The organism is Cypionkella sinensis (assembly GCF_042646385.1).
GTDB lineage: Bacteria > Pseudomonadota > Alphaproteobacteria > Rhodobacterales > Rhodobacteraceae > Cypionkella > Cypionkella sinensis.
This window is the reverse complement of sequence record NZ_JBHRTO010000001.1, coordinates 2455781-2510840: the sequence shown is the minus strand read 5'-3', so window position 1 is coordinate 2510840 and position 55060 is coordinate 2455781. Positions and strand designations below refer to the sequence as shown.

General features: G+C 60.9%; 60 protein-coding genes (2 of these 60 cut by a window edge). 31 read left to right on the top strand and 29 right to left on the bottom strand.

Going from position 1 to position 55060, the window contains the following annotated elements:
- The 7 genes from flhA to ACFOGH_RS12565 form a co-directional block, all read right to left on the bottom strand.
- On the bottom strand, positions 1-1243 hold the 5' portion of the coding sequence (gene flhA, locus ACFOGH_RS12595; RefSeq protein WP_380073419.1) for a flagellar biosynthesis protein FlhA. Its footprint begins 836 nt before the window's first position; 1243 of the gene's 2079 nt are visible here — the first part of the coding sequence; the start codon lies at positions 1241-1243; the stop codon falls past the left edge of the window.
- A 1-nt stretch (position 1244) separates the two neighbouring features.
- Positions 1245-1958, bottom strand: a complete 714-nt coding sequence (locus ACFOGH_RS12590) for a lytic transglycosylase domain-containing protein (RefSeq protein ID WP_380073418.1) — start codon at positions 1956-1958, stop codon at positions 1245-1247.
- A gap of 97 nt (positions 1959-2055) precedes the next feature.
- Positions 2056-4224 carry a hypothetical protein gene (locus ACFOGH_RS12585; RefSeq protein WP_380073417.1) on the bottom strand — a complete coding sequence of 723 codons (2169 nt, stop codon included), beginning with the start codon at positions 4222-4224 and terminating at the stop codon, positions 2056-2058.
- Positions 4221-5090, bottom strand: a complete 870-nt coding sequence (gene motA, locus ACFOGH_RS12580) for a flagellar motor stator protein MotA (RefSeq protein WP_380073416.1) — start codon at positions 5088-5090, stop codon at positions 4221-4223. Before motA ends, ACFOGH_RS12585 begins: the two co-directional genes overlap by 4 nt.
- Positions 5091-5151: 61 nt before the next feature.
- Positions 5152-5721, bottom strand: a complete 570-nt coding sequence (locus ACFOGH_RS12575; protein WP_380073415.1) for a MotE family protein — start codon at positions 5719-5721, stop codon at positions 5152-5154.
- Positions 5718-6110 carry a hypothetical protein gene (locus ACFOGH_RS12570; RefSeq protein ID WP_380073414.1) on the bottom strand — a complete coding sequence of 131 codons (393 nt, stop codon included), beginning with the start codon at positions 6108-6110 and terminating at the stop codon, positions 5718-5720. Before ACFOGH_RS12570 ends, ACFOGH_RS12575 begins: the two co-directional genes overlap by 4 nt.
- A gap of 12 nt (positions 6111-6122) precedes the next feature.
- Positions 6123-6605 carry a flagellar basal body-associated FliL family protein gene (locus ACFOGH_RS12565; protein WP_380074004.1) on the bottom strand — a complete coding sequence of 161 codons (483 nt, stop codon included), beginning with the start codon at positions 6603-6605 and terminating at the stop codon, positions 6123-6125.
- A gap of 117 nt (positions 6606-6722) precedes the next feature.
- Between ACFOGH_RS12565 and fliF the strand changes: the two genes are divergently transcribed.
- From fliF to fliP, 4 genes are read left to right on the top strand one after another with little or no spacing between them, the layout of a single operon-like run.
- Positions 6723-8315 (top strand): flagellar basal-body MS-ring/collar protein FliF, encoded by a 1593-nt coding sequence (fliF, locus tag ACFOGH_RS12560; protein ID WP_380073413.1) that lies wholly within the window; start codon positions 6723-6725, stop codon positions 8313-8315.
- Positions 8315-8911, top strand: a complete 597-nt coding sequence (locus ACFOGH_RS12555) for a flagellar biosynthesis protein (protein ID WP_380073412.1) — start codon at positions 8315-8317, stop codon at positions 8909-8911. The genes fliF and ACFOGH_RS12555 overlap by 1 nt, the downstream gene beginning before the upstream one ends.
- Positions 8904-9173: a FliM/FliN family flagellar motor switch protein gene (locus ACFOGH_RS12550; protein ID WP_380073411.1), complete on the top strand. Its 270-nt coding sequence runs from the start codon at positions 8904-8906 to the stop codon at positions 9171-9173. The genes ACFOGH_RS12555 and ACFOGH_RS12550 overlap by 8 nt, the downstream gene beginning before the upstream one ends.
- The gene (gene fliP / locus ACFOGH_RS12545) at positions 9170-9895 is read left to right on the top strand and encodes a flagellar type III secretion system pore protein FliP (protein ID WP_380073410.1); all 726 of its coding nucleotides are present in this window, start codon (positions 9170-9172) and stop codon (positions 9893-9895) included. The genes ACFOGH_RS12550 and fliP overlap by 4 nt, the downstream gene beginning before the upstream one ends.
- Before the next feature lie 39 nt (positions 9896-9934).
- On the opposite strand, the gene ACFOGH_RS12540 is transcribed toward fliP, so the two are convergent.
- The 9 genes from ACFOGH_RS12540 to ACFOGH_RS12500 all read right to left on the bottom strand — a co-directional run bounded on the left by ACFOGH_RS12540 (position 9935) and on the right by ACFOGH_RS12500 (position 24444).
- Positions 9935-11002, bottom strand: coding sequence for a flagellar basal body P-ring protein FlgI (locus ACFOGH_RS12540; protein ID WP_380073409.1), 1068 nt, complete (start codon positions 11000-11002; stop codon positions 9935-9937).
- Positions 11003-11022: 20 nt separating this feature from the next.
- Entirely contained in the window at positions 11023-12027 is a 1005-nt protein-coding gene (locus tag ACFOGH_RS12535; protein ID WP_380073408.1) for a flagellin, read from the bottom strand.
- Positions 12028-12030: 3 nt separating this feature from the next.
- Positions 12031-13488 (bottom strand): flagellar hook-associated protein FlgK, encoded by a 1458-nt coding sequence (gene flgK / locus ACFOGH_RS12530; RefSeq protein ID WP_380073407.1) that lies wholly within the window; start codon positions 13486-13488, stop codon positions 12031-12033.
- A gap of 9 nt (positions 13489-13497) precedes the next feature.
- Positions 13498-14802 carry a flagellar hook protein FlgE gene (locus ACFOGH_RS12525; protein ID WP_380073406.1) on the bottom strand — a complete coding sequence of 435 codons (1305 nt, stop codon included), beginning with the start codon at positions 14800-14802 and terminating at the stop codon, positions 13498-13500.
- A gap of 90 nt (positions 14803-14892) precedes the next feature.
- Positions 14893-15738, bottom strand: coding sequence for a flagellar motor protein MotB (locus ACFOGH_RS12520; protein ID WP_380073405.1), 846 nt, complete (start codon positions 15736-15738; stop codon positions 14893-14895).
- A gap of 89 nt (positions 15739-15827) precedes the next feature.
- Positions 15828-17009, bottom strand: a complete 1182-nt coding sequence (locus tag ACFOGH_RS12515) for an HlyD family type I secretion periplasmic adaptor subunit (protein ID WP_380073404.1) — start codon at positions 17007-17009, stop codon at positions 15828-15830.
- Positions 17006-19267: an ATP-binding cassette domain-containing protein gene (locus ACFOGH_RS12510; protein WP_380073403.1), complete on the bottom strand. Its 2262-nt coding sequence runs from the start codon at positions 19265-19267 to the stop codon at positions 17006-17008. Before ACFOGH_RS12510 ends, ACFOGH_RS12515 begins: the two co-directional genes overlap by 4 nt.
- 38 nt (positions 19268-19305) lie before the next feature.
- The gene (locus tag ACFOGH_RS12505) at positions 19306-20523 is read right to left on the bottom strand and encodes a TolC family protein (protein WP_380073402.1); all 1218 of its coding nucleotides are present in this window, start codon (positions 20521-20523) and stop codon (positions 19306-19308) included.
- A gap of 126 nt (positions 20524-20649) precedes the next feature.
- Positions 20650-24444, bottom strand: coding sequence for an Ig-like domain-containing protein (locus ACFOGH_RS12500; RefSeq protein ID WP_380073401.1), 3795 nt, complete (start codon positions 24442-24444; stop codon positions 20650-20652).
- Between the two features lie 334 nt (positions 24445-24778).
- Here ACFOGH_RS12500 and ACFOGH_RS12495 point away from each other — a divergent pair, with 334 nt between their 5' ends.
- Positions 24779-25429, top strand: a complete 651-nt coding sequence (locus ACFOGH_RS12495) for a GntR family transcriptional regulator (protein ID WP_380073400.1) — start codon at positions 24779-24781, stop codon at positions 25427-25429.
- Positions 25430-25548: 119 nt separating this feature from the next.
- On the opposite strand, the gene ACFOGH_RS12490 is transcribed toward ACFOGH_RS12495, so the two are convergent.
- Positions 25549-26916 carry a dipeptidase gene (locus ACFOGH_RS12490; protein ID WP_380073399.1) on the bottom strand — a complete coding sequence of 456 codons (1368 nt, stop codon included), beginning with the start codon at positions 26914-26916 and terminating at the stop codon, positions 25549-25551.
- A 145-nt stretch (positions 26917-27061) separates the two neighbouring features.
- On the opposite strand from ACFOGH_RS12490, the gene ACFOGH_RS12485 reads away from it, so the two are divergent.
- Genes ACFOGH_RS12485 through ACFOGH_RS12475 form a run of 3 tightly spaced genes read left to right on the top strand, consistent with a single transcriptional unit; the run spans position 27062 to position 29994 of the window.
- Entirely contained in the window at positions 27062-27886 is an 825-nt protein-coding gene (locus ACFOGH_RS12485; RefSeq protein ID WP_380073398.1) for a class I fructose-bisphosphate aldolase, read from the top strand.
- Between the two features lie 3 nt (positions 27887-27889).
- Positions 27890-29029 carry a Gfo/Idh/MocA family protein gene (locus tag ACFOGH_RS12480; RefSeq protein ID WP_380073397.1) on the top strand — a complete coding sequence of 380 codons (1140 nt, stop codon included), beginning with the start codon at positions 27890-27892 and terminating at the stop codon, positions 29027-29029.
- A complete protein-coding gene (locus ACFOGH_RS12475) occupies positions 29026-29994 on the top strand; it encodes a carbohydrate kinase family protein (RefSeq protein ID WP_380073396.1) in 969 nt (322 codons plus the stop codon). Before ACFOGH_RS12480 ends, ACFOGH_RS12475 begins: the two co-directional genes overlap by 4 nt.
- Before the next feature lie 93 nt (positions 29995-30087).
- On the opposite strand, the gene xylA is transcribed toward ACFOGH_RS12475, so the two are convergent.
- From xylA to ACFOGH_RS12455, 4 genes are all read right to left on the bottom strand, one after another.
- Complete coding sequence (gene xylA, locus ACFOGH_RS12470) at positions 30088-31389, bottom strand: xylose isomerase (RefSeq protein ID WP_380073395.1); 1302 nt, start codon at positions 31387-31389, stop codon at positions 30088-30090.
- Complete coding sequence (xylB, locus tag ACFOGH_RS12465) at positions 31386-32822, bottom strand: xylulokinase (RefSeq protein WP_380073394.1); 1437 nt, start codon at positions 32820-32822, stop codon at positions 31386-31388. Before xylB ends, xylA begins: the two co-directional genes overlap by 4 nt.
- Before the next feature lie 63 nt (positions 32823-32885).
- A complete protein-coding gene (locus ACFOGH_RS12460) occupies positions 32886-33770 on the bottom strand; it encodes a DMT family transporter (protein WP_380074003.1) in 885 nt (294 codons plus the stop codon).
- 28 nt (positions 33771-33798) lie between these two features.
- Positions 33799-34680 carry a LysR family transcriptional regulator gene (locus tag ACFOGH_RS12455; RefSeq protein ID WP_380073393.1) on the bottom strand — a complete coding sequence of 294 codons (882 nt, stop codon included), beginning with the start codon at positions 34678-34680 and terminating at the stop codon, positions 33799-33801.
- A 145-nt stretch (positions 34681-34825) separates the two neighbouring features.
- Here ACFOGH_RS12455 and ACFOGH_RS12450 point away from each other — a divergent pair, with 145 nt between their 5' ends.
- From ACFOGH_RS12450 to trmD, 10 genes are all read left to right on the top strand, one after another.
- On the top strand, positions 34826-35335 hold the full coding sequence (locus ACFOGH_RS12450; protein ID WP_380073392.1) for a hypothetical protein: 510 nt from the start codon (positions 34826-34828) through the stop codon (positions 35333-35335).
- A 196-nt stretch (positions 35336-35531) separates the two neighbouring features.
- Positions 35532-37031 (top strand): signal recognition particle protein, encoded by a 1500-nt coding sequence (gene ffh / locus ACFOGH_RS12445; protein WP_380073391.1) that lies wholly within the window; start codon positions 35532-35534, stop codon positions 37029-37031.
- Positions 37028-37573, top strand: a complete 546-nt coding sequence (locus ACFOGH_RS12440; protein ID WP_380073390.1) for a GNAT family N-acetyltransferase — start codon at positions 37028-37030, stop codon at positions 37571-37573. Before ffh ends, ACFOGH_RS12440 begins: the two co-directional genes overlap by 4 nt.
- Positions 37570-38124, top strand: a complete 555-nt coding sequence (locus tag ACFOGH_RS12435) for a GNAT family N-acetyltransferase (protein ID WP_380073389.1) — start codon at positions 37570-37572, stop codon at positions 38122-38124. Before ACFOGH_RS12440 ends, ACFOGH_RS12435 begins: the two co-directional genes overlap by 4 nt.
- The gene (locus tag ACFOGH_RS12430; protein ID WP_380073388.1) at positions 38121-38651 is read left to right on the top strand and encodes a GNAT family N-acetyltransferase; all 531 of its coding nucleotides are present in this window, start codon (positions 38121-38123) and stop codon (positions 38649-38651) included. Before ACFOGH_RS12435 ends, ACFOGH_RS12430 begins: the two co-directional genes overlap by 4 nt.
- On the top strand, positions 38648-38944 hold the full coding sequence (locus ACFOGH_RS12425) for a chorismate mutase (RefSeq protein WP_380073387.1): 297 nt from the start codon (positions 38648-38650) through the stop codon (positions 38942-38944). Before ACFOGH_RS12430 ends, ACFOGH_RS12425 begins: the two co-directional genes overlap by 4 nt.
- Before the next feature lie 40 nt (positions 38945-38984).
- Positions 38985-39338 (top strand): 30S ribosomal protein S16, encoded by a 354-nt coding sequence (gene rpsP, locus ACFOGH_RS12420; protein ID WP_380073386.1) that lies wholly within the window; start codon positions 38985-38987, stop codon positions 39336-39338.
- 53 nt (positions 39339-39391) lie between these two features.
- Positions 39392-39901 carry a ribosome maturation factor RimM gene (gene rimM / locus ACFOGH_RS12415; protein ID WP_380073385.1) on the top strand — a complete coding sequence of 170 codons (510 nt, stop codon included), beginning with the start codon at positions 39392-39394 and terminating at the stop codon, positions 39899-39901.
- A 41-nt stretch (positions 39902-39942) separates the two neighbouring features.
- Positions 39943-40842, top strand: coding sequence for a hypothetical protein (locus ACFOGH_RS12410; RefSeq protein ID WP_380073384.1), 900 nt, complete (start codon positions 39943-39945; stop codon positions 40840-40842).
- A gap of 31 nt (positions 40843-40873) precedes the next feature.
- Entirely contained in the window at positions 40874-41716 is an 843-nt protein-coding gene (gene trmD, locus ACFOGH_RS12405) for a tRNA (guanosine(37)-N1)-methyltransferase TrmD (protein ID WP_380073383.1), read from the top strand.
- A 9-nt stretch (positions 41717-41725) separates the two neighbouring features.
- Here trmD and ACFOGH_RS12400 read toward each other — a convergent pair whose 3' ends face one another.
- Positions 41726-42220, bottom strand: coding sequence for a hypothetical protein (locus tag ACFOGH_RS12400; protein WP_380073382.1), 495 nt, complete (start codon positions 42218-42220; stop codon positions 41726-41728).
- Between the two features lie 467 nt (positions 42221-42687).
- On the opposite strand from ACFOGH_RS12400, the gene rplS reads away from it, so the two are divergent.
- The 4 genes from rplS to ACFOGH_RS12380 all read left to right on the top strand — a co-directional run bounded on the left by rplS (position 42688) and on the right by ACFOGH_RS12380 (position 44699).
- A complete protein-coding gene (gene rplS / locus ACFOGH_RS12395; RefSeq protein WP_380073381.1) occupies positions 42688-43062 on the top strand; it encodes a 50S ribosomal protein L19 in 375 nt (124 codons plus the stop codon).
- Between the two features lie 11 nt (positions 43063-43073).
- Complete coding sequence (gene rpmE, locus ACFOGH_RS12390) at positions 43074-43295, top strand: 50S ribosomal protein L31 (RefSeq protein WP_380073380.1); 222 nt, start codon at positions 43074-43076, stop codon at positions 43293-43295.
- 94 nt (positions 43296-43389) lie between these two features.
- Complete coding sequence (locus ACFOGH_RS12385) at positions 43390-43821, top strand: hypothetical protein (protein ID WP_380073379.1); 432 nt, start codon at positions 43390-43392, stop codon at positions 43819-43821.
- 68 nt (positions 43822-43889) lie between these two features.
- Positions 43890-44699 (top strand): division plane positioning ATPase MipZ, encoded by an 810-nt coding sequence (locus tag ACFOGH_RS12380; protein WP_380073378.1) that lies wholly within the window; start codon positions 43890-43892, stop codon positions 44697-44699.
- On the opposite strand, the gene ACFOGH_RS12375 is transcribed toward ACFOGH_RS12380, so the two are convergent.
- The gene (locus tag ACFOGH_RS12375; RefSeq protein ID WP_380073377.1) at positions 44668-44835 is read right to left on the bottom strand and encodes a hypothetical protein; all 168 of its coding nucleotides are present in this window, start codon (positions 44833-44835) and stop codon (positions 44668-44670) included. The genes ACFOGH_RS12380 and ACFOGH_RS12375 overlap by 32 nt on opposite strands.
- A 154-nt stretch (positions 44836-44989) precedes the next feature.
- Positions 44990-45343 carry an ArsR/SmtB family transcription factor gene (locus tag ACFOGH_RS12370; protein ID WP_380073376.1) on the bottom strand — a complete coding sequence of 118 codons (354 nt, stop codon included), beginning with the start codon at positions 45341-45343 and terminating at the stop codon, positions 44990-44992.
- Positions 45344-45536: 193 nt separating this feature from the next.
- On the opposite strand from ACFOGH_RS12370, the gene ACFOGH_RS12365 reads away from it, so the two are divergent.
- The 5 genes from ACFOGH_RS12365 to ACFOGH_RS12345 all read left to right on the top strand — a co-directional run bounded on the left by ACFOGH_RS12365 (position 45537) and on the right by ACFOGH_RS12345 (position 48155).
- A complete protein-coding gene (locus ACFOGH_RS12365; RefSeq protein WP_380073375.1) occupies positions 45537-45896 on the top strand; it encodes an AtpZ/AtpI family protein in 360 nt (119 codons plus the stop codon).
- Complete coding sequence (locus ACFOGH_RS12360; RefSeq protein ID WP_380073374.1) at positions 45880-46668, top strand: F0F1 ATP synthase subunit A; 789 nt, start codon at positions 45880-45882, stop codon at positions 46666-46668. The genes ACFOGH_RS12365 and ACFOGH_RS12360 overlap by 17 nt, the downstream gene beginning before the upstream one ends.
- 48 nt (positions 46669-46716) lie before the next feature.
- Entirely contained in the window at positions 46717-46956 is a 240-nt protein-coding gene (locus ACFOGH_RS12355; RefSeq protein ID WP_054005488.1) for a F0F1 ATP synthase subunit C, read from the top strand.
- An 83-nt stretch (positions 46957-47039) separates the two neighbouring features.
- Positions 47040-47585 carry a F0F1 ATP synthase subunit B' gene (locus tag ACFOGH_RS12350; RefSeq protein ID WP_380073373.1) on the top strand — a complete coding sequence of 182 codons (546 nt, stop codon included), beginning with the start codon at positions 47040-47042 and terminating at the stop codon, positions 47583-47585.
- A gap of 3 nt (positions 47586-47588) precedes the next feature.
- Positions 47589-48155, top strand: coding sequence for a F0F1 ATP synthase subunit B family protein (locus tag ACFOGH_RS12345; protein WP_380073372.1), 567 nt, complete (start codon positions 47589-47591; stop codon positions 48153-48155).
- 55 nt (positions 48156-48210) lie between these two features.
- Here ACFOGH_RS12345 and ACFOGH_RS12340 read toward each other — a convergent pair whose 3' ends face one another.
- From ACFOGH_RS12340 to ACFOGH_RS12330, 3 genes are all read right to left on the bottom strand, one after another.
- Entirely contained in the window at positions 48211-48978 is a 768-nt protein-coding gene (locus tag ACFOGH_RS12340; protein ID WP_380073371.1) for a FadR/GntR family transcriptional regulator, read from the bottom strand.
- A gap of 102 nt (positions 48979-49080) precedes the next feature.
- Positions 49081-49734 (bottom strand): OmpA family protein, encoded by a 654-nt coding sequence (locus ACFOGH_RS12335; RefSeq protein WP_380073370.1) that lies wholly within the window; start codon positions 49732-49734, stop codon positions 49081-49083.
- A gap of 136 nt (positions 49735-49870) precedes the next feature.
- The gene (locus tag ACFOGH_RS12330) at positions 49871-50701 is read right to left on the bottom strand and encodes a methylated-DNA--[protein]-cysteine S-methyltransferase (RefSeq protein ID WP_380073369.1); all 831 of its coding nucleotides are present in this window, start codon (positions 50699-50701) and stop codon (positions 49871-49873) included.
- 268 nt (positions 50702-50969) lie between these two features.
- Between ACFOGH_RS12330 and nth the strand changes: the two genes are divergently transcribed.
- The 3 genes from nth to ACFOGH_RS12315 all read left to right on the top strand — a co-directional run bounded on the left by nth (position 50970) and on the right by ACFOGH_RS12315 (position 53019).
- Entirely contained in the window at positions 50970-51614 is a 645-nt protein-coding gene (gene nth / locus ACFOGH_RS12325; RefSeq protein ID WP_380073368.1) for an endonuclease III, read from the top strand.
- Entirely contained in the window at positions 51611-52594 is a 984-nt protein-coding gene (locus tag ACFOGH_RS12320) for an adenosine kinase (protein WP_380073367.1), read from the top strand. Before nth ends, ACFOGH_RS12320 begins: the two co-directional genes overlap by 4 nt.
- A gap of 251 nt (positions 52595-52845) precedes the next feature.
- On the top strand, positions 52846-53019 hold the full coding sequence (locus ACFOGH_RS12315) for a hypothetical protein (protein ID WP_380073366.1): 174 nt from the start codon (positions 52846-52848) through the stop codon (positions 53017-53019).
- Positions 53020-53093: 74 nt separating this feature from the next.
- Here ACFOGH_RS12315 and ACFOGH_RS12310 read toward each other — a convergent pair whose 3' ends face one another.
- Positions 53094-53732 carry a ribonuclease T2 family protein gene (locus ACFOGH_RS12310; RefSeq protein ID WP_380074002.1) on the bottom strand — a complete coding sequence of 213 codons (639 nt, stop codon included), beginning with the start codon at positions 53730-53732 and terminating at the stop codon, positions 53094-53096.
- 149 nt (positions 53733-53881) lie between these two features.
- On the opposite strand from ACFOGH_RS12310, the gene ACFOGH_RS12305 reads away from it, so the two are divergent.
- Positions 53882-54640 carry a DUF1013 domain-containing protein gene (locus ACFOGH_RS12305; RefSeq protein WP_380073365.1) on the top strand — a complete coding sequence of 253 codons (759 nt, stop codon included), beginning with the start codon at positions 53882-53884 and terminating at the stop codon, positions 54638-54640.
- 58 nt (positions 54641-54698) lie between these two features.
- On the opposite strand, the gene ACFOGH_RS12300 is transcribed toward ACFOGH_RS12305, so the two are convergent.
- On the bottom strand, positions 54699-55060 hold the final stretch of the coding sequence (locus ACFOGH_RS12300) for a universal stress protein (protein WP_380073364.1). The gene runs 487 nt beyond the window's last position; the window shows 362 of its 849 coding nt (coding positions 488-849); the start codon falls outside the window, past its right edge; the stop codon is at positions 54699-54701.

Sequence of the window (55060 nt, the reverse complement as noted above, 5' to 3'; positions counted from 1 at the left end):
CCACCCCTTGCAGACGGATGCGATAGCTGCCGGGCATCAAGCTGGCCTCGTCGGTCAGGCGGATTTCGGGCAGGATCAGACCGAAAGCCGAGGCAACATGGGTGCGCATATTGGCAATCCGAACATCAAGGCCGGTCGCCGGGTCAAGCACCATCCCCACCAAGTTTGGCGCGAATTCGATGTGGATTTCATCAAAATCCAGCACATCGCCGATGGATTTGCGCTTGGGTACGGCAATTTCAGGTTCGGGAAGAACGGCGGCGATTTGCGCCTTGCGAAACATTGCCCAGGCTGCCCATCCCATCAGCCCTGCGCCTGTCATGAACGGCAAAAACGGCATCCCAGGCACCAGCGCAAACAGCGCCATCAACACTGCAACCGTGCCCAAAGCGCCGGGGTAGCGGCCCAACTGCGCGAAGAACGACACATCCGCCGCCCCCTTTGCCCCGCCGCGTGACAGCAGCAAGGCCGCGGCCACCGAGATGATCACGGCCGGAATTTGGCTGACGAGGCCATCGCCGACGGTCAGGATGGCATAGGTTTCAAAGGCTTGCCCGATTGGCATTCCGTGCATCACGGTGCCCATCACAAGCCCCATTACGATGTTCAACCCGGTGATCAAAAGCCCTGCTACCGCATCGCCCTTGACGAATTTCGATGCGCCATCGAGCGAGCCGAAAAACGTCGTTTCGGCCAGTTCCATCTCACGCCGACGCTTGGCTTCAGCATGGTCGATTGCGCCCGCCGCCATATCGGCGTCAATCGCCAGTTGCTTGCCGGGCATGCCATCCAGCGCGAACCGTGCGCCCACCTCGGCCATACGACCCGCGCCTTTGGTGATCACGACGAAGTTCACGATCAGCAGCACGCAGAAAATCACCAAGCCCAGCAATAGATTGCCGCCCATGATGAATTCCGCAAAGCCCTGAATGACATGGCCTGCGGCCGCGGTTCCGGTGTGGCCCTGGCCAATGATCAGCTTGGTGGATGAGATGTTCAGCGACAGGCGCAGCATCAGCGAGGCCAACAGGATGGTCGGAAAGGCAGAGAAATCCAGCGGGCGTTCGATGAACAGGGTCACTGTCAGCATCAAGATCGCTAGAGCAAACGAAAGGGCCAACCCAAGATCCAGCACCCAAGCCGGCATCGGCAGCACCATCATCATGATGACAGCCATCAGCGCCAATGCGAGCCAGATGGTGGGTTGATAGAAGGATGCGGCAGTCAATTGAATTTTGGGCATGTCAGGGCAGCGTCACAAACAAGGGAATCGCCCCCTCGGTCAGCGGCACAAGTGAGCCGGCAGAACCGCGCGCGCCCGCCTGCAACAGCGGAAAACGGTTCACCCGTGGCGCAAGGTCTGCGGCGACAATCATATCTTCACTTGCCGGTGGAACAGTGCTGGTGGCACGCAGATCGGTCAGCGCAGCCTCAACCTTGGTCAGATAGGCCTGCGCCTGATCCGGGCTGCGCGAGTGATAGGCAGCCACGGCCTCTGGCCAGCCACCTTCCGACTGGAACAACTGGCTGAGATAGGAGGCTGCGTAGCGCGCGTTGGTTTGCGGATCGAACATGTCTGCAAGCGAGCCGAAGTTTTTGCTGTGCCAATGCAGATTGATCTGAAAGCAACCGGCATCAAAGTTGACCACGCCTTGTGCCAGCAGGTCACTGGCAAAACTGATCGCCTGATCCGCTGTGTCAAACCAATGGCCTTGGCCGCCTTGGTTGATTGCCCAGGGCCAAGGCTGGGTTGTGCCATCAGCCTGCCGCCCGGTTTCCACACGGCTGATCGCCATCAGCAATTCGAGTGGAACCTCGCTGTTCTGTGCAGCCTGCTGAGCTGCAAGATCGCAGGGGTTGGCGGCTGCGCGCAGTTGGGCAGGGCCGCATAGAATGATCGCCAGCAGAGCAATAGCGATGCAGCCACGGTATTTATTGGGAATTGGCTGATTTGACATGGGTTTCGCCCGAATGACCCGCCACTTTCTGTGGCGGTGATAGGAGCACTTTAGGGACCGAATCTTTCCAAACCGTAACCATGCCCGCGATTTGAGATCAGGGTGCTCCAACCTGGTTCAGCAACGCCGCAATGGAATCGCGCGTGGCGGTGCTGCGATCAATGATCTGTTGACCTGCCGCGAGCGGCCCCGTTTCAACGGTTGGGACGGCTTCGGGTTGCGATGGCGGGGGCAGTTGGCTGGCCAGTTGCTGCCAAGGGCCTGTGCCATGACTGGCGATGCCTGCCCAATCTCCGGCATTGCCCATCGCCCTTTGTTCATCCGCCCGTGCATCTGCCTGCGCGTAAATCTGGGCCGCTGCGGCGTCATCGCCTAACTGCTGCATCGCCGTGGCGCGCAGTTGCAGGGCAGCCGCCGAGTCTTGGCCAGTCAATGCGCGCAATGCTGCACGGCCGTCGTGCCGTTGTATCTGGATTTTGGCCAGTAGCACGGGATCGGCCTGCGATTCATCGGGTATCCAGTGCAGCGCGCTATCCGCCATCCCAAGGTTCAGCAGACGTTCTGCCAACTTCGCCGCTGTCTCGCCGGAAAGGTTTGGCGAGGGGGCTTCAGGTTCCCGCACCGCATGTGCCAGAATGGCGTCATCGGTGCCGAGAAGCGACAAGATCCGCCAAAACTGTGGCTCTGCGTCGGGCGCCTTGGGCAGCAAGGCGAAAGCGCCATCCATGTCGCCTGATGCCGCTTCTGCGAGCAGCAGCGCACGGATGGCAGCAGGGGCGGCGGCAGAGCCGCTTTGCTCTTTCACGATCGCCTCAAGGGCTGCAACCATGTCGGGGGCAATCGGCAGATCTTGCGCGATGCGGGCGTCAACCATGGCCACCAGCGCCGCAGAAGTGCCCGGACCGGGATCGGCCACCATCTGTTCCAGGGTGGCCTCTGCCTTTTCCGCATCCCCCTGATGAAGCTCTATTTTTGCGCTCAATAGACTGGCGTCCGGACCAGCACCGCCCGGTGCGCGCAGAATAGCGTCGCGCACGCGGGCGGCGGCGTCATTTGCGCCGATCATCATGAAACGATCCGCCAGAACCGGGCCCAGATCGCGGCGCAACCCGATTGGAAGTCCGGAAAAAGCCAGGAATGCGGCATTGGTGTTCACATGCTGGCTGGCAGTCAGGTCGGGTTGTGCCAGGATTGCCCAGAGTGCCGAGCGGCTGTCGCAAGATTCTTGTCCAATGAAGGCAGAGTGTTGATCAGCGCGCCCATCAACCAGTTGCGCCATACTTTGAAAAAGCTCGGCATCCGGTAAGACGTTTGGGTAGGCCCGCAGCAACTGAGTTGCCTCGGCGCCAAAGCCGATAAAGATCTGAAACTGCACTGCATGTTGCAAAGCCTTCGGGTCGGGTCTGTCAAACTCTCCGATCAAGTGCGCGTTGTAATTTGCGATCTGTTCAAAGATCGGGCTGTCGTCGCCCCAACTTGCCACATCCAGTCGTTCAGACTCGATGCAGCCGGCACCTTCGGCGTTTAATTCCTGGTGATCAGGCAAGCCGTTTGACATCGACAGACCGGGCAATTCGCCCAAACCAATCCGCGCTGTGTCGATACCCGTCTTGGGCAAAATGGGAGGCGACGCTTCGTGCTGCAGCTTTGCCATATCCACCACGCCTTGCGCTGCGCCACGACTGATCTGATGCAGCAACGCTTCTCGTAGGGGCTGCAATGAAGGATCGATATTTGAAGGGGGCGCAAACGACCGTGTTGGATTAAGCGGTGGCGCACCACCACGTAGCTGCTCCAGCGCCGCGGCCTGCCAGTTATAGCGCGGACCGGGCGCTGTCGATGTTTCCGAAACCTCGCTGCTCTCGCCCTGTGCTGGCGGTAGAGGTTCTTCAAACGACGATCCTTTTGGAGGTTTGCCATCGCGCAGGTCGATCACCACGATGCCGGGGCGAAATTCAAACGGTATGGCATAACACGCGCAAGCAATGGCCAGATTCAATGTGCCGCTGTCGGCATCGACTGAAATCCCGGCCAAGCGGCTTTTGCCGATGATCTTGAACGTCTCTGACAGGTCGTAACGGGCGGGCGCGTTGGCAATACGCAGCACGTAGCCATCATCAATCCGCCCAACCTGCCAATCGACGGGGCGCTGATACTCCAGCACAAGACGGGTAAAGCCATCATGCTCGCCCGATTTTACCACAACTGGCGCAGCGGCGGCCATCAGTGGCAGAGCAAACCACAATGCAAAGATAAGCCGGATCATGCGGCCTCCTGCTTTAGGGCGCGCAGTGATTCTTCGACCGCTGCAAAGCTTGGCCGCACGTGATGGGGGGTGTTTTGGCGGCCGACTTCGATGCAGATGTTGGGGGCGTGGCGGTGCAGGTTTGCCACCAGAACCTCGCGCACAAGCTGATAGAAATGGCCATCATCCTCGACCACGGTTTTCACGCGGGCGGCGAAAGGCCCCATAAGCCCATAGGCCAGAAACACTCCCAGAAAGGTGCCGACCAAAGCCGAGCCAATCATTTCGCCCAAAATTTCAGGCGGTTGATCCAAAGACCCCATTGTCTTGATCACCCCCAGAACCGCCGCCACGATCCCAAGCGCGGGCAGGGCATCGGCCATGGATTGCAGCGCATGACTGGAATGCATGGCGTGGGCAAGTGCAGCCTCAACCCGTTTGTCCAACACCTCCTCAACCTGATGCGGATCGTCGTAGTTCATCGAGGCCGCACGAAACGTGTCGGCGATCAGATCAACGGTTTCGTGATCCTTTTGAATCTTTGGATATTTTCCAAAAATTGCAGACTCGTGCGGGTTCTCGATATGCTCTTCGAGTGCCACCGGATTTGACCGGGAAATGCGGATTAACTCGAAAAGTAGGCACAGCAAATCACGGAAATCATTGGGTTTCCACTTGGGCCCCTTGAACACTTTGCCAACATCCTTGGCGGTATGTTTGACTGCAGCCAGATCATTTGACACCAGAAAAGACCCCAAAGCCGCACCGCCGATCATGATCATCTCAAACGGAAGGGCTTCAAGAATCGGGGCAAGATGGCCGCCGTGGATGACAAACCCGCCGAACACCATCACAAGGATGACGACGATACCGACAATTCCGAACATTGCAGACCCTACTCCATTTCCTGCCCGCAGCATTGCAGAGCCGGGTTAACAAAGACTGACTCTAGTTTTTGGGCGCTTTTGCATTGCGCCCGGCGATCAGCACCGAAATCGCATAGACCTTCGCCGGATCCATGCCCGAGATCACGGCGGCTGCCGCGGATGGGTTCATGCGCCCGAGAAATCCTGCTGCAAATTCTGGTGCCATTTCGCCAAAGAGTTTAGCTGCATCCGCGGGTTTCATCGCCTCATACACCGCGGTAAGACGGGTGAGATCGGCCTCTGCCGCGCCATCTGCGATCTGCAGGGTTTTCTTCAGACTGGCCTCAGCCGCCGCCAACTCATCCATGCGGGCCTTGATCGCGGCCTCAGACAGGGTGAGGGCGGCCATACGGTCGGCGAGGGCGGTTTCGCGCGCTGTGATCTGCGCTTCGCGCGCCTTCAGGGCTTCGGCCAAGGCGAGCGGGGGTTCGGGGCAGCTTTGTGGATCGGCGGTTGGCGCAGGCGCTTCGGTTGCGGAATTGGCCATGGCGGTGCCAATCCCAGACCCGACGCGCAATGCGCCAGAGGCCGCAAGAAACAATGTCAGGATGACCAGCGTGCCGCGGCCACTGCGGGGGGCGCGTCTTGTCATTCGGCGGCTTCCATTTCATTGCGCGATAGTCTGCGGCGCACGAAGCGCAGATTGCGCGTGGCCTCGGCAATATCGGCGCCGACATCGGGGGCCGGCGGAGGCGGTTCTGGCAAATCGTGCATCGAGGCCACCAGCAGCTCCAAACGCCCCGCCACGCTTTCGGCGCGGGCGGTCAAGGCGATCAAGCCATCTGCCGAGCCGTGGGCGGCGGTGCGTGCCTGTTCCAGCGCCCGCGTCATGTCATCAACCTGTGCTGACAGCACGGCAATAGCACCACCCATGCCCGTTTCCAGCGTGGTGAACTTCTTTAACCTGCCCGATAGCACATAGCAGTAAATCGCTGCCCCGAAAGAACCCGCTGCCATCAGAATATCCGCGATCAACACCATGAGGACTCTCCTTCAGTTCAGCACAAATTCGGTGACAAGCAGGTCGCGCACCCGGCCGTCGCCGGTAACAATCTGAATGCGGCGCAACAGTTGCGCCCGCATCCGCACGAGCGCGGCAGAATCGTCAAACTCTGCCGGGTCAAGCGCGCGCAGATAGCCGTTCAGCACATCGACGATACGCGGCAGCAGGGTTGTCACCTCGGCACTATGATTGCCTGCGACTTCAAGCTGCGCGGTGAAGCGCAGATGCCTGCCCTCTGCACCGGGACCGATGGAGACGATCAACGGCTCTACCGGCACAAAACTTATGTCTGGCAGCGGGTTGGGTTCTGCGCCGCCCTCTGCATGTTCCGTACCACCTCCCAGCAGAAGCCCCGCCCAGGTGGCATAAAAGCCGCCACCGCCCAACAGAAACGCCAGCGCAAGCCCGATCAGCAGGGTTTTTTTCGACTTCTTTTTCGGCGCCACATCCTGCGGCTGTTCTGCTTCGGCCACCTGACCCTCCGTCGTTGTTTGCATCTCAAACATAGACCCAAGCTCACTAACCGATTGTTAAGGCCGATCCGCCAAAGCTGGTTTCATCGGGCAGAAGCCCTTCATCGGAGATCGACCGTGCAGAACCTGTTGCAAATTTGGCAAGGCCTAGATGGCCGCAAGCGCTTTGTCGTTCTGGGGGCCACGGTGGCGGTGTTTCTTGCGATCATGATGATGTCGCGCATGGCTGGCACGCCCGGAATGTCTTTGCTTTATGCAGGGTTAGATAATGCGGCTGCGGGCGATGTGATCACGGCGCTCGATCAGAAAGGCGTGTCATATGAGGTGCGTGGCCAAGCGATTTACGTCGAGGAGGGGCAGCGCGACTCACTCCGCATGACGCTGGCGGCCGAAGGTTTGCCTGCCAATTCCGGCACTGGCTATGAGTTGCTTGATTCGCTTTCAGGCTTTGGCACCACCGCCCAGATGTTCGATGCCGCCTATTGGCGCGCGAAAGAGGGCGAGCTTTCGCGCACAATTCTGTCTAACCCCCAGATTCGCGCCGCGCGTGTCCATATTGCGCAGGCCCCGTCGCAGCCGTTTCAGCGGGATGTCAAACCCAGTGCCAGCGTCACGATCACCTCGGTCGGGGGAAGTCTGTCCCCGGTGCAGGCCAAGGCGTTGCGGCATCTGATTGCCGCCTCGGTGCCGGGGATGACGCCGGATGAGGTGGCGGTGATTGATTCGGTGGCCGGGTTGATCGCCTCGGATGCGGATCAGGCGGCCCCGAATGTTGCTGCTGACAACAAGGCCGCTGAAATCAAACAGAATGTCGAACGTCTGCTGTCGGCGCGGGTTGGTCCCGGCAAGGCGGTGGTCGAGGTGTCGGTAGATGTGATCACCGATGCCGAGCAGATCTCTGAACGCCGCTTCGATCCGCAAAGCCGCGTCGCAATTTCTACCGACAACACGCAACAGACCGGGTCTAGCACGCAGCCCGGTTCAGATGTGACGGTGGCCTCCAATTTGCCTGCCAATCAACCGGCGGCGGGGGCTGCGGGGAAGAGCGAAAACTCTGAAACGCGCGAGAAGGTGAATTACGAAGTCTCTGAAACCAATCGCCAATTGGTCAAAACGCCTGGTGCGGTGCGCAAGATTTCCGTCGCGGTTCTGGTCGACGGCGTTCCGATCACCGCCGCAGATGGCACGATCACCATGCAGCCGCGCCCGGATGACGAATTGGCGGTGCTGCGCGAACTTGTCACCTCAGCAGCCGGGCTGGATACTGCGCGCGGCGATGTCCTGACGCTGAAATCGCTAGCGTTTGAGCCCTTGCCGCAAACCGGCGATGCCACACCCGTGCCAATGTTCTCCTTTGGTGAAATCAATCTGATGACGCTGATCCAGACTGCCGTGCTGGCTTTGGTCACGCTGATTCTGGGCCTGTTTGTCATTCGCCCGGTGCTGACATCCGCAGGCCGCAGGCAGGCTTTGCCAGCACCTCTGGCGACGCTTGCCCTGCCGGGCACCCCATCTGATCCCACCCGCGTGCTGACAGGCGAGATCGACGATAGCCCGGATCTGCCGCCGCTGTCGGTGGTTTCTGGTGTGCCGGGGGCTGAAGGCGCGAAGGACCCGATGAGCCGCCTGCGTCAACTGATTGAAGACCGGCAAACCGAATCCGTCGAAATTCTGCGCGGATGGATGGAAGTGGAAGAGGAGGTGCGCTGATGGTGCTGCGCCTTGAGGTTTTTGAGACTGAACAGTCGGTGACTGCGGGCAAGACCGTCGTGCTGGATACCATGCACCTGGAGGAAACCAAGCTCGCCGCGTACGATTCCGGTTATACTGCAGGCTGGGAAGATGCCACAGCCGCGCAAGCTGGCGACCAAAGCCGGGTGCAGGCCGATCTGGCACGCAATTTGCAGGGCCTGTCCTTCACCTTCCACGAAGCCCGGCAGCATGTTCTGCGCGCTTTGCAACCCTTGATGAGCGAGATGGTGGCGCGGCTGTTGCCCGCGATTGCGCGCGAAACCCTGCCTCAGGTGGTGCTGGAGCAGGTGATGCCGATGGCGGAACGGCTTGCCGATACGCCGATAGCACTGGTGCTAAACCCCTCTGCGCGCGCTGCGGTCGAGGCTTTGCTGGAACAGGCGACCGGGCTGCCGCTGGTGGTCACAGAAGAGCCCAGCTTAAGCGATGGGCAGGTCTATCTGAAATTTGGCGATACCGAAACGCAGGTCAACCTTGATCGGGCGACGGCAGAGATCACAGCCGCCGTGCGGGGCTTTTTTGAAATTCCTGAGCAGGAGAGAAAACATGGATGAATATGCGGATGGCAACCCGTTTGGACAGGTGCCGATCGAAGTCACGATTTCGGTCGGCAAGGCGCGGCCCTTGGTGCGCGATCTGTTGCGCCTTTCGCGTGATGCTGTGCTTGCTTTGGACCGACGGGTGGACGACCCGGTTGAGCTTTATGTGGGGGATCGCCTGATCGCGCGGGGCGAGTTGCAAGAGGTTGAGGGCGATGGCTCGGGCCAGCTTGCGGTGCGATTGACCGAGGTTGTCAATCTGCGGGGCGGGCTATGATGCAGCGTGCGGGTCTGGCGTTGGTGTTCTTGCTGGTGCTGACGGCCCCGGCCTTAGCGCAAGGGTTGTCGATTGATTTCGGCGACAGCACCTCGCTGTCGACACGGTCCGTTCAGCTTCTGGTGGTGATGACGGTGCTGAGTCTGGTGCCTGGGCTTGCGGTGATGATCACCTGTTTTCCGTTCATCGTCACGGTGTTGTCGATTCTGCGCCAAGCCATCGGCTTGCAGCAATCGCCGCCCAATATGCTGATCGTCAGTCTGGCGCTGTTTCTGACCTGGTTCGTGATGGACCCGGTGTTCACCGAAGCGTGGGTCAATGGGGTAGAGCCGCTGAACGCAGGCAGTATTGACATTCAACAAGCCATCCCACTGATTCTGGGGCCTTTTCGTGGCTTCATGGCGCATCGGCTGGATGGCGACACTTTCGCAGCGCTGCAAAATCTGCGGCCCAATGTCGCTGCTGTTGTGCCGATAGATGCGCCGCTGTCGCTTTTGGTGCCGTCATTCATCTTGTCAGAAATCCAGCGTGCCTTTGAAATCGGCTTTCTGATTTTCCTGCCGTTTCTGATCATCGACCTCGTCGTTGCTGCGGTGTTGATGTCGATGGGCATGATGATGGTGCCGCCCGCAGTGGTGTCGCTGCCGTTCAAACTGGCGTTTTTCGTGGTGGCAGATGGTTGGAGTCTGGTGTCCAGCGCCTTGGTGCGCAGTTACTTCTGAACGCGTCTCGACTGAAGCGGCCGGATCACTCCGGCCGCTTCAGTTCACAACAAACTCGGCATGCAGCGCGCCGGCGGCATTGATGCTTTTCAGGATGTCGATCATGTCATGCGGGGCCACGCCCAAGGCGTTCAACCCGGCTACCACCTCGGACAGATTGGTGCCGCCAGAGACTTCGGCCAATCCGTTGCCCGGCGCGTTCTGAATATCGACGGATGAGCGCGGCAGCACAATGGTTTCGCCCTCGGCAAAGGGATTGGGCTGCGAGACCATCGGCGTTTCATCAATGCGCAAAGTCAGATTGCCCTGCGCCACCGCAACCCGACTGATCCGCACATCCTGCCCCATGACGATGGTGCCAGAGCGTTGATCGACCACAACCCGCGCCTTGGTTTCAGGCTCGACCGCGATGTTCTCGACCCGGCTGATCAGATGCGCGGGCGAGCGGCCCTTGGTTTGCAGCAACACCGTTCCCGCATCCAGCATTTCGGCCGAGCCATTGCCCATCTTGGCATTGATGGCAGTCTCGATACGTTCTGCGGTGGTGAAATCTGGCTCTCGCAAAGCAAGCCGCATCTGCTCTAGCTGGGTAAAGTCGAACTCTACCTCACGCTCGACCCTGCCACCCGACGGGATCATCCCGGCGGTTGGCACGCCTTGCACGACCTTGGCCGCCTGACCATCGGCAGAAACTCCACCCGCAATGATGGCGCCCTGCGCCACTGCGTAAATCTGGCCGTCTGCGCCGTTCAGCGGCGTCATGATCAGCGTGCCGCCCAGCAGGCTTTTCGCGTCGCCAATCGCCGAAACTGTCACGTCAATCTGGCCGCCTGCGCGGGCAAAGGGGGGCAGCGCTGCTGTCACGAACACAGCCGCCACATTCTTTGGCTGATACTGCTCGCCCGTGACGTTCACACCCAAACGCTCCAGCAGGTTCGACATGATTTCTTCGGTAAAAGGCGCGTTGCGCAAACCGTCGCCCGTGCCGTTCAGCCCCACAACCAGACCGTAGCCGACCAGATCGTTGGACCGCACGCCGTCAAATTCGACCAGATCCTTGATACGGATCGGGCCGGACCATGCTGTCGTTGACAGAAGACTGAACATCACGGCGCAGAGGAGCCTTTTCATCTCAGATAATCCAGCAAGCTGAGGCGCGACAGCCGCGCGGTAAGAGCATAGATCTTTTCCAACTGCGCTTCGGTCTCATCCAGCCGCGTCGCGGTCTCATAGGGATCAGCCTCGGTGATGCCATTGCGCGCCACCTGCAATGCTGAAATCTCGTTGGAATTGCGAGTGGTTGCGGCATCAATCTGGGCTTCCGCCATACCAAGACGTGCAGCAAGATTGGTGCGGTCGGTCTTGTTTTCCAGCAGGTTGAGACCTGCGCGACGGGCCAGATCCTGCCGCCCGGTGCTTTCGCCTGCCAACACACCGCGGTTGAGCAAAGCCGCCATTGCCAAGGCTTTGATGGTATCGCGCAACGCCGGGTCTTTCGCCGTCACGTCGAGGCGGGCGTCCTCCCCCGGTGCAATCGCCACAGCGGCCAGCGGGTCGCCCCCAAGATAGGCCAGAGCATCATACCCTGCGGGATCGTCGAACCAAGTATTGACGGCGGTTTCCACATCTTGCGCGCTGACAGCACCGGATACGGCGGCTGTCAAAGCGGTCAGAAATGTGTCGGAATCGACCACAGCTGCTGTGGTTGTCATGGTGCCTGCGAAAAGGCTGCGGTCGCCGAACCGGGTGTTCAGCACCGACAGCGCCGTTTCAAGCCTTTGTTCGGCATCCTTGCCCGTCGCATCCACCAATGCAGCAGAACCGCCTGTCGAGGTGGATAACAGCGCGTTGCCCAGATCGCTTGCTAATGCGTCTACAGTGCCCAAGGCTGTCTGCATGGCCCCAGCGAAAATGCCCGCCTCGGACGTTACCGCGCCATAGCCTTTCAGGCGCGCAAGCGATGCGTCAATGCCGGTGATCGGTGTCAGATCGCCAGAAACATGCGCGGCAGTGTCGCTGACGCGCCCGGTAGCGACCTCATTGCTTAGTCGTTGTAGTTCCTGCTTCAGATCAACCGTGTGCCGCCGCAACATGAAGGATCTGGCCATATCGCCCAAGGAAATCGCAGCCATGGCTTACATCTCCAGCAGTTTTTGCATCATGTCGCCAATCGTCGAAATCACCTTCGCATTGGCGGCATAGGCCTGTTCAATCACCAGAAGCGATTGCATTTCCTGATCGGTATCAACACCTTGCGCCCGTTCCATCGTGCCGAGCGTATCAAGACGCGCGGCTGAGAAGCTGGCCTCATTCTCAGCCGAAACCCGCGCGCTTGCGGTACCCGAGACCAGATCCGCCGCCAGTGTCGCGAAACTGCGCGCGCCCGCCATGAATCCGCCAGAGGCGGGGATGCGGGGGGTGGTCAGCGCTGTTTGCAAATCCTTTAGCAACTGACTGTTGCCAGAAGCACCCGCCGCCGCAGAACCCAACCCATCTCGCAAGCGCCAAAGCGCGCCGCCCTGACTTGGGTCTGCCGCTGTATTTACCCTGATGCGCTGGGCAAGGCCAATCTCTTGCGCGGCATTGAAGGCCGCGCCGCTATCGGTGAACAAACCTGCCGCGCCCGGTGCGCGAGTGCTGTCCAGCCCGCTGGCGGCGAAGCGTTCGATCAGATCGCGCGCGGTGGCGTCAAGTTTCGCCTGCGCCTGCGGGGCAAAATCATCACGAATGGCGAATTGCGCGGCCAAAGTGCCGCCGGATATCGGGCCGTCTTGCGCCGCTGTCGAGATGGCCTTGCCGTTCAGCGTCAGCCCCGACAAAGCACCGCTGGTTTGCGTCATCCCCGCAACCACCACCCCGACTGGCGTGAAGCCAAACTGCGCGCGCAGCCCGTCAAGGATCACCGCACCGCCGGTGGTGAACAGGGCAACCTCGCCTTTGTCACGTGGCACCTCGCGCAGCGGGATGATCGCGGCAATGCTGTCAATCGCCTGCTGGCGTTGGTCGATCAGGGCGGAATTGTCGCGGCCAGAGCCTGCCGTTGCACGGATCTTGCCGTTGAGATCTTCGATGCGCGCCAGCGCCGTGTTCACCTGCGTGACCTGATTTTCGATTTGATCGTCGGCATCCGAGCGGGCCAGCTGAATATCCGTGCCCGCCGCAGCGAGGTGATTGGCCAAGGCTTTGGCCACATCCAGGACCTTTGACAGCCGCGCTTCGGATTCGGGGCGTGAACTCGCCTCAATCAACGCCGTGTCGAAATCGCTGATCCGGCTTCCCAAGGATGTCGCATCATCGACAGTGCCAAGCGCCTTTTCGACGCGGTTCAGAAAGCTTGCCGTGGTATCGCGATCCCCACTGCCTGCTTGTGCCAAGCGACGATCTGCAAGCAGGATCGGATCGCCGTGGCGGGTGACGCCTGTTATGCTGACTCCTTGGCCCGAACCACCGATAGTGCGCGCGCCCAGTTGCAATTCGCGTCGCCCGTAGCCTTCGGTCATCGCATTTGCGATGTTTGAGGACACGATTTCGGCGGCACGCGCCGCAGCATTCAGACCAGAAAGCGCCGAGGAAAGGCCGGCTGTGATCGACATTCAAGCCTCCTATCGTTTGATGTTGGTGGTTTCTTGCAGCATCTCATCGGCGGTCTGGATTACCTTGGCGCTGGACGAATAGGCGCGTTGCGTCTGGATAAGCTGGGTCAGTTCTGCCGCGACATCGGTAGAGGATTCTTCGCGCGAGAAGCCAACGACTGCGCCCGTCGGTCCTTCCCCTGCGTTCCACAGGTAGAACGGACCCGAGGCCGCCGAGATCTGATAGGTCTGATTGTTCATTGCCATCAGGCCGTTCGGGTTGGGCACATCCACAACCGGAATCTGATAGATTCTGCGGGTGAAGCCTTGGTCATAAATCGCGTAAAGATCGCCTTTTTCGTCAATCTCTACCGAGGTCAGGCTGGCGACGGGCGAGCCGTTCTTACTGATCGAAACCGGCGCGAAGCTGCTGGACAGTTGGGTCATGCCGTTGGGTTGCCCAAGCTCGCCAACATTCAAAGAAATGCTGCCGCCCGCGACGGTCAGGGGGATGTTTCCGGTTGCGGGATCATAAGCGCCACCCGATACCGCCGTAACTGATGCCAAGGTGCCGCCTGCCGTCTGCGATGGGTCGAAGGTAAGGGTATATTCCCCGATCACAGCACCACCCGAGGCGCTGTCGCGGACGGTCATCGTCCAGGTGTTCGATGCGCCTGTCGTGGGAACCGTTGGTGTAAAGGTGAAATCCAGCGATTCCGAGGTGCCGAGATTGCCAAAATACTCGACCGTCAGATCATGCGGATCGCCCGATGCGCCGGCAGTGCTGGCAGAGGCTGGCAGGTTGACCCCCAGCTTCATTTGTGAGGTCGGGTTGCCGATGTATTGGTTGGCGTTGATCCGCACGGGTTCCAGTGCGGCCATGGTGTCGCGCGGATAGGTGTTCAGGCTGCCATCGGGTTCGGCGGGCCAGCCCATCAGCACAAGCCCGGTTTCGGTGCGCAGCACACCTTCCGCGTCGGGGCGGAAAGATCCGGTCGTGACCAGCGAAATCGGATAGCTGCTGTCACCGTTTTCCAATGCACCCGCATCTGTCACCGGCAGAAAACCACGCCCGTCAATCGCCAGATCGGTAGAGTTTGCGGTGGAAATCAACGGCCCACGCTCATCAATCAGGCGCATGTTTGACACCCGCACACCACCCGCCGAATAGCTGGCCTGGGCGCTGCCGTGCAGCACGACCGAGTGAAAATCGGTCTCGGCCCGCTTATAGCCATAGGTAGAAGAGTTCGCGATATTGTCGGAAATCGTTGCCAGCCGATTGGCGTTGGCATTCAGCCCCGCCACCCCCGCATTCAGCGATGAGGAAATTGTCATGTAATGCGCCTTTCTGAAGCCTCGACCGTATTGGGTCGAAACTGCCGCATGCGCCTTAAGATCGCCCTAACAGTTCAAATTTTACGCATCTCAGCGGTCCTTGCGCAGCAATATGATTTCCAGACGATTGTTGCGGATCGCTGTCGGGTCTTGCGTGGCGGGCTTGCGATCGGCGTGGCCGCTGATCCGCGCCATACGGGCGCTGGCTATGCCGTCGCTTTCCAACATCCCCCGCATAGCCTGCGCGCGGGCGGTGGAAAGATCCCAAGCCGGATTGTCTTTCAAGGTGATCGGCAGGGTGCGCAGATGACCGTTCACGGCGATCTGATTTTCCGCCAAACCAAGGACTTCTGCGATCAGGGCAGCGATTTTGCGTGTCTCACCGGTGGGCTCGGCGGTATCATCCACAAACAGCGGCGCATTGGGCAGATCGAAGATTTCCACCACCAGCCCCTCATCCGTGACTTTCGTGACCACATGCCGCAGCATCCGCTGCATGGTCATGCTTTCACCGCCCTGCGCCATCAGCGCCTGCGCAATCTGTGACATGCGTTGCTGCTCGGCAGCCTCTGCCGCGTCTTGTTCGGCAGAACCCTTTTCGCCGCGCGCCTTATTGCTTTCCGTGGGCTGCGCGAGGCTGGCTCCGGTGCCATTCTGCGCAAGTGCCTCTTCCGAGAAGGTCGAGTCGCCACCGAACATGCTGTCGCCGCCACCCGAGACCCGGCTGACCGCGATGGTCGGACTGAAATAATCCGCTATGCCCTTACGTTGCTTTTCCGTTGTCGCATTCAACAGCCACATCAGCATGAAGAAGGCCATCATGGCCGTCACAAAGTCAGCATAGGCCACTTTCCACGCCCCACCGTGGTGCCCGCCGCCTTGCACAATCTTCTTCCGCTTGATGATGACTGGCGCGGCATTTGATTGCCCGGCCATCACACACCCATGTTTCACACCCAAACTCAGGTATAGCGCAACAGGGTTTCCCGCAGCTTAAGGGATTGGATTTTAGCTATTTCTACGCCTTAGCGCTCGCGCAGCGCCTCACTGGATTTATACAAGGGCTTGGTCAGATAGGTCAGAATGGTCTTGCCGCCTGTCTCCAGTTCCACATCCGCCTGCATCCCCGGCTTGATCTCAAGCCCTTTCTGCCGCTCGGTGAATTTGCTGCGATCAACGGCAAGAGTCACCTTGTAATGCGGGTCGCCATTCGGATCGCGCGAGCGTTCGTCCTTGAACGTGTCAGCCGAGATGAACACCACTTTCGCCTTCAGCGAGCCGTAGATCGTATAATCATAGGCCGAAAGCTTGACCGTCGCATCCAGCCCCTCGCGCACCGACGCGATGTCGCGCGGCTTTACCCGTGCTTCGATGAACAGATCATCGTCCAGCGGAATGATCTGCAGAATTTCCTCACCGGGTTTGACCACGCCGCCAATCGTGGTGATCGACAGTTTGTTGACCACGCCCTTCATCGGCGCCACCAACACCGTGCGCGACAACTGATCCTGCGCCAGTTTCAGCTTTTGCCGCAGGCCTGCCAGATCGCTTTCGGTCTTGGCGTAATCCGTCGCGCGCTCCATCTTGGTGCTGGTCCGCGCCTCGGAGAGCTTGTTCTTCGCATCGGAATTGTCACGCCGCGCGCGGGTGACTTCGATCAACGGGGCGATGTCTTGCTTATACATCTTCTCCATCAATTCGGCCTCGGTCGAGGTCTGCTCCAGCACCGCCTGCGCACCTTCGACGCGGGCGGTGTATTCGCTCAGCCGTGCGGTCAGCAGCGCCTTTTCCGATGCCACCACATCCGGCACCCGGGCCGCCAAAGCGGCAGGCACGGTGAAATCAGCGTTGCCTTCCATTTCCGCAGACAGACGCAGGCGGCGGATTTCCAGCGTGGCGATTTCATCGGACAGTTCATCCACCGCCGCCTGATACTGTGTGCCGTAAAGCCGTGCGAGGGTTTGCCCCGGTTCGACCACATCACCCTCGGCCACGTTCAACTCGGCCAGAATCCCGCCTTCAAGGTTCTGGATGATCTGCGGCCGGCTCGAGGATACCACCTCACCCTGCGCCCGCACGATCTCATCCACCCAAGCCACCGAGGCCCAGGCGACAAACACCACCATCACCAGCACGATCATCCAGATCGTGCGGCTGGGGCCACGGGTTTTCTCGGCAAAGCTTTCGTCGTAGGTGGCCAGGCTCATGGTTTGGCACCCCCAACCTGCATGGTGAACGGCTTCTTGACCGGGGTGATGCTGCCAATCGCCACGCCGGGTTGCGGGGCAGGGGCCTGCGCGGCCACGCCGCCGTTGTTCAGATGCGCCAGCACAGCTTCACGCGGGCCATCCACCACCAGCCGACCATTCTGCATGATCACCACGCGGTTGGTCAGTTGCAGGATTGGCACGCGATGGGTCGCGATGATCGCCGTGCGCCCGTCCAGCCAGGTTTTCAGGCGGCTGACCAGCGTGGTCTCCAGCGTCTGATCCAGCGCGGCAGTTGGTTCATCCAGAATTGCCACGCGCGGGTTTTGCAGCCAGATCCGCGCCCAGCCGATGCTTTGGCGCTGCCCTACTGACAGGCCTTCGCCCATTTCACGGATTTCCAGATCAAGCCCGCGCGGATGGCTGCGCACAAACGGGCCAAGACCCGCAAAATCCAGCGATTCAAGCAAACGGTCATCGTCACGCTCAAGCTGCGACATGTTCAGATTGTCGCGCAAGCTACCAGCAAACAGCCGCACTTCCTGCCCCAGATAGCCGACACCGCGGCGCAAATCGCGCGGATGCACCTGATTCATGTCAACGCCGTCAATCAGCACACGCCCCGCCGAAGGCTCATAAAGCCCCGCCAGCACCCGCAGCAGCGTCGATTTGCCCGAACCATTGCTGCCCAGAACCGCGATATGCTGCCCCTGCGGGATCGACAGGCCATTGATCTCGACCGTCGCCGCCGCCTTCGGATCATAGCGGAATTCGACATGGCGCAATTCGTAAGCGCCGGTCAGCTTGTCGCGGCGCAGATAGTGCCGCCCGGCTTCCTCGGCTTGATTGGACGCTGCAATCGCATCCAAGCCATCCAAAGCCGATTTCACATTGGTCCATTTAGACATAGTGGACGACAGCGATGCCAGCGGGCCCAGCGTGCGCCCGGTCAGGATGCCGATGGCGATGATGGTGCCCACGGTAAATTCGCCCGCGAACACCAGATACGCCCCGGCCACCACCGCCAGAATATAGGTCGCCTGCTGCACGCCCTGCGCCCAATAGCCCAGCATTGCCGTCAGGTGCCGCTGGTCGCTGGATTTGCTGGCTGAGAGGATCGACAGCTCGGCCCAGATCCGTTTCACCCGATCTTCGCCACGTTGAGTAGTGACGGTTTCAGCCTCAAAGATCGCCTCATACAGCAGCCGCGCCGCGCGGGTCGAAGCGCCCTGCGTTGCCGCTGTCAGCGCCACCATCTTTTTCTGAAACAGGAACCCCGGCAGCACCATCAGGATGCCACCCAGCACCAGAATCCAAACCAGATTGCCGCCAATCGAGGCGACAAGCGCCAGGAAAATCAGGATAAACGGCAAGTCGGCCAGAGTGCCGATGGTGGTGGCGGTGAAAAACTCGCGCACCGAGGAAAACTCGCGCATCGCAGCGAACAGGCTGGAAGGGCTGCGCTGGCCGGGGCCATGCTTCATGCCAAGCAGCTTGTCCATCAGCCGCGCCTGCACCGACAATTCAATCCGCTTGCCGGTGGTATCCATCAGCCCCGAACGGGCCAGCTTCAGCGCCGCCTCAAGGCAGATCGCCAGCATCGCGCCCAGTGCCAAGACCCACAGCGTTGGTTCCGACTGATACGGGATCACCCGGTCATAGACCTGCATCGAGAACAGCGACACTGCCACCGCCAACAGGTTTGCCACCAGTGACCCTGCCGCCACCTCGCCCAACTGACGCTTGTAGCGCTTGAATTCGCCCCAGAACCAATGCGGAGATTTCGTCGCCTCGACATGGCGGGTTTCCAACTCGTCCACCGAAGTCCGCAGCCGCAGGATGCGACCGGCATAGACTTGGCGGAAATCTCCATGCGGCACTTCGGCCCGCATGTTATCGACGCTGGTGTCGTAAACCTCGACACCATCCGCCGTTTCCGACAGCACCAGAACGATCTGGCCGGATGTCATCTCGGCCAAGGCGGGCCAATGCGCGATCCCCGGCTCTGCCACCGGATCGACCTTGGCGTTCAGCCCGCAGCCGCGCAACGCCCGCGCCACTTCGGGCAAGCCCAACTGCCCGGCTTCCGAGGCAAGCTGAATCTGCTCGACCACATCGGAAACGGCAAGCTCTACCCCGGCCAACCCGGCATAAACCGTTGCCAGTTGCGCCCGGCTGAGTGCCCGTGCCGTGTGCCGACCTTGTGGCACGCGCCCCCCGGCACCGCTGCGCGCAGCGATGTCGTCAGCCGCAGCCACCCGGCCCGCGTTTATGTCAAAGGCAACAACCCGGTCATTCACATCCGTGCCCCATCTACCAACAACCCACGATCCCGGGCAATTTCCAGATCAATCAGTGCCATGTCATAGCCCAGCGAAGCCTGATCCCGCTGCAAGCGTGCATAGGCATCGTATTGCCCGACCAGTTCCAGCAGCGTCCGCCGCCCCACCTTGTATTGCTGGGTGAACAGATCAAGGTTCGCTGCCGTCTGCTGCAACACCTCAGCGCCCTGCGCGCGGCGCGAGGCCAGATTGGCCTTCTGCTGTTGCAGCGCCACGATGCGTCGGTTGGCGGTTTCGGCGGCTTCTGCCGTTTGCCGATCCACCACATCGCCGGTTTGCTGCAAGGCTGCGATGTTGTCCTTTGCGCCGGGGTTCAGCCGCCCGGTGCCGTTCAGTCGCAGGCCGGGATTGACCCCGCCTTCATCCAGCCCCGCCGTGGTCGAAAGCCCAAATTTCATCCCGGCCAGTTGCATCTGCGCTTGCGCAATCGCCCGCGCGCCTTCGCCCCGCGCCTTGACCACCGCCAACGGCTCGGTCGAGGATTTGCCGGTGTCGGGCAGGGTGTCGAGGCCGTTGACACCCGCCATCGGCTGCCCGGTCAGGGCGGCCAGTTGCGCCATCTGGCTGGCTTCGGTCTGCAAATCGACAGACACCGTCGCCTGCATCTCGGCCACGCGTTGGTTCAAGACCTGCTGCTCTGAACCGTCCGACAAACCGCCTGCCACGCGTTTGCCCATGATAGTATTGAATTCCTGCAATTTTTGCGCTGCCGCCTGCGCGACAGTGGCCTGCGCCCGCGCGCGCTGGGCATTGACGTAATAGGTCAGGCCGTCAAATACCCGCTGGTTCATTGCGGTGGAAAGGCTGACTGCCGCCACCTCGACATCCGCCGAGGCGAAGGCGCGTTCGGCCTTGCGCCGCCCATTGTCAAACATCGCCTGTTCCAGCAGCAAGCTGGCAGCCAACCCGCCCAATGAGGTCAGGTTGACTGATGGCCCGATAGAGGGCAGCCAGTTCTTCGCTTGCGCATTGGCCTTCAATTGCGCCACGCGCAATTCGGCCTGCGCCGCCCCCGAACCCGCCTGAATCACGGCATCCGAGATTTTCGCATAAGACCCGCCCGGCGGCAAAACCGAGCGGCGCGCCTGCAAATCACCGATCAGGCCAGACCCGGCAGGTTGCCCCAAGGCCCCCACCGCATTCGGCCCGGCTTGCTCATGCGTTTGCAGCATCGAAGGGGCTTCCGGCCCCCCCATGCATCCCGCCAGCAAGGCAAGCCCTGCCAGCGCCGGGACGAGGTAATTAACCCCGTTCCCGGACCCGTTCTTGCGGTTTCTGGGCATGGCCCGTTTCCCTGCTCAGACGCCAGTGCTCGTGTTGACGTTGATATCGTCGTCGATCAGCACCGAAGCACCGCTGCTGCCCAGCGTGTAAAGCGTATAGCTTTCGCCGTTCACAACCTGATGTGCGCCAGCCACAGCACCTGCGATGTTGACATGATCGTCCGCACCGCCACGGATCGCCATCTGGTGATCCGCCCCGGTCAGGCTGTTGATCTGTGCCTCGGTCAGCGTCACTGTGGCGTGCGATGCAGTCAGATCGATCGTGCCAAAGTCAAAGCCTTGCAGGCCCGCACGTGTCAGATCAACCGTCACCTCGCCCGTGGTCGAGCGCAGATACAGCGTGCTTTGCTCGTTGCCCGCCGCATCGGTGTCATTGATCACCAGATAGCTGCCATCTGCCACCGGGGTGTTGAAGAACGCCCAATGGCTTGGCACGTTGCTGCCGTTCACATCCACACCCGCATCGAACTGCGCCGTGGTCTGCAACTGATGCACCGCACCCGAAGCCGCAACTTCGTGATAGGTCAGCGCATCCGGCGACGCAGCCGAGGCGATACCCGAAATCAGGTTGCCGGTGCCCGCATCGTTGGTGATCCACGGATCATTCGGCATCACGGTGTCGTAGGCAAAGCTGTCGGTGTAGCTGGCGGTGTTGCCGGCATGGTCCGTCGCCGTCACCGTCACCGACATATTGCCTTCGCCCGTGGGCAGCGACGATGCTGGGAAGGTTGCACTCCACAGCCCGTCAGCGCCGACCGAAGCCGTCACTTCCGAACCATTGGACAGATGCAGCACCAGCGTCGAGAACGGCTCGGATGTGCCGGTCAGCGTCAGGCCTGCGGCGCGCTCTGCTGCGTTCAGAATATCGTCGCCCGCAATCACGTCCTGATGGGTGAAGTTGCGCACAATGGTATCCACCGCCACCTGCTCGGTGATGGTCGAGACGTTGCCAACGTGATCCGTTGCCACCGCCGTCAGCGTCACCGAGTTTTCGCCCGCCGGGATTTCGCCCGCTGCAAACGTATAGCTCCAGCTGCCATCCGCTGCGACCGTGGCCGCATGCTGCGCGCCGCTGCCGAATTTGACCATCACGGTCGAACCGGCTTCGACATGGCCCGTCACGGTCAGACCATTGGCTGCCTCTGCAGCGTTCAGGATCTGATCGCTGCCGTAAGACAGCGTCGCACGGTCAAACGGCACCACTTCGGTGTCGACATTGACCACATGCGTCGTCGTCGCGGTGTTGCCAAGGGCATCGGTCGCGACAGCCGTCACCGTTGAAGCATAAGTGCCCGAGCGGATTTCGCTTGCCGAGAAGTTCGCGGTCCAGGTGCCTGCGTTGCTTGCCACAACGGTGTGGCTGACGCCCTCCATCGTGACCACAACCGTAGCCCCCGCTTCCGCCGTGCCGGTCAGCGCCACACCAACGGCTTCTTCTGCGCCGCTGATGATATCATCGCCGCCCGCTTGGCCGACATTGATCGCCACGCGGGTTTCGGTATCGACATGCACGGTATGCGAAGCGGTTGCCGAGTTGCCCGCCGCATCCGTAGCCCGCACCGTCACCACCGAGTCATAGGTGCCTGCCCGCACTTCGCTGGCGCTGAAATCTGCCGACCAGGTGCCCGCTGCCGTTGCAGTGACGGTGTGGCTCACGCCCTCCATCGTCACAACCACAGTCGCGCCCGCATCCGCCGTGCCGGTCAAGGTCACGCCAGCCGCTTTTTCCGCGCCCGAGATCGCATCATCGCCGCCCGCTTGCCCCGCCGGGATCGCCACAGCGATTTGCGTATCGACATGCAGCAGATGCGTGGTGGTGGCGGTGTTGCCAACCGCATCCACAGCCGAAACCTGCACGGTCGAATCGTAGGTGCCGCTGCGCACTTCGCTGCTGGAGTAATTTGCCGTCCAGGTGCCATCGGCCCCTGCGGTCACGATCTTGGTGACACCTTCAAACGTCACCGTCACCCGTGCGCCAGCTTCCGCGGTGCCGGTCAGCGCCAGCCCAGCCGACGCTTCTGCCGCGTTGACCATATCATCGCCACCGGCCTGGCCTGCGTTCACCGCAACCGTGGTCTGGGTGTCAACATGCAGGTTATGCGTCGTCGAAGCGGTGTTGCCCGCCAGATCGGTCGAAGTCACCGACACCACCGAGTCATAGGTGCCCTGACGAATCTCAGAGGTGCTGAAGTTCGCCGTCCAGGTGCCAGAAGCGCTTGCCGTCACGGTATGCGACACGCCTTCCAGCGTGACAACAACCGTCGCGCCCGGTTCTGCGGTGCCGGTCAGGGCAACGCCAGCCGCAGCCTCTGCGCCCGAGATCACATCATCGCCGCCAGATTGGCCATTGTTCACCGTCACCGCAGTTTCGGTATCGACATTGACCACTTGCGTTGCGGTTGCGGTGTTGCCGAAGCTGTCGGTCGCCGTTGCCGTCGCGGTCGATGTATAGGTGCCAGCCGCCACAGAACCCGCCGGATAGGTCACGGTCCACACACCGCTGGAATTGGCGGTCGTGGTCAGCGTTGTGCCGCCCCAAACCACCGAAACCGAAGCCCCCGCCTGCGCCGTGCCGCTCAGCACCACGCCTGCCGCTGCTTCCGCCGCGTTCACCGTGCCATCGCCACCCGGCGTGCCGGTGAAGGCCACCGAAGTCTGCGTATCCACTGCGAAGGTGTGGCTCGAGGTTGAGGTATTGCCGTGATTGTCGGTCGAAGTCGCCGTAATCACTTGATTGTATTCGCCAGCGGGCAGGGTGCCCACAGGGTAAGTCGTGGTCCAGTGCCCATCCGAGCCTACCACAACCGTGTTGGTCACGCCGTTCAGCGTCACTTGCAAGGTAGCACCTGCCACCGAAGTGCCCGTCACCACCAACCCGGTTTCGTTCTCGACAAAGTTCACCTTGTCGTCGCCGGTCACCGCGTCAAAATTGATCGGGTTCGGTACGGTATCCACCACCAGAACATCGTTCCAGGTCGTGCTGTTGCCCGCCGCATCGGTGGCTTTCACCACCACCGGCGTTTCATATTCACCCGGATCAACCTGCGTGGTCGGGAACGTCACTGTCCAGTGGCCAGTGTTATCCACCACAGTGGTCTGCGTGTGGCCATTGACCACCACATCAATCTTTGCGCCCGGCTCGCTGGTGCCAGCAATAACCACGCCGTTCACATAGTCAGCGCCATTTTCGACATGGTTCACCGATTTGGTGCCCTCGGTGACAGTCACCGGCGGGGGCGTCTGATCGGGGGTGCCACCACCGCCGCCACCGCCCGAACCACCACCGCCGCCAGCCCCGGCGATCACCGCAATCGCGCCCGCACCGGCCGCAATCGCACCCAGACCGCCCAGACCCAACAGACCCGGCACGAACGGTGCCATGCCCGCAGGCTCATTCGAAGCCATCGCCACATCCGAGATACTGTCGGCTGCGGTAAAGCGCATGTCGTCCAGCGGGCTCCACTTGTCCCAACCGCTGACAGGGCCGTAATCCGCCGCCAGCACGCCACCCTGACCTTCGTGGATGATCACTTCGGTGATCTCACCATCCGAGGACAGATAGAGATGGTTCACATCCCCGGGATTTTCATTGAAGTAGTTGCTCAACACAACCGTGCGGCCATCCGACAGCTTCACCAGCAGGTCGCCGCCTTGCTGTTCATAGCCCACAACGCTTGCACGCGACAGGTTCAGCGAGACGCTATCGCCCGAGCCGACCTGAATGAAGTTGCCTTGGCTGTCGCCTGCGACACTGCCATGCTGCGCACCGCCCGCAACATTGCGGACAGCGAAATCAATCGCTTTTACCATCTTACTACTCCGCCTCAAAAAACCTGGGCTTTAGTGCCCAGCGTGTTATTCGCCCCACTTTCGGGGGCTGATTGCGTTTAGGGATACCGAGGTTTCGATACGATTTCTAGTGCTTAGGCCAAGCGTGATCAGCTTTTGCCGAATTTCCCCCTCATTTCCGCCACATTTGCGGCTTTCGCGCTACAGATTGATTTCTTTCTTGCAGCCAATGCGCGGTGGGCTTCGCTTAATCTTCGCGTTCAGGTTGTATTTTGGAAACAATCGGCGGCGCGCTACATGAAGTTTTCCCGCTATCCCCCTTTACCTGAGGGCGTTTTCCGTCTTTTGATCTTTCATGGCTGGCCAAACCGAAACCCTAACCAACAAACTGCTGTCCTGGATCGACACAGGCCGCCTGAACCCCGGCGATGTGATTGACGAGGCCGAGCTTGTGGCTGAATTTGCCGTATCGCGAACCCCCGTGCGCGAAGCCATCTTGCAGCTGGAAGCGATGGGTTTGGTGCGCCGCTTGCCGCGCAAAGGCGCAACGGTGTTTCGCCCCAGCCTTGAAGAATTCCTCGCGATCCTTGAGGTTCACGCAAAACTGGAAGGGCAGGCCGCGGGCCTCGCTGCGCGCCGTTTGTCGGTGTCTTGGACCAAGGCACTGGAAGCCGCCGTTGCCGCCTGTGAAGACTTCGCCCGCGATCAGGGCGATGCCAATCCTGACGCCTATTATCAGTTGAACCTGCGCTTTCACGAATGTGTGGCACTCGCCGCCGGAAATCCGTTCCTGACCGAGATGATCAAGACCAATGCCCGCAAACTGCTGGCCTATTACCGCGCCCGCTATCGCTACGCGGGTGCTATCGCCACCTCAGCCGCCGAACACCGCGCCATTGCCAGCCTGATCTTCGCTCGCGACGCCGCCGGGGCCGAAGCCTTGATGCACCGCCACGTGCAATTCGACCAGATCACAGCAATGGACCTGCTCGCCGCATTGTCCTGAAAGCCCCGGATTGGCTGCGGAAAACCCCACAGCAACTGGCTCAGGTTAACAAATCCTTAAATCGCAAAATCAAGATATTGATCTTGCTAGCAAAATTTTTGGTCCCGAGTTGGGACCGCTCACGCCCCCAACCGCTGCAACAACCGCACATAGGCCTCTTGCCCCTTTCGGAACGCATCCAGTCGGAAAAATTCGTTCGGCGCGTGCAGATTCTCATCATCATGCGAGAACCCGAACATCACCGCATGAACCCCCAATTCCCCCAACAGCGTGGTCATCACCGGAATCGAGCCCCCCAGCCGCGTGCGATAGGGGGCCTTGCCGTAAACCTCCTCCAACACCTGCGCCGCAATCCCGGTCGCGTTATGTCCCGACGGCACCAAAAACGGCCCCGCCCCACCTTGCCCCGCCTGAAACTCCGCCGTCACACCTTCCGGGCAATACGCCTCGACATGCGCCGCCAAGGCTGCCAGCACTTTGGCGGGGTCTTGATCCGCCACCAACCGACAGGTGATCTTCGCCCGCGCCTCGGCTGGCAACACCGTCTTCGATCCGATCCCCTGCCAACCGCTCGTCAACCCGTTCACATCCAACGTCGGCCGCGCCCACAACCGCTCCCGCGTGCTATACCCCGGCTCACCAAACACCGCTGGCGCCCCGGTCTCGGCCAGATAGCTGACCTCATCATAAGGTATCCGCGCAATCGCCGCCCGATCCTCAGGCGTCAGATCAATCACATCATCGTAAAACCCCGCCACCGTCACCAACCCGTCTGCCGACTTCATCGACGCCAACAGATGCGCCAGCGCCATCGCCGGATTGGCAATCCCGCCGCCATGCAGGCCCGAGTGTTGATCCGACCGCGGCCCGCGCACCACGATCTCTCCCTTCACCAGCCCCTTCAGCGCCTCGACGATCTGCGGCTGATCGGGCGCATATTGCAGCCCATCCGCCGAGAAGATCATATCCGCACTCAACCGCGCCACATTGGCCGCGACGAAAGGCGGTAGATCGGGTGAGCCGATCTCCTCCTGCCCCTCAAAGAAGAACTTCACATTCACCGGCAACCGCCCGGTGGTCTTGAGCAACGCCTCCACCGCCAATATCGGCACCATCATGCCGCCCTTGTCATCCGAAGCCCCACGCCCCCACACCTTGCCCTCGCGGATTTCAGGTTCAAACGGTGGGCTGTCCCACAAATCGAATGGCTCGGCGGGCTGCACATCGAAGTGCCCATAGATCAGCACCGTCGGCTTGTCCGCCCCCGCATGCAGCCAATCGCCATAGACCACCGGATGCCCCGTGGTCGGCATCACCTGCGCGCCATCGACCCCGGCCGCGGTCAACCGTGCCGCAACCCATTCCGCCGCCTGCACCACATCCGGGATATTCTCGGGCTTGGCCGAAACCGAAGGGATACGCACAAACGCCAGCAATTCCTGCACAAACCGTGCCTGCTCTGCGTCGAGATAAGTCTGCCAAATCATGCGAAATCTCCTATGCTTGCCCCAAGGCTAGCCGATCTACGCCGCCCGATCAAACGACACATCTGTCAGGAATTTCCTTGCCCGTTGACAGAATCCCCCACCGCCGATACCCATATGGAAACGTTTCCACACACAGGATACCGCCATGAAGACCGCCCGCCTCAACCGCCTGTTCGCGCCTTCGGGAAACTGCTTTGACGTGGCCATTGACCACGGCATGTTCAATGAAGGTTCGTTCCTTGGCGGTATCGAGGATATGACCAAATCCATCCAGACCGTTGCCGCCGCCGCCCCCGACGCGATCCAGCTTCCCCCCGGCACTGCGAAGATCCTGCAAGCCATTCCCGGCAAGAACCGCCCGGCGCTGGTTCTGCGCACCGATATCGCCAATGTCTATGGCACACCGCTGCCGCGCAGCCTGTACTCCGAAGTCATTGACCGCCCCGTCGAACAGGGTCTTGTCCTTGACGCCGCCTGTGTCGTGGTGAACCTGCTGCTGCTGCCTGATCAACCCGAACTTTACCGCGACTGCGTGCGCAACGTGAATGCGCTGAAGCGCGAATGTGAAATCATGGGGATGCCGCTGATGGTCGAACCCCTCGTGATGCAGGACAATTCCAAGGGCGGCTATATGGTCGATGGTGACATCACCAAGATCCTGCCGCTGGTCCGCCAAGCTGCCGAGCTGGGTGCCGATATCATCAAGGCCGACCCCTGCACCAATGTCTCCGAATACCACCGCGTTATTGAAATCGCCCAAGGCGTGCCGGTTCTGGTGCGTGGTGGTGGCCGCGTCTCCGACGCCGAAATCCTGTCACGCACGCAAGAGCTGATGCAGCAGGGCGCACGCGGCATCGTCTATGGCCGCAACGTGGTGCAGCACGCCAACCCTGGCGGCATGACCCGCGCGCTGATGGCGATCGTGCATGACAAAGCCAGCGCCGCCGACGCTGCCAAGCATCTGGCCTAAGCCATGCAGGAAATCCGCTTCGGTATTATCGGTTGTGGCCTGATGGGGCGCGAATTTGCCTCTGCCGCCGCGCGCTGGCTGCATCTGGCCAACCCCAGGGCCAAACCGCGCATCGTCGCGGTCTGTGACACCAACCCCGCGCTGATGGACTGGTTCACCACCCATCTGGGCGCGGTGCAGACCACCACCGACTATAAGGCCTTGCTCGCCAATCCTGACGTTGATGCCGTCTATTGCGCCGTGCCGCATGTGCTGCACGCACAGATGTATCCCGAGATTCTGGCTGCCAGAAAACACCTGTTCGGCGAAAAGCCTTTCGGCATGGATCTGGCGCAGAACCGCGCGATCATGGCCGCTGTGGCCGCACACCCGGAATTGATCGTGCGCTGCTCGTCAGAAATGCCGTTCTATCCCGGCGCGCAAAAAGTCATCGACTTTGTGAAATCCGGCGCGGTTGGTGAAATCCTCGAGGTCGAGGCCAGCTTCCTGCACTCCTCCGATATCAACCCCGACAAGGTGATCAACTGGAAGCGGATGCAAGGTGTGAACGGCGAGTATGGCTGCATGGGCGATCTGGGGATGCACGTTCTGCATGTGCCCCTGCGCCTTGGCTGGCGTCCCGAAACCGTGCAGGCGTCCTTGGTGAAACGGGTTAGCCAACGCCCCGACGGCAAGGGCAATCTGGTGCCGTGTGAGACGTGGGATAACGCCACCGTCACCGCCCGCGTGCCGACCGATTACGGCCATTTCCCCATGGTGCTAAAGACTTGGCGGATCGCACCCGGTGAGGCGAACACGTGGTCCTTGCGTGTTCTCGGAATGAAAGGCTCCGCCTATTTCACCACCAAATCGCCCCGGCAATGGCAATTCATGCACTATCAGAACGGCGGCAGTCAGGCTTGGCAGACCGAAGACCTCGGCTATACCCCGCTGTTCGCCGGCATCACTGGCGGGATTTTTGAATTCGGCTTCACCGACGCCATCCAGCAGATGTGGGCAGCCTATATCGACGAACTTGCAGGCGGGGACGCTGCAGGCTTCCCCTGCGCGCACCCGTTTGAAGCCGCCGCGCATCACGCCGTCCTCACCGCGGCGCTCACAGCGGGCAAGGAAAACCGCACTGTCGCGGTAGACTACGCATGAGAAACGGCATCGCCTGCGCGGGTAACTGGATCGTCGACATCGTCCACAGCATCGACGCTTGGCCACAGAAAAGCGATCTGGTCCGCATCCGGCACGAGGTTGCAGGCGTGGGCGGTGGTGCCGCCAATGTCGCGCTGGACCTCGCCGCGTTCCAGACCGGCCTGCCGCTTTACGCGGTGGGCCTGATTGGCCGGGACACCCATGCGCAGCTTTGCCTTGATGCCTGCGCAGCCGCCGGGGTCGATACCCGCTGGCTGAAACAAACCGCCGATCACCCCACCGCCCATACCCAAGTGATGAACGTCCCCGGTGACAGCCGCACGTTTTTCTACCATCCCGGCGCGAATGATGCGCTGGCGGAAACCGATATCCCCATCGAAGCCATCGCTGCCACGAATGCGAAAATCTTCTACCTCGGCTATCCCAACCTGCTCGCCACTCTTGATGCCGTTGAACCCGGCGGAGCTACCCCCGCCGCACGCCTCCTTGCTCGCGCCCGCGCCGCAGGCATGATCACCTGCGTCGATCTTGTGTCCGCCGCCACGCCACAGTTTGCCGAAACCGTTGCTGCGATCATGCCACAAACAGATTACCTGTTCCTGAACGAGATCGAGGCCGCCCGTGCAACCAACCGTTCCGAAATCGCCCCCAACGACCGCGCCCGCCTGCTCGAGGCCGCAACGGCCCTGCAAACACAGGGCGCAAAAATCGTGATCCTGCACACCGGCAGCCTCGCGCTTTGGTTGGGCGAAACAGCACTTTGGTCGATCCCCGACCCGGTTGACCCCGCAGAAATTCTCAGCCCCGTCGGGGCCGGAGACGCCTTTTGCGCCGGCGTGATCTATGGCGTGCATCAGGATTGGCCCGCCGGACAGGCCCTTAAACTCGGCCACCGCGCCGCCGCCGCCGCGCTGAAAAGCGTCACGGCCAGCGAAGGCATCCCCCCGCTGGCCGCGCTGCTCTAACCCACGAAGAATGAAGCCAAAGCTTCATCCTCTGCGCGCAAATATCCCACGGGGTCTGGGGGGGTGAACCCCCAGCCTTTGGGCATATCACCCTCAGATATAGTGGTTCCACAAATTCTCCAGCCGCTCCTGACGGCCCGAGCGTGGCTGCGGGTTGATGTTGTTTTTCACCACGGCTTCGGCAATCACCTCAAGCGGCTGCGTCAGCATCGCCTTGGCACCTTCACGCTCCCATCCGGCATAACGCGCGCGGCGGGCTGCTTCCAACGTGTCATCCTCCAGCAGATAAGCCGCCGCTTTCAGCGCCCGCGCGCAGGTATCCATGCCGCCGACATGGGCGAGGATCAGATCTTCCGGGTCCAGCGACTGACGCCGCACCTTGGCGTCAAAGTTGGTGCCGCCAGTGGTATAGCCGCCCGCCCGCAGGATCTCATAGAAGGCCACGGCTTTTTCGGCGTGGTTGTTCGGGAACTGGTCGGTATCCCAGCCGGATTGGTAATCATTCCGGTTCATGTCGATCGAGCCGAAAATCCCCAACGCCGCAGCGGTGGCGATTTCGTGTTCGAACGAATGGCCCGCCAGAATCGCATGGCCTTGTTCAATATTGACCTGAACTTCCTTTTCCAGCCCGAAATCCTTCAGGAAGCCGTAAACCGTCGCCACATCGTAGTCATACTGATGCTTCGACGGCTCTTGCGGCTTCGGCTCGATCAAGATCGCGCCTTTGAAACCGATCTTGTATTTATACTCGACCACCGATTGCAGGAAGCGTCCAGCATGGGCGCGCTCGGCCTTGAGATCAGTGTTCAGCAGGGTCTCATAACCTTCACGCCCGCCCCACAGCACATAGTTCGCACCGCCGAGTTTGTGCGTGGCATCCAGACAGGATTTCACCGTCGCCGCAGCATAGGCGTAAACTTCCGGGTCGGGGTTGGTGGCAGCACCCGACATCCAGCGCTTGTGGCTGAACATGTTGGCGGTGCCCCAGAGCAGCTTGGCCTTGTGCGAAGCTTGCTTTTCGCCAAGGTAATCAACGATTTCTTCCAGATTGCGCAGGGATTCCGCAAAGGTCGCCCCTTCAGGCCGCGCATCGGCGTCGTGGAAGGCATAGAACGGCACGCCCAGAATATCGAACATCTCGAACGCCACATCGGCTTTCAGCTTGGCCAGCGCCATGCTGTCGCCGAACCACGGCCGATCAAAGGTCTGCCCGCCGAACGGGTCACCCCCCGGCCAGGCAAAGCTGTGCCAATAGGCCACCGCAAAGCGCAGATGATCCTCCATCCGCTTGCCAAGGATCACCTCCTCGGGGTCGTAGTGCCGGAAGGCGAATTCGTTGGTGCTGTTCTCGCCCTCGTATTTGATCTGAGGGATATTCTTGAAGAAATCGGTCATGCGAGGCTCCTTATAGCGGTTTGTGCAGCGCGATAACGGGCGTAGCCCGCATCAAAGGCGTCTTTCAGGGCGGGGTCGGGCAGGATTTCCCGCGCGATTTGCGGCAGCGTGGCAATCTCGGCACCTGCGCCCGTCGCGGCCATCAGGCCAAGGCGGGCCGCGCCAAAGGCACCACCGAAATCACCCGCAACCGGCAGGCTGACCGGGCAATCCAGCGCGGTGGCAATCGCGCGCAGCCAGTAATCCGATCGCGAACCGCCACCAACTGCCAGCAGGTGCTGCAACTGCGTCCCGGTCGCAGCCAGCGCATCGCGGCTGTCGCGGAAGGCAAAGGTCACGCCTTCCAGCACGGCCCGGGTTCCTGCCGCGCGGTCGGTGGCATGTTCCAGCCCGGTGAACGCGCCACGGATCGAGGCCGAGTTCAGCGGTGTACGCTCGCCGCCCAGATAGGGCAGGAACACGCTCTTGCCGGGCGCTTGCAGTGGGCCAACCTCGCCCGTCAGGGTCGCGGCATCGGCCCCTACCAGCTTGGAATACCAGTTCAACGCATCCGTCGCGGCCAGAATGACGCCCATCTGATGCCAGGTGTTCGGCAAGGCGTGGCAGAACGTATGCACCGCCGTCGCAGGGTCGGGCTGATAGCCATCATTGGCGGCAAACAGCACGCCCGAAGTGCCCAGCGACACGAACGCCTCACCCGCCCGGACCACGCCGACACCGACGCCAGAGGCCGCATTGTCACCGCCGCCGCCCGCCACCACAACGCCCGCGCCCATGCCAAACCGGCTGGCAAGCGCGCCGCGCAGATGGCCCGAAACCGCCGAGCCTTCCACCAATCGCGGCATCTGCGCCCGGCTCAGGCCACAGGCCGACAGCAGCGCATCCGACCAATCGCGCTTGCCAGTATCCAGCCAAGCGGTGCCAGCGGCATCAGACATTTCGGACACATGCTCGCCAGTCAGCCACAGCCGCAGATAATCCTTCGGCAACAGAACCTTGGCAACCTTGGCCCACACCGCAGGTTCATGCTTGCGCAGCCAGTCGAGTTTCGGCGCCGTAAAGCCCGGAAACACGATATTGCCCGACAGGGCGCGAAACTCTGGCCGCGCATCCAATGCGGCGGCTTCGGCAAAGCTGCGGGTGTCGTTCCACAGGATGCAGGGGCGCAGCACCTGATCCGCGCTGTCCAGCAGGGTAGCACCATGCATGTGGCCGGAAAGGCCGATACCCTTGACCGCGCCCAGCCCCTGCGCCGCCAGTTTGCCCAACACCAACTCGGCGGCGGCAATCCAACTGGCGGGCGATTGTTCAGACCAACCCTCTGCCGGGCGCTCGACCGTCAGGGGGGCAGTGGCTTCGGCCAGCACCTGCTGGCGCTCGTCCATCAGGATGCCTTTAAGCCCCGAGGTGCCCAGATCAAGCCCGATATACATAGATGTCCTCCCCAGAACGCAACCGCTGTCAGCGCTAACATGTCAGCTATGAAAACGTTTACGCTATGCGGCTTCATCCTTCAACAGCAGGAATAAAGCCAAAGCGGTTAGAATAACGCCACCCAATACATTTAACGGCGGCGCAGCGCGGCCCAAAGCGATTTCCCACAGGATCACCCAAGATGGCACCAGATAAGTATAGGCCATCACCTTGGCTGAAGGCAGCCGCAGCGTGGCGAATTGCAGCAGCACAAAGGTCATGGCCGAGGCTGCAACCGAGACATAAGCCAGACAAATCCACACGATAGCGGGCAGGGCGGCCCAGTCGGTTGCCAGCACATCGCGCCAACCCCACAGACACAGAATCACGAACCCGGCCAGCATCATGCCAAAGGTGAACACCAGCGCAGGCTCGCCCCGGTTCAGCTTGCGCACCATTGGCGCGTAAAGCGAGTGCGCGATGCAGCCGAAGAAATAGATCACCTCACCCCGGCCCACCTCAAACCGGGCCAATGCAGCCAGATCGCCGCGAAAGATCACCCACAACGCCCCCGCCGCCCCGATGGCCAAGGCCAGCGCCATCCGCAGCGTGGTGATCTGGCCCAACAACAGCCAGCCAAACCCCGCCGCCATCAGCGGGGTAAGTGTAAAGACCGCCGCTGTGGGCACAGCTTCGGCAGTCTGCAAGCCCCAGAACATCAGCACGAAGTAACACGCCAGCAACCCACCCAAGATCACATAGCGCCATGGCGCTTGCCATGTCTTGCGCGGCACGCCCACCGTCAGAAACGCTGCCAGCCCGACCAATGCCCCCGCCAATGCAAACCGCGCCACCGTCAGCGCGGCAGGCGAGACATAGCGCGCCGCCGCAGCCCCCAGACTGAAACTGCCCGCCACCAGCGCCGAAAATGCCAGCATCGCCACGTGCCCCCGTTGAGGTTGGCTCAGCCGGGTCCAGAGAATCACGCCAAAAGCCTCACAGGCTGCACCAGCTTGCTGCCGAATGGCGCAGGCAACTCAGGAAACTTTGCACCTTCAACGTGCGGTGCAAATCCACATGCGTGACGATCCACAGCGGCGAGTCCCATTCCGGGATCGGCGCCATTACCTCGACCAGATCGGGATCTTGCCGCGCCTCATGTGCGCGCATAAAGCCCAAGCCCATCCCCGCCTTGACCGCCGCCTCCGAGGCCGCAGGCTCGTTGACGCGGAAGGTCAGCCGGTCTTGCGATACCCGCTCACGCAGCCAGCGATAGAACGGCGCCCGGTTGTCGGGGTTGTCGATGCTGATAAAGCGGTGTTGCAGCAACTCCGCCTCTCCAGCAGGCATGCCATGCCGTTCGACATAGGCTTTCGAGGCATAAAGCCCCATCTGCATCTTCACCAGCGGCAGCGCCACATTGTCTGGTTCCTGCGGCGTCGCCCCGGCACGGATCGCCACATGCGCCTCGCCGTAATCCAGCCGATACAAGCGCATGTCGGTCAGAAACCGGATCACCACCGCCGGATGCGCCTCTTGGAAGGTGGCAAACACCGGGGCCAGCAGATGCGCGATCCCGGTGATCGACGTCACAACCAACTCGCCCGCCACCGTCTCACCTTGCCCCTTGATCCGGCTGGCCAACTGCCCGAACTGATCTTCCGTGGTCTGCGCCACCGACAACAGATCACGCCCGGATTCTGTCGGCGTATAGCCGCGTGCATGGCGCTGAAACAGCTTCGCGCCCAACCGCTTTTCCAAGGAATCGATATGCCGGATCACCGTGGCATGATGCACCCCCATCACCTCGGCAGCCCCCGAAACCGTGCCCATTCTTGCAACCTGAAAGGCAGTCCTGATCTCGTCCCAGTTGTCCATAGCGCAGACCTCCTGTGCATTTGCGCACATGGATCAGCAAACTTTGCCTCTATGGCAAGAGGTTTATCGAGAGAATGGTAAGGGTTCCGCGAAGCACTGATTAGGGATATGCTAAGATCAAGGCCAGAACCCGACAGAGGCCGCCATGAAGCTCGTTTCCTCATCGCCGGATCGTCTGGTTCTGCGTGCGCGGCCCGTGCTGATCGGCATTGGCGTCGCCTGCGCCATGCTGCTGTTCGCCGCGATCTGGCTGGCGAAGTTCTTTTCGGATGATCACAGCGATCTGGCGGCACTCGCCTTGCTGTTTGGCCTGTTCGGCTTGGTGTTTATCGTCTTCGTTCGGCAAGAAGTGGCGGTGTTTGATCGCCCCAGCAACACGCTGACATTGCGCAGCATTGGCGTCATGGGCGCACGCGAACAGTTTCGGCCGCTGGATGAGGTGACAAAGGCCGTGCTGGAAACCAGCGCCAATGACGGCGACAGCAGGGCCGGGCCAAGCTACCGCGCCGTGCTGAATTTCACCTCTGGCCCGCCCCTGCCCCTATCGGCCATCTTCCGCTCAGGATCAGACGCAAAGACAGCCGTGCAACAGATCAACACTTGGCTGAACCAGAAATCCGGCCAGAGCCAAAAGCGCCCGAAAAAACGCAAATAACCCAGCCCCGCTTGACTCCCACGCCCCAACCGCGTATCGCCCGACCCAATTCCCCCGGAGGCAAACGCTTCCGGTCCCTTGGCTTATGCCGGGATCGCCACCTGTCAGCGCGTTGCGCCCACAGGTGCCGTTTCGCATTGGCCCTTGGAAACCCGCCGTAGCCCCCCATCTTGGGGTTTTGATCTAGGAGAGCGCGATGTTTGAAAGCCTGTCAGAACGCCTTGGTGGTGTCTTCGACCGCTTGACCAAAGCCGGTGCGCTGTCCGAAGCGGACGTCGACACCGCCCTGCGCGAAGTCCGTGTCGCCCTGCTGGAAGCCGACGTATCGCTGGAAGTGGCGCGCAACTTCGTCAAAGCGGTGAAAACCCGCGCCATTGGCCAAGCAGTCACCAAGTCGATCACTCCCGGCCAACAGGTCGTCAAGATCGTCCACGACGAACTCGTGCGCGTGCTGGCGGGCGATGACGAACCCGAAGCGCTGAAAATCGACAACCCGCCTTCCGCCATCCTGATGGTCGGTCTGCAAGGCTCGGGTAAAACCACCACGACTGCCAAGCTGGCAAAGCGCCTGAAAGATCGCAATGGCAAGCGCGTGCTGCTCGCCTCGCTCGACACCAACCGTCCGGCGGCGATGGAGCAGTTGGCGATCCTTGCCGGCCAAGTCGGCGTCGATAGCCTGCCGATCGTCAAAGGCGAATCCGCCGTGCAGATCGCCAAGCGCGCCAAGACCCAAGCCGCGATGGGCGGCTATGATGTGGTATTCTTCGACACCGCGGGCCGTCTGCACATCGACGAAGTGTTGATGGACGAAATTCAGGCCGTCCGCGACATCGCCCAGCCGCGCGAAACCCTGCTGGTGGTCGATGGCCTGACCGGGCAAGACGCCGTCAACGTCGCCACCGAATTCAACGCCAAAGTTGGCATTTCCGGCGTGGTCCTGACCCGGATGGACGGCGACGGTCGCGGTGGCGCCGCCTTGTCGATGCGCGCCGTCACCGGCAAGCCGATCCGCTTTGTCGGTCTTGGCGAAAAGATGGACGCGCTTGAGACGTTTGAAGCTGAACGTGTCGCAGGCCGTATCCTTGGCATGGGCGACATCGTGGCCTTGGTCGAAAAGGCCCGCGAGACGTTCGAGGCCGAACAAGCTGAACGCATGGCGAAGCGCTTCGCCAAGGGTCTGTTCAACATGAACGATCTGAAAGCTCAGCTTGAACAGATGCAGAAAATGGGCGGTATGCAGGGCCTGATGGGCATGATGCCGGGCATGGGCGGCATGGCCAAAAAGGCCGAAGCCGCTGGTTTCAATGATAAAATGCTGACCCACCAGATCGCCTTGGTCAATTCGATGACCAAGAAAGAACGCGCCAACCCCGATCTGCTGGCAGCTTCCCGCAAGAAACGCATCGCCGCAGGTGCCGGGCTTGAGGTTTCCGAGGTCAACAAGCTTCTGAAACAGCACAAGCAAATGGCCGAGATGATGAAGAAAATGGGCAAAGGTGGCGCGATGAAAAACGCCATCAAGCAGATGATGGGGGCCAAGGGCGGCATGCCCGATATGGCCAACATGTCGCCCGAAGCCATGGCCGAAGCCGCCAAAGGCATGAAACAAGGCCTCGGCATGGGCGGCGGCTTCCCAGGCATGCCGCGCGGTCTGAGCCTGCCGTCGGGCCTTTCGGGGTTGATGAAGAAGAAATGAGCTACACCTTGCGTCAGGATGCCAATGCGCGCCCGGTCCTTGAGACCGCGCGCCTGCGTTTGCGCTTGCCGCAAATGGCTGATCTGCCCGCCAGTACCGCCTTCTGGGCGTCCGAGCGGTCGCATCTGATGGGCGGGCCGTGGAAAGCCGAAGAAACCGCTGCCGAATTTCAGGGCCTTCTGGATCAATGGGCCAAGCATGGTTTCAGCCTGTTCACCGTCACCCGTAAAGGCTCGGATGATGGTATCGGCGGCATTGGCCCGTTCTATCCCGATACCCATCCCGAACCCGAACTGGGGTGGAGCCTGTGGAACGCTGCCGATGAAGGGCAGGGGCTGGCCTATGAGGCTGCCGTGGCCGCCCGCGACTGGTTCTTTGCCACCTCGGGCCACCGCACCGCCGTCAGCCATACCGATCCCGTCAATCACCGCTCGCATCGGCTTTTGTCCCGCATGGGCGCGGTGGTGGATGCCTCTGCCGCACATCCCTATGGCGATGAACCCACGCTGACCTTCCGCCATTACGCCGCGGGTGCCGCATGATCACCCGCCCGCAGCACATCACCCATCCCACCGCCCCGACGCTGGAAACCGAGCGCCTGCGCCTGCGGATGCCGCGCTATGAAGATTTCGCGCATCGCCAAGCTTTCTACGCCTCGGACCGTGCGGTCTGGGAAGGTGGCCCGTTCACCGCCGAACAAGCGTGGCGCATCTTCGCGTCGGAAGTTGCGCAATGGCCGCTGATGGGCTTTGGCCCGTTCTCGGTGGATGACCGTTCGAGCGGTGAATATCTGGGCGAAGTCGGCATCTATCAACCGCTTGGCTACCCCGAACCCGAGCTCGGCTGGTATGTGGTGGACAAGGCCGAAGGCAAAGGCATCGCCGCCGAAGGCGCGCGCGGCGTGATGGTTTGGGCGCATGAAACCTTTGGTTGGGATCACCTCGACAACTACATCGACCCCGGCAACGCCCGCTCGATCGCGCTTGGCCTGCGCCTTGGCGGCGTGCAAGTGACCGCCCCCGGCGCTGACCCCACCGATGTGGTGATCCGCCACGATCTGACGTCGATAGTTCAGATTGGGGGGCTCGCATGATCGAACTCGTCGGCATCCCGGTGTTAGAAACCGCAAACCTGCGCCTGCGCGGCCCGAAAACCGCGGATTTTGAGGTGATGGCCGCCTTCCTCGCTTCACCGCGCAGCGCCTTTGTCGGTGGTCCGGTCAGCCGCGCGCAGGCGTGGCGCAGCTTTGGTCATTTGACCGGACACTGGCTGCATCGCGGCTATTCGATGTTCATCCTTGCCGACAAGACCACCGACGCCGCCCTCGGCATGGCAGGCCCATGGTTCCCCGAAGGCTGGCCCGAACCCGAACTCGGCTGGTCGCTTTGGGCACCCGAGGGCGAAGGCCGTGGCCTTGCCTACGAAGCCGCCCTCGCCACCCGCGCCCATGCCTATGGCACCTTGGGCTGGAAAACCGCCATCAGCCTGATCGCCGACGACAACCTGCGCAGCCAAGCCCTTGCCCGCCGCATGGGCTGCAGCCGCGACGGCAGCTTTACCCATGAAACCTTCGGTTCCAGCCAGATCTGGCGCCATCCTGCACCGGAGACCCTGACATGACCGACGCCATCACCCGCGCCGCTGAGGTGCTGAAAGACCACCGCGAAAGCATCGACCGTCTGGATGCGATCCTTGTCTACACCCTTGCCGAACGCTTCAAGCGCACCCAAGCCGTGGGCCGCCTGAAAGCCGAACACGATCTTCCCCCGTCCGATCCTTCGCGCGAAGCCCGCCAGATCGAACGGCTGGAGTGGCTTTCGAAAGAAGCCGACCTCGACCCCGAATTTGCTAAGAAATTCCTGACCTTCATCATCTCCGAAGTCATCAGGCATCACGAACAACTGCAGAAATAACCGCAATAGCGGTTCCAACCAAACCTAAGGAGACTACACAATGTCCATGAAAATTCGCCTCGCCCGTGGTGGTTCCAAAAAGCGCCCGCACTATTCCATCGTTGCCACCGACAGCCGCAACCCGCGCGATGGCCGCTTCCTGGAAAAGCTGGGCACCTATAACCCGCTTCTGGCCAAAGACAGCGAAGAGCGCGTGAAAATGAACATGGAGCGCGTGCAGTACTGGCTGGGTCAAGGCGCACAGCCGACCGACCGTATCGCTCGTATGCTCGAAGCTGCTGGCGTGCTGGCGAAGAAAACCCGTTCGAACCCGAAATCGGCTGTCCCCGGCAAGCGCATGACCGAACTGGCCGCCAAGAAAGCCGCACGTTCGGAAGCTCCTGCTGCTGAATAATCTGATCGGCGGCTCTGGCAACAGAGCCGCCACCCTTCACCCCGGAGAAGCCCATGCCCAACCCAGACCACATCTGCGTCGGCGCCATCGCAGGCTCTTTCGGCGTGCAGGGCGAAGTGCGGCTGAAAAGCTTCTGCACCGAACCCGAGGCCATCGCCTCATACGGCCTGCTTTACAGCGAAGACGGCCAGACCAGCTATAAAATCAAACTCAGCCGCCCCGTCGCAGGTGGCCTTGGCGCGCGCATCGCGGGCGTCGAGACCAAGGAACAGGCCGATGCCCTGAAGGGTGTAAGCCTTTACGTCGATAAGAAAAAACTGCCGCACCTGCCCGATGACGAATTCTACCACGCCGATCTGATCGGTCTTGCCGCCTTTGATACAGGTGGCAAAGAGCTTGGCCGCGTGCAAGCCGTTCACAACCACGGCGCGGGTGATCTGTTGGAAATCGCTGGGCCGGGCCTGAAAACCTCGCTGCTGCTGCCCTTCACCCTGAAAGCCGTGCCCACCGTTGATCTGACCGCTGGCCGTATCATCGTCGATCCACCAGAGGGGCTAGACTAACGCCACATCCCGCGCCACTCTGCGGCGAAAAAGGGGGCGTGATGCACAACCGACTGCGATGGCTGATGGGCGCAACCGCGCTTTTGTATATCGGGCCGCTGATGGCAGGCTTGGGCGGTTATGGCTGGCCCTTGGTGCCGGTGTTTCTGGTGCTGTTCCTGCTCTGGCAATTCATCCTGCGCCCACAAAACTGGCCGCGCCAATTCCATGATTGGACGCAGTATCAGGCTTGGGCCACGCTGTTCAGTAACGCCGCGATCCAGTTGCTGTTCGTCGCCCTGCTGTTTGGCATCGGTCGTGGCATCGGCGGCGCTTTGGGCTTTGTGCCGCCCTATGGCGAGATGCTGCCGGTGGCGATCTCTTTCCTGTCGATCCCCCTGGCGCGGATGATCTGGGACCCGTGGAAAGCCAATGAGATCAACAATATCCTCGACCACGCCATTGATCAGATCGCCCACCCCGGCAACCCGGTCGATGCCAGCGAGTTGCGCACCGCCCGCCGTATGATCGCCCCTTTGGCCGAATTGCCCGACGATACCACGCCGGCTGTGGTGGCGCAGCATCTGCTGGCACTGTCGGCCCATGCCAAACCCGCCTATATCCGCACCGCCTTGCTGGAACGTGCCCGCGCCGATGCAAGTCGCGCCGAGCTGATCGCGATGATTCTGCACTGCACCGACCCCGATCTGATCGTGCGGGTCAACGGCGATGGCCCGACGCTAGCGCTGCAATTGCTGCACGAAGACCCCGAGCTGGTGGCCCTGTTTGCCACACGCCTTGCGCAGGCCATGCCGCAAGACCCTGAAATATGGGGAAAATCCCCCAGCGTTGATCTGTTGCAGAGCTGGCTGACCAACCTTGCCAACACCGCTGCCGAACTGCCGCTGCTGGCGCTGATCGCCGCCACCAACGCCGCTCAGCCCGAGGATGGTTTGGCCTAGCCGGGGCAGGGTGGTCAGGTTAAAAGCATGTATGAACGACAAATCCGACACATCAGACACTCCCGATCCCGCAGCCGCCCCCAGCAAATCGCATGGCCGGATTTCCGTGCGCGCCAGCCTGAAGCCGCGCGATCTGATGGAAGAACCTTTGCACATCAAAGGCGCATGGCGGGCGAAAATCATCACCCTGATGCCCGATGCCTTCCCCGGTATCCTTGGCATTTCCTTGACCGGCAAAGCGCTTGATCTGGGCCTCTGGGCGCTGGATGTGATCAACCTGCGCAGCTTCGGGCAGGGCAAGCACCTGAACGTCGATGACACCCCGGCCGGGGGCGGTGCCGGCATGGTCCTGCGCGCCGATGTGCTGGACGCGGCCCTGACCGACGCCGCCCAACATACCCCGCGCGACGGCACCCGCTGGCCGGTGATCTACCTTAGCCCGCGCGGCAAACCGTTCAATCAGGCCATGGCCCGCCGTTTCGCCGCCTGCGACGGCGTGACCCTGCTGTGTGGCCGGTTTGAAGGCGTTGATCAGCGCCTGCTGGATCACCACGACATCGAGGAAGTCAGCCTTGGCGATTTCGTGCTGACCGGCGGCGAAATCGCCGCCACCGCCCTGATCGACGCCACCGTGCGCCTGTTGCCGAAAGTGCTGGGCAATCAGGACTCGACCGTCGAAGAATCCTTTTCGGATGGCCTGCTGGAACACCCGCAATACACCCGCCCCGCCGTCTGGAACGACCTGCCGATCCCCGAGGTGCTGCAATCCGGCAATCACGCCGCCATCGCCAAATGGCGGCAAGCGCAGGCCGAAGACATCACCAAGACCCGGCGGCCTGACTTGTGGCAAGCCTACCTGCGCCGCAAGGCCTGATCGGACAAGCTACCAGACCGTAAAGCGGATCGGCACCGTCGCAATCCCCAAAGCCAGTCGCAGGTTATGCGCTTGCAACGACCATGCGCCCGCAGCGCCAGCATTGGCCCCCAGATTGAACAGCGATGTCAGCGGGTGCGACAGCGTGCTGACATAGGTGCCATACTGCGAAAGCTGCACATTGCCGCCCACCTCGGCGCATTCAAACGAAATCGTCTGGCCCGCACCGCGATGGTGCCCCGTCAGTGTGGTAAAGGTGAACATCAGGCTTGTCACCGCGCTCACCTGCACGGGGTCCGAGCCGGTGCCCATATTGTTGAACGGCCCAACCGTGTCGATCAGATCATAGATGACACCCAGCCGGATACTGGAAATCCCGCCGCGCCCAGAAACCGTGAACGGGAAGATGTCATTGGGGCGGGCTTGCAGAATAGCCATCGCCCGCAACGCGGTGACGCTGGCAGAAACCGGGCCGATTTCCCAGTCATGTCGATAAGTCGCCATCATAAAACTCCTCTGTATGAAATACGTAAAGCTCAGTAAACGTGCGGTTCAGCGGCTGGCGGGTTGTCACCGCTCGGAAAGTACAAGCTGTCAAATGCTGGTCGAAGGCTGACGAATAAGGTGGGTTGGCCAAACTGGCCCGGTCAAATTACCTACAAACGCTAGCCGAAACGACGCGTTCGCTCAAGGGTTGCATTGCGTATCTGCCCGGTTTTCGGGGTAGGGAGGACCGTAGCTTGACAGCCATAATAAGCCCACCTATACGCGCCAAGTCCGGGGTCAAAAGCCCGTCGGGCCCGATTCCTTTTGCCGCAACGCTTGCGTTCTTCTGCAAGTCTGGCGCAAGGCGCGGATTTCAAAAGCGTGCCGCATCTCTGGCGGGGTCACATCTGTGGCGACCCGGTGGAAGACCAGAAGCTCTACGGCTGCATCACGTCGGGGAAAACCCTGCAAACAAAGGAACTGCGATGAACCTGATCGCCCAACTCGAAGCCGAGCAGATTGCTGCGCTTGGCAAGAAAATCCCGGATTTCAAAGCCGGTGATACCGTGAAAGTCGGCTACAAAGTGACCGAAGGCACTCGCTCGCGCGTGCAGAACTACGAAGGCGTCTGCATCGCTCGCAAGGGCGGCTCGACCATCGCGGCTTCGTTCACCGTCCGCAAGATTTCGTTCGGCGAAGGTGTGGAACGTGTGTTCCCGCTGTATTCGACCAACATCGACAGCATCGAAGTGGTCCGTCGTGGCCGCGTACGTCGCGCCAAGCTGTATTACCTGCGCGATCGTCGCGGCAAGTCGGCCCGGATCGTCGAAGACACCAACTACAAACCCAAAGCAGAGTAAGGAACAGGGCGATGAAAGACGGAATTCACCCCGACTATCACACCATCAACGTCAAAATGACCGATGGCACCGTGTTCCAGACCAAAACCACCTGGGGCAAAGACGGCGACCAGATGGCGCTGGACATCGACCCGCTGGCGCATCCGGCATGGACCGGCGGCTCGGCCAAACTGATGGACACCGGCGGCCGCGTGTCGAAGTTCAAGAACAAATACGCCGGTCTGGGTTTCTGATCCCACACCACGGCAAGAATTGGGGCGTCTCTGCGGAGGCGCCCTTTTCTTTTGCCGCCCCTGATTTCGCCGCATTTGCGTGGCATCAGGCGGCATGCTCCGCATCCTATTCGCCCTGACATGCCTTGCACTGCCCGCCCATGCGGAAAATGACGTGTTTGAACAACTTTCTGGCGTGTACGGCGATCCCGACGGTTTTGTCGAAACCTGCAAAGGCGCGCCGCAGCACGTGATCTTCAGCAAGGATCGCAAGCGCGGAGCGGTGCAAGTTTTCAGCGATCTGAACGGCACCACCGACATGCTTTTGGCGATAGACCTGCCGTTTGCCGTTCTGGGTCGCACTGCGCAAGGCATCCTCATCCAGTTTGACAGTGAAGACATGCGCGATCCCACCGGCGCGCTTCGGACGTGGGAGTTTCGCCCCCTGACCAATCCTGACCGCTACTGCTGGCACGCCACAGGGTCGCCCGAGCCCGAATGTATCAACACCGTGCGTCTGTGCGATTCCGACGTGCCGATGTCATAAGCAACTTCCCGCTTCCCCTTTCTGCCGCTAACCGTATAGGAAGCCGGAAAGACCAAAGGGGAAGCGATATGGCGCATATCATCGTTGTCGGCAATGAAAAGGGTGGCTCGGGCAAATCGACCACCTGTATGCATGTCGCGACAGCATTGTGCCGGATGGGCCATCGCGTTGGCGCGCTAGACCTTGATCTGCGGCAAAAATCCTTCGGCCGCTATGTCGAAAACCGCCGCGCCTTCCTGGCGCGCTCTGGCCTCGATCTGCCCACCCCCGATTACCGCGATCTGCCCGAGGTTGAGGCGGGCTCGTTGGCGCAAGGGGAAAACGCGTTTGACGCGCGTCTGTCATCCGCCGTGGCACAACTGGAGCCTGTGTCGGACTTCATCCTGATCGACTGCCCCGGCAGCCACACGCGGCTGTCACAAGTGGCGCATTCCTTGGCCGATACCCTGATCACGCCCTTGAACGATAGCTTCATCGACTTTGATCTGCTGGCCCGCGTCGATGCCGAAACCGGCAAGGTCAAAGGCCCGTCAATCTATTCCGAGATGGTGTGGAACGCGCGGCAGTTGCGCGCACAGGCGGGGCTGAAGCCGATTGATTGGATCGTGTTGCGCAATCGGCTTGGCGCGCAGCAGATGCACAACAAGAAGAAGGTGGGTGCCGCGTTGGAGGAACTTTCCAAGCGCATCGGCTTTCGTGTCTCACCCGGTTTTTCCGAGCGGGTGATCTTTCGCGAACTGTTCCCGCGCGGTCTGACCTTGCTTGATCTCAAGGACACCGGCGTTGATCAGCTGAACCTTTCCAACATCGCCGCGCGGCAAGAACTGCGCGACCTGATGAAAGAGCTTAAGCTTCCAGGGGTGTCAGTCTCGTTTTGAACAGCATCGGTTGCGCTTCCCGCCGCGCTTCGCGGGTGCGGGTGCGTTCCAGCCGCATGTCAAACATATCCGGGCCAGTATCGGCCTTGCGGGCGAACAGGCCAAAACGGGCGAACAGGGCGTATCCGAATTTCATGGTGATCTCCTGCGGCTAAACTTCGTTAAGACCAATCTGAAGTTGAATCGCGGCGGGAAAATGACCGACACGCGTTAGTTTCTGGCCGATTTCGCGCCGTGTGAAACAATCGGTTGCTGCATTGGTCGTAATCCGGCCTTCTGTCGCCAGATAATCATTCTTTGGTGGAATGCCCCTCGGCATCGTCTTCCGCCAACTCATCCGCCAGAAATCGCTCGAACGCGTCCAGATCCACCGCTTCGAATTGCCCGAAACCCTGCATCCACACGCTAGCATTGCGCAAAGCGTCCGGCTCAAGCTTGCACCAGATCACCCTGCCGCGCTTTTCACGACTGATCAGACCTGCATCTGCCAAGATGCCCAAGTGCTTGGAAATCGCCGTCAGGCTCATCTGAAACGGTTCGGCCACGTCGGTGACGGCCATATCATCTTCCAGCAACATGGCCAAAATCGCCCGCCGGGTCGGGTCAGCCAAAGCGGCGAAAACGGTGTCGAGATGGGCTGCCATATCATGACTATCCCAAGCCCTCACGGGATCGTCAACCAAATGGTTGAATATGCGAAAGCGCGATGGATGGCATCCGGCAATCTGAGCGCGTCCATAAATACAAGCAATATCAAAGCACTAATGGAATTTTTCGATACTTGACTCATTCGCCCCCTGTTCGTAGGTATGCCGCAACCTTCAGGAGGCTTTTGCCGTGGTATCTGACGCAGATCGTGAGCGCTTGGCCGCCCTCGAAAAGCGGATCGAAACCGCCAAAGCCGCCGCAGCGCCCCGGCGCAGCGCGAATGAGGAAAAGCACCGTCAGGCACAGCTTGCCTGGCGCATGGTGATAGAGCTTGTAGCCGGTCTGCTGATCGGCTTTGGCATCGGATACGGGCTGGATACCCTGTTTGGGACCATGCCGATTTTTCTGGTGCTGTTCGTGTTGGCTGGGTTTGCGGCGGGGGTGAAAACCATGCTGCGCTCGGCAAAAGAGATGCAGGACAAGGCCGCGCAAGCCCAAGGTCCGCAAGCAAACGCCACCTCGGTGGCCGATGATGAAGAGGAAGACTGACGTGGCAGCCGAAGCGCATGAAGGTGGTTTGTCGTTCCATCCGCTCCAGCAGTTCGAGGTTCACCCGCTGTTTGGCGAGGGCCCGATCCACTGGTACACCATCACCAACGCAACCGTCTGGCTGCTGCTGGCCGCTCTGGCTGTGATCTTCATCTTTGGTTTCGGCTCGGCTGGCCGCAAACTGGTGCCCTCGCGCCTGCAGTCCATCGGCGAGATGGGCTACGATTTCGTGCATAATATGGTCGTCGATGTGACGGGCGAAGACGGCGCGAAGTATTTCCCGATGATCATGACGCTGTTCCTGACCATCGTGTTTTCCAACATGCTGGGCCTGCTGCCGGGTTCGTTCTCGCCAACCTCGCATATCGCTGTCACCGCAGTGATGGGTGTGGGCGTGTTCCTGTTCGTGACCCTGCTGGGGTTCTGGAAGCACGGTCTGCACTTCCTCGGCCTGTTCTGGATGAAAGATGCGCCGCTGATCCTGCGTCCGATCATCGCGCTGATCGAATTGATTTCCTACTTCGTGCGCCCCGTCAGCCATTCCATTCGTTTGGCAGGCAACATCATGGCGGGCCACGCGGTTATGAAAGTGTTTGCCGCCTTCGCGCCGATGATCCTGATCTCGGGCATTGGTGTGCTGGTAACGCCGGTGTCGGTTCTGGCCATCACCGCAATCTACGCGCTGGAGGTTCTTGTGGCCTTCATTCAAGCCTACGTTTTCACCATCCTGACCTGCGTTTACCTGAAAGATGCACTGCATCCGGGCCACTAAACGCCGCTCTTAACCCTATCTAACCTATTCCATCGTAAGGAGAATATCATGGATCTCGCAACCGCAGCCGCACTCGGCAAATTCATCGGCGCTGGTCTGGCCGCTATCGGTTCCGGCGCTGCCGCAATCGGCGTTGGCAATGTTGCTGGCAACTTCCTGGCTGGCGCTCTGCGCAACCCGTCGGCAGCCGGCTCGCAAACCGCGACCCTGTTCATCGGTCTGGCCTTCGCAGAAGCTCTGGGGATCTTCTCGTTCCTCGTCGCTCTGCTGTTGATGTTCGCAGTCTAATCTGACGTCAGCATCCTTACGGTCAGGGGTGCCGCCCAAGCGCGGCGCCCTTGAGCATCAAAAAGGGTCCGACGGAGGGCAAAATGGCGACCACGACCACGACTGAAGCCGCAACGGAAGTTGCGCATGAGGCCGCTAAGGCAGGAATGCCGCAGCTGGACCCCACCCATTTCGCAAACCAGATCTTCTGGCTTGTCGTCACCCTCTTGGTGATTTTCTTCGTGCTGAAGCTGGTGGCCCTGCCACGCATCGGCGGCACATTGGCAACCCGGCGCGGCACGATCGTCAATGATCTGGCGGCTGCGGAAGAGTTGAAGCAAAAGGCCGTTGCGGCTGAGAAAGCCTATAACGATGCGCTGGTCGCAGCGCGGGCAGAGGCTGGCAAGATCGTCACCGCTGCCAAGGCTGACATTCAGGCAGACCTGAACAAAGCCATCGCAAAGGCCGATCTCGAAATCTCGGCAAAAGCTGCGGAATCGGCTGGCCGCATCGACGAAATCCGGGCTGGCGCGCAAGACGCGATTGCCGAAGTGGCCAAAGACACGGCCAAGGAACTGGTGGCAGCATTGGGCGGCAAGGCAGATGCCCGGTCGATCACGGCAGCCGTCACCGCGCGGTTGAAAGGATAAGCGATGAAAAACGTCTTTCTCATCATCGCCCTGCTCGGCATCGTTGCGGTCGTCACCGCCGACAGCCACGGCGCGCCGCTGGTCAGCCTGCACAACACCAACTTCGTGGTGCTGCTGGCCTTCCTGATCTTTGTCGGCATCCTGCTTTACACCGGTGTGCCCGGTTTGCTGGCCAAGGCGCTTGACGCCCGTGCAGCCCGCATCAAGGCTGAACTGGATGAGGCGAAAGCCCTGCGCGACGAAGCCAAGGCATTGCTGGCCTCTTACGATGCCAAGCACAAGGAAGTGGCCGAGCAATCGGCGCGCATCATCGCTTCTGCCAAGGAAGAAGCCGAAGCTGCTGCCAAGCAGGCCAAGGCTGATCTGACCGCTTCCATCGCACGCCGTCTGGCTGCTGCAGAAGAGCAGATCGCTTCGGCTGAGGCTGGCGCGCTGCGCCAAGTCCGCGAAAGTGCGATTTCGGTTGCCGTTGCTGCCGCTGGCGAAGTGCTGGCCAAGCAAAACACCGCAGAAGCGGCCTCGGCCTCGATTGACGCGGCGATTGCCACGGTGGACGCCAAGTTTCACTGATCGCCAGTGACGATTCCTGAAAAGCCCGGTGCAGCGCGCCGGGCTTTTTCATGCGCTACTTCGATTGCTCGTGCTGCAAACGTTGCTTGGCCACCGCCTCATTCCGGTTCGCCTTGATCTGATCCGCCATCGCGGTTTCCACAAATCCCAGATGCGTCACCACCGCCGCCCGCGCGGCCTGTGGGTCACGCGCCTGCAAGGCTGCGTTTATGGCGCGGTGTTGATCCAGCAATTGATCACGGGTCAGCCGGTTCTTGAACATCATCTGCCGATTATAAAACACGCCCATCCGCAGCAGATCATACATCGCGCGCATCATATGCAGCATCACCACATTATGGCTGGCCTCGATGATCGCCATGTGAAACGTCGCATCCAACTCGGCCTCATCGGTCGGGTCGCGCTTGCTGTGTGCGGCTTCCATCTTGGTGAAAATCGCATCAATCACCGCCAGATCGGTGTCCGACCCCAGCCGCGCCGCCCGCTCTGCCGCCAAACCTTCCATATCACGGCGGAAGTCGATGTAATCGAACACAGCCTCTTCATGCGCTGAAAATAAACCGATCAGCGCCGGGGAGAATGCCGAACCCAGCACCTCGGCCACAAAAATCCCCGCATTGGGCCGGCTGATCAACAACCCGCGCGCCTGCAAATCCGCCACTGCCTCGCGCAGTGATGGCCGCGATACCCCCATACGCTCAGACAGTTCCCGCTCTGACGGCAGACGCTCGCCGGGGCGCAGGATGCCGCGCAGGATCAGCAATTCAATCTGCTGCACCACAGAATGTGACAGTTTCTCGGCGTCAATTTTAAGGAAGGGCATGAACGGCTCCGGCTGATTGGTGCAAACATATGACCAATCTGCAAGCCGCTCAACGACAAAGGGCCGGAGTTGCCCCCGGCCCTTGCAAACATGCCGCCAGACTTAACGAGTCGGGCGAATGATGATCTCAACCCGACGGTTCTGCGCCCGGCCCGAAGCGGTCAGGTTCGAGGCAATCGGCTGATCCTCGCCACGGCCATAGGCCGCCACACGACCAGCCGGCACGCCCGAGCTGATCAGCACATTCGCCACAGCCGAGGCGCGGCGCTGCGACAGGTCTTGGTTATAGGCTTGCGAGGCGGTGTTGTCGGTGTGGCCGATCACCTCAATGGTCGAATTCGGATAGCGGTTCAGCGACGATGCCACCGCGCGCAGATCCGAGGTCAGGTCCGGGCGCAGCGTAGCGCTGTCGCTGGCGAACAGCACGTCTTGCGGCATGTTCACCACCAGATACTGGCCGTTGTTGGTCACGGACACGTTCGACGACAGCGAACCGCGCAGATCTGCGGCCTGTGCATCCAGGCTCGACCCAATCGCGCCCCCAACAGCAGCCCCCAACGCACCACCGATCACGGCTTTCGCCAGACGGTCGTCGCCCTTGCTGGTAGCCCCGGCAACCGCGCCCAGCATACCGCCGACGATCGCACCATTCTTGGCGCGGGCATTCGGGTCATTCGGATAAGCATCGGGGTTAACGCAGGCTGTCAGCGCCATCAGCGTGACGGTAGAGATGATAACCGGGGTCTTGAACATCATGGCTGCCTCTGAATTGTCTGGGTGGGCCGCTTCGGCCTCGCCGCTAGCTATATATCAACGCGCACCATTCGGCATGGTTCCCAAGTTGAATTGGCAATTTATCGCGCAGATGTGAAAATGCTGAAAAACGCCGCGATCATCCCCTTGCATCCGCGCGCGCCGCTTCCCATGCCAGCATCGCACGCTTGACGGGCAAGCCCCAGTGATAGCCGCCCAAACCGCCCGATTTGCGCAGCGCCCGATGGCATGGCACCAGAAAGCTGATCGGGTTGCGCCCCACCGCCGTGCCAACGGCCCGTTGTGCCGTGGGATGCCCGACAGCCTTGCCAATTTCCGAATAGGTCGTGACTTGGCCAGAGGGGACGTGCAGCAGCGCCTCCCAGACCTTCAGCTGAAACGGCGCCCCGATCAGATGCAGACGCGCCCCGCGCCCAGCCATCGCCTCGGTGACAAGCGGTTCAATGCTGGTGTCCTCGATAAAGGTCGCATTGGGCCAGCGCGATGTCAGGTCTGTCATCGACCAGTCCCTGCCAAACTCCTCGGTAAAGCCCATCCCGCAAATGCCGCGATCGGTCGCCATCACCAGCGCCTCGCCGAACGGAGTCAGGAAATAGCCCCAACGGATCACCAATCCTGCACCACCCGTCGCATATTCACCCGGGCTCATCGCCTCCCATGTCAAAAACAGATCATGCAAACGCCCGCCGCCGGAAAGCCCCGCCGCATGGGCCGTTTCCAACACGGTGAAACGGTCCGCCAGCAAACGGCGCGCATGGTCCAGCGTCAGATATTGCTGATACCTTTTGGGGCTGACACCCACCCATTGCGAAAACGTGCGCTGAAAATGCGCAGGGCTCATCCCCATCCGCGCGGCCAGATCATCGAGGCTTAGGCCGGGGCCGCCCTCGTCGATGATCTTCAACGCGCGCGCGATGACGGCGTAATGATAGCTGTTCTGGTCAGTCATGCTGTTCTCCTTCCTGCCAGAATAGGCAGGACGCGCGCCGTAAGCGACCCGGTTCCTGCGCCTTTCACGGCATTTCGCGCGGCACTGCAGGTGTAGCTTGCGATGGCACAGCACAAGACAAGCGCACCAGAAACCACAACATCTTGTGGAAATCGACTCAAAAATGACACTCAGGCACAAGTCATTCCCAGATGGGAAACAGATTCTGCCGGCAGCCACCCGAACCGAGAAGCTTGCCCGATGCGGGGCAATCGGGCATATCCAAACCATGACACGCCAACTCGACTACCCCGCCATGCAGCGCATTTTCTCCCGGTTTCAGGCCTTGGAGGCCGAACCTAAAGGAGAGCTTGAACACACCAACGCCTTCACCCTGGTGGTGGCGGTTGCGCTGTCGGCGCAGGCCACCGATGTGGGGGTCAACAAAGCCACGCGCAAACTGTTTCAGATCGCCGATACCCCCGCCAAGATGCTGGCCTTGGGCGAGGAAGGCTTGATTGAGCACATCAAGACCATCGGGCTTTACCGCAACAAGGCCAAGAACGTGATCAAGCTCAGCCAGCTTTTGATCGACAATTTCGGCGGCGAGGTGCCCTCCAGCCGCGCCGCACTGGTGTCGTTGCCGGGTGTGGGTCGGAAAACCGCGAATGTGGTGTTGAACATGTGGTTCGGCCAACCCTCGCAAGCAGTGGATACCCACATTTTCCGCCTCGGCAACCGCTCTGGCATCGCCCCCGGCAAGGATGAAACCGCGGTGGAACGCGCGATTGAAGACAACGTCCCCGCCGAATACCAACGCCACGCGCATCACTGGCTAATCCTGCACGGGCGGTATATCTGCGTCGCGCGCAAACCCAAATGCGGCATCTGCCCAATCGCGGATGACTGCCTGTTCGAGGAAAAGACCCCATGAAACGTTATCAGATTGTCGGCATTGGCAACGCGATTGTCGATGTGTTCGCTCAGGCTGATGACAGCTTTCTCGAGATGATGGGCATCGAAAAAGGCATCATGCAGCTTGTCGAGCGCGAACGGGGCGAATTGCTCTATGCCGCGATGAAAGATCGCGTGCAGGCACCGGGCGGGTCGGTGGCGAATACGCTCGCGGGTTTGGGCAATCTGGGCCTGACCACGGCCTTTATCGGCCGTGTGCATGATGACGCTTTGGGCAGGTTCTACGCCACCTCGATGGCCGCAGGCGGCACCGATTTCGTCAACGCCCCGGTGCCGGGCGGCGAGCTTCCGACCTCGCGCTCGATGATCTTTGTGGCCCCGGATGGCGAGCGGTCGATGAACACCTATCTCGGCATCTCCTCGGAACTCGGGCCAGAGGATGTCTCCGATGCGGTCGCGGGCGACGCGGCCGTGCTATTCCTCGAAGGCTATCTTTACGACAAGCCCAAGGGGATGCAGGCATTCGAACGTGCCGCCAAGCTTTGCCAGGCCGCTGGCGGGCAGGCCGGGATCGCACTGTCAGACCCGTTCTGCGTAGACCGCCACCGCGACGATTTCCGCCGGTTGGTCAAGGATCTGGATTACGTGATCGGCAACGAACATGAATGGTCCAGCCTGTATCAGACCGATCTGGACGCAGCTTTGAAACAGGCAGCGGCAGAGGTCGGTCTGGTGGCCTGCACACGTTCGGGCGATGAAGTGATCGTGATCCGCGGCACAGAACGCGCCAAGGTTCCGGTGCGCCGCGTGGTGCCGGTCGATGCGACCGGGGCAGGCGATCAATTCGCAGCCGGATTCCTCTACGGCATCGCCACCGGGCGGTCACTGGAGGTTGCGGGCCGGATGGGCTGCGTGGCGGCTGCCGAGGTGATCAGCCATTTCGGCGCGCGTCCCGAAGCCAATCTGGCGGATTTGTTCGCCGCTGAAGGGCTGATCTAACGCGTAGCCCAAGCTTCATCTTGGCAAAAATACTCCCGCCGGAGGCATCCGAGGCCAATCGCAGAAGCCTCCGGCGGGAGTATTTAGACCAAGATGAAGACCTAGAGCGGCCAAGACCCGAAGGGGCGAGGCCGCCGGGGCGGGACGCAAACTTTGGTCTTTGTCTCGCGATCCAAAGACGGGACAGGGTTGCAGGGGCTGCTGCTTTCGGGCATCACCCTTCCCAATGGCATCGGTTTGTGAGGTTTACGATGGATTATGGCAAATCGGGCAATCCCCGCGCAGACAAGAACGTGCCGCAGCGCAAGGTCGGCAAAAAGGGCCTTGGCGCGGAACGCTCGCCCAACGGTGGCAAGGCCAGCAAGGAAGAACTCGTCGCCCGGATGAAAGCGGCGGCTGCGGCAAAGGCGGCAGAGGCAAAATAACGCCTGTTCAGGCGCGCAGATTACCCCCGCTCCCCGCCGCCCCGGACTTGATCCGGGGCCTCTTGGCAGCGATGTTATCGCACCGCTTCCAGCCCGGCATCCTTCAACGTGCAATCCCTAATCGTGTCGGCACCGCAGCGGCGGGGCTCCAGATCTTTGGTCAAGCAGATGCGGATTTCCTGGATCATGCCATTGCTGCATGTCACCGTCATCTGATCGCGGGCGATCTGCGGATTGGCCTCGGCAAAGGCGTCTTCGATCACCGAGGCGGGCACATGCAGGTCTTTGGTGATCTTGGCGAAGATCGGCGGGATCACCACGGCTTTGTAAGCCTTGCGCATCGTGGCGTAGTAGGCTTTGGCGGAAAGCCCCGAACAACGGCCGTGTTTCTTCCATTCATAAAATGCCAGACCAGCCCCGCCCATGATATCGGCCATCTGCGCCGAGTCGCTGCGGTTGGGATCATTTTCCACCGTGCGGCAATCGGATGGGTAGCCGCTCTCATATTGCGGCCAAAGCCCGTGCAGTGTCCAGGTCAGGCCACGGCCCGCATCGCATTGCGGATCGCGCCGCGCGTCTCCGGTCAGTGCACACCAGTTCGACGACCAACCCAGTGACATCACGTAATAGTCGAAATCGCCTGCTTTCTCGCCCTGCGCCTGTGCGGCGGTGCCCAGAAAAATCGCCGTGATCACCCAAGCCAGCAGACGCATTTTCACTTTCCCTTTGCGACAAACCGCAGTATATGGGCCAAGATTTCCCTGAAAACGAAAACTTCGCGGCCCCGGTCGCAGCCGTTTTCCCGGCTCGGGGAAGATTTGTAAAGTCCCACCTTGGGTGGGCAGATGCGAAAGGATTTCCGATGTCGAAGCCTTTGATGTCCAAAGCGACCGCCGTCTGGCTGGTGGACAACACCACGCTGACCTTCCGCCAAGTGGCAGAGTTCTGCGGGATGCATGAATTGGAAGTGCAGGGCATTGCCGACGGCGATGTGGCAACCGGGGTGAAGGGATTCGATCCGGTCGCCAACAACCAACTGGATGCGATCGAGATCGAGCGCGGCCAGAAAGACCCGCTGTATAAGCTGAAGCTGAAGTTCAACGCCTCGGCTGTGGGCGAAGAAAAGCGCCGTGGACCGCGTTATACCCCGCTGTCCAAGCGTCAGGACCGCCCGGCGTCGATCCTGTGGCTGGTGAAATTCCACCCGGAATTGTCGGACGGCGCGATTGGCAAACTGGTCGGCACCACCAAGCCGACGATTGCTGCAATTCGCGAGCGGACGCATTGGAACATCAACAACATCACCGCGATTGACCCGGTTGCGCTGGGGCTGTGCAAGCAATCCGAGCTGGATACCGCAGTGCAGGCCGCAGTGCGCAAGAAAGCGGCTGAGGGCGGCGTGATGTCGGATGACGAGCGGCGCAAGCTGGTGTCGACCGAGCAGTCTTTGGGCATGGATACCGAGGCGAAAATGCCCTCGGCTTTGGGTGCGGGTCTGGCGCAGTTCACCCGTGAAGAGCAGGAAGAAAAGCCTGCCGATTTCTCGGATGCCGACAGCTTCTTCAACCTGCCGCATGGCGATGATGACGATGAGGACGAGGACGACGATATCCGTCGCTGATCGTCTGATCAGGTGAAATGCAAACCCCGGCCCAGCGGCCGGGGTTTTGTTTTGTGGATCAGTGCGCCATCAGCAGCGGGATCGCGGTGCGTTCCAGCATATAGCGGGTGGTGCCGCCAAGGATCGCCTCGCGCAGGCGCGAATGGCCGTAAGCACCCATCACCAGCATATCAGCGTTCTGGTCGGTGGCGTGGCGCATCAGCACATCGCAGGTTTGCGGCAGGGTGCGGGCCAGCACCGAAACCTCGGCATGAACGCCGTGGCGGGTCAGCAGTTGGCACAGCATGCCGCCGGGATCCGAGCGTTCTTCGCCTTGGGTCGGCGGGTCGATCACCGTGATGTTGACGCTGTCGGCGGCTTTCAGGAACGGCAGCGCACGGCGGGCGGCAGTCATCGCCTCGGTACTTTGGTTCCATGCCA

Coding starts and splice junctions, on each gene's coding strand:
- ACFOGH_RS12570 (WP_380073414.1), bottom strand. CDS start 6,110: ATGGTGTTGATCGCGGATATTCTGATGGCAGCGGGTTCTTTCGGGGCA.
- ACFOGH_RS12340 (WP_380073371.1), bottom strand. CDS start 48,978: ATGCCCTTCCTTAAAATTGACGCCGAGAAACTGTCACATTCTGTGGTG.
- ACFOGH_RS12425 (WP_380073387.1), top strand. CDS start 38,648: ATGACCGACGCCATCACCCGCGCCGCTGAGGTGCTGAAAGACCACCGC.
- ACFOGH_RS12375 (WP_380073377.1), bottom strand. CDS start 44,835: ATGAAATTCGGATACGCCCTGTTCGCCCGTTTTGGCCTGTTCGCCCGC.
- xylB (WP_380073394.1), bottom strand. CDS start 32,822: ATGTATATCGGGCTTGATCTGGGCACCTCGGGGCTTAAAGGCATCCTG.
- ACFOGH_RS12335 (WP_380073370.1), bottom strand. CDS start 49,734: ATGATGTTCAAGACCCCGGTTATCATCTCTACCGTCACGCTGATGGCG.
- ACFOGH_RS12400 (WP_380073382.1), bottom strand. CDS start 42,220: ATGGCGACTTATCGACATGACTGGGAAATCGGCCCGGTTTCTGCCAGC.
- flgK (WP_380073407.1), bottom strand. CDS start 13,488: ATGTCGATCACAGCCGGCCTTTCCTCGGCGCTTTCTGGTCTGAATGCT.
- ACFOGH_RS12485 (WP_380073398.1), top strand. CDS start 27,062: ATGAAGACCGCCCGCCTCAACCGCCTGTTCGCGCCTTCGGGAAACTGC.
- ACFOGH_RS12455 (WP_380073393.1), bottom strand. CDS start 34,680: ATGGACAACTGGGACGAGATCAGGACTGCCTTTCAGGTTGCAAGAATG.
- ACFOGH_RS12435 (WP_380073389.1), top strand. CDS start 37,570: ATGATCACCCGCCCGCAGCACATCACCCATCCCACCGCCCCGACGCTG.
- rpmE (WP_380073380.1), top strand. CDS start 43,074: ATGAAAGACGGAATTCACCCCGACTATCACACCATCAACGTCAAAATG.
- ACFOGH_RS12355 (WP_054005488.1), top strand. CDS start 46,717: ATGGATCTCGCAACCGCAGCCGCACTCGGCAAATTCATCGGCGCTGGT.
- ACFOGH_RS12550 (WP_380073411.1), top strand. CDS start 8,904: ATGGATGAATATGCGGATGGCAACCCGTTTGGACAGGTGCCGATCGAA.
- ACFOGH_RS12515 (WP_380073404.1), bottom strand. CDS start 17,009: ATGAGCCTGGCCACCTACGACGAAAGCTTTGCCGAGAAAACCCGTGGC.
- ACFOGH_RS12310 (WP_380074002.1), bottom strand. CDS start 53,732: ATGCGTCTGCTGGCTTGGGTGATCACGGCGATTTTTCTGGGCACCGCC.
- rpsP (WP_380073386.1), top strand. CDS start 38,985: ATGTCCATGAAAATTCGCCTCGCCCGTGGTGGTTCCAAAAAGCGCCCG.
- ACFOGH_RS12535 (WP_380073408.1), bottom strand. CDS start 12,027: ATGGCTGCGATTTCCTTGGGCGATATGGCCAGATCCTTCATGTTGCGG.
- ACFOGH_RS12330 (WP_380073369.1), bottom strand. CDS start 50,701: ATGACTGACCAGAACAGCTATCATTACGCCGTCATCGCGCGCGCGTTG.
- ACFOGH_RS12380 (WP_380073378.1), top strand. CDS start 43,890: ATGGCGCATATCATCGTTGTCGGCAATGAAAAGGGTGGCTCGGGCAAA.
- ACFOGH_RS12480 (WP_380073397.1), top strand. CDS start 27,890: ATGCAGGAAATCCGCTTCGGTATTATCGGTTGTGGCCTGATGGGGCGC.
- fliP (WP_380073410.1), top strand. CDS start 9,170: ATGATGCAGCGTGCGGGTCTGGCGTTGGTGTTCTTGCTGGTGCTGACG.
- ACFOGH_RS12585 (WP_380073417.1), bottom strand. CDS start 4,224: ATGATCCGGCTTATCTTTGCATTGTGGTTTGCTCTGCCACTGATGGCC.
- ACFOGH_RS12520 (WP_380073405.1), bottom strand. CDS start 15,738: ATGGCCGGGCAATCAAATGCCGCGCCAGTCATCATCAAGCGGAAGAAG.
- ACFOGH_RS12490 (WP_380073399.1), bottom strand. CDS start 26,916: ATGATTTGGCAGACTTATCTCGACGCAGAGCAGGCACGGTTTGTGCAG.
- ACFOGH_RS12440 (WP_380073390.1), top strand. CDS start 37,028: ATGAGCTACACCTTGCGTCAGGATGCCAATGCGCGCCCGGTCCTTGAG.
- ffh (WP_380073391.1), top strand. CDS start 35,532: ATGTTTGAAAGCCTGTCAGAACGCCTTGGTGGTGTCTTCGACCGCTTG.
- xylA (WP_380073395.1), bottom strand. CDS start 31,389: ATGACCGATTTCTTCAAGAATATCCCTCAGATCAAATACGAGGGCGAG.
- ACFOGH_RS12315 (WP_380073366.1), top strand. CDS start 52,846: ATGGATTATGGCAAATCGGGCAATCCCCGCGCAGACAAGAACGTGCCG.
- ACFOGH_RS12555 (WP_380073412.1), top strand. CDS start 8,315: ATGGTGCTGCGCCTTGAGGTTTTTGAGACTGAACAGTCGGTGACTGCG.
- ACFOGH_RS12525 (WP_380073406.1), bottom strand. CDS start 14,802: ATGACAATTTCCTCATCGCTGAATGCGGGGGTGGCGGGGCTGAATGCC.
- ACFOGH_RS12450 (WP_380073392.1), top strand. CDS start 34,826: ATGAAGCTCGTTTCCTCATCGCCGGATCGTCTGGTTCTGCGTGCGCGG.
- ACFOGH_RS12540 (WP_380073409.1), bottom strand. CDS start 11,002: ATGTTCAGTCTTCTGTCAACGACAGCATGGTCCGGCCCGATCCGTATC.
- ACFOGH_RS12385 (WP_380073379.1), top strand. CDS start 43,390: ATGCTCCGCATCCTATTCGCCCTGACATGCCTTGCACTGCCCGCCCAT.
- rimM (WP_380073385.1), top strand. CDS start 39,392: ATGCCCAACCCAGACCACATCTGCGTCGGCGCCATCGCAGGCTCTTTC.
- ACFOGH_RS12360 (WP_380073374.1), top strand. CDS start 45,880: ATGAAGAGGAAGACTGACGTGGCAGCCGAAGCGCATGAAGGTGGTTTG.
- nth (WP_380073368.1), top strand. CDS start 50,970: ATGACACGCCAACTCGACTACCCCGCCATGCAGCGCATTTTCTCCCGG.
- trmD (WP_380073383.1), top strand. CDS start 40,874: ATGAACGACAAATCCGACACATCAGACACTCCCGATCCCGCAGCCGCC.
- ACFOGH_RS12320 (WP_380073367.1), top strand. CDS start 51,611: ATGAAACGTTATCAGATTGTCGGCATTGGCAACGCGATTGTCGATGTG.
- ACFOGH_RS12505 (WP_380073402.1), bottom strand. CDS start 20,523: ATGCTGCAAACGCATGAGCAAGCCGGGCCGAATGCGGTGGGGGCCTTG.
- ACFOGH_RS12430 (WP_380073388.1), top strand. CDS start 38,121: ATGATCGAACTCGTCGGCATCCCGGTGTTAGAAACCGCAAACCTGCGC.
- ACFOGH_RS12575 (WP_380073415.1), bottom strand. CDS start 5,721: ATGACAAGACGCGCCCCCCGCAGTGGCCGCGGCACGCTGGTCATCCTG.
- ACFOGH_RS12500 (WP_380073401.1), bottom strand. CDS start 24,444: ATGGTAAAAGCGATTGATTTCGCTGTCCGCAATGTTGCGGGCGGTGCG.
- ACFOGH_RS12370 (WP_380073376.1), bottom strand. CDS start 45,343: ATGGCAGCCCATCTCGACACCGTTTTCGCCGCTTTGGCTGACCCGACC.
- ACFOGH_RS12590 (WP_380073418.1), bottom strand. CDS start 1,958: ATGTCAAATCAGCCAATTCCCAATAAATACCGTGGCTGCATCGCTATT.
- ACFOGH_RS12345 (WP_380073372.1), top strand. CDS start 47,589: ATGAAAAACGTCTTTCTCATCATCGCCCTGCTCGGCATCGTTGCGGTC.
- ACFOGH_RS12475 (WP_380073396.1), top strand. CDS start 29,026: ATGAGAAACGGCATCGCCTGCGCGGGTAACTGGATCGTCGACATCGTC.
- ACFOGH_RS12350 (WP_380073373.1), top strand. CDS start 47,040: ATGGCGACCACGACCACGACTGAAGCCGCAACGGAAGTTGCGCATGAG.
- ACFOGH_RS12305 (WP_380073365.1), top strand. CDS start 53,882: ATGTCGAAGCCTTTGATGTCCAAAGCGACCGCCGTCTGGCTGGTGGAC.
- motA (WP_380073416.1), bottom strand. CDS start 5,090: ATGTTCGGAATTGTCGGTATCGTCGTCATCCTTGTGATGGTGTTCGGC.
- ACFOGH_RS12495 (WP_380073400.1), top strand. CDS start 24,779: ATGGCTGGCCAAACCGAAACCCTAACCAACAAACTGCTGTCCTGGATC.
- rplS (WP_380073381.1), top strand. CDS start 42,688: ATGAACCTGATCGCCCAACTCGAAGCCGAGCAGATTGCTGCGCTTGGC.
- ACFOGH_RS12410 (WP_380073384.1), top strand. CDS start 39,943: ATGCACAACCGACTGCGATGGCTGATGGGCGCAACCGCGCTTTTGTAT.